The sequence below is a fragment of the Cupriavidus sp. FW305-27 genome (assembly GCF_058787995.1).
In genome coordinates this window covers 1-56,244 of the sequence record NZ_JBYTAG010000019.1, presented here as the reverse complement: position 1 = coordinate 56,244, position 56,244 = coordinate 1, and the positions used below count along the sequence as shown (strand labels likewise).

49 protein-coding genes and 1 pseudogene (1 of these 50 only partly in view) are annotated in these 56,244 nt (G+C 67.1%); 16 read left to right on the top strand and 34 right to left on the bottom strand.

The annotated features are described in order from the left end of the window. The 24 genes from AC3WRI_RS11790 to AC3WRI_RS11675 form a co-directional block, all read right to left on the bottom strand. Nucleotides 1–311: the 5' portion of a 3-isopropylmalate dehydratase large subunit gene (locus AC3WRI_RS11790; RefSeq protein WP_062804583.1), read on the bottom strand. The gene continues 1,111 nt to the left of window position 1, outside the view; only the first 311 of its 1,422 coding nucleotides appear in the window; the start codon lies at nt 309–311; its stop codon lies beyond the left edge, outside the window. Further along, on the bottom strand, nt 308–1,498 hold the full coding sequence (locus AC3WRI_RS11785) for a CaiB/BaiF CoA transferase family protein (protein WP_011615145.1): 1,191 nt from the start codon (nt 1,496–1,498) through the stop codon (nt 308–310). The genes AC3WRI_RS11790 and AC3WRI_RS11785 overlap by 4 nt, the downstream gene beginning before the upstream one ends. Nucleotides 1,499–1,514: 16 nt before the next feature. Next, the gene (locus AC3WRI_RS11780; RefSeq protein WP_011615144.1) at nt 1,515–2,474 is read right to left on the bottom strand and encodes a hydroxymethylglutaryl-CoA lyase; all 960 of its coding nucleotides are present in this window, start codon (nt 2,472–2,474) and stop codon (nt 1,515–1,517) included. After that, a complete protein-coding gene (locus tag AC3WRI_RS11775) occupies nt 2,471–3,415 on the bottom strand; it encodes a polysaccharide deacetylase family protein (RefSeq protein WP_010810026.1) in 945 nt (314 codons plus the stop codon). Before AC3WRI_RS11775 ends, AC3WRI_RS11780 begins: the two co-directional genes overlap by 4 nt. Next, nucleotides 3,415–4,341, bottom strand: coding sequence for a polysaccharide deacetylase family protein (locus tag AC3WRI_RS11770; protein WP_011615143.1), 927 nt, complete (start codon nt 4,339–4,341; stop codon nt 3,415–3,417). Before AC3WRI_RS11770 ends, AC3WRI_RS11775 begins: the two co-directional genes overlap by 1 nt. A gap of 1 nt (nt 4,342) precedes the next feature. Beyond that, nucleotides 4,343–5,035 carry an isochorismatase family protein gene (locus tag AC3WRI_RS11765; RefSeq protein ID WP_010810028.1) on the bottom strand — a complete coding sequence of 231 codons (693 nt, stop codon included), beginning with the start codon at nt 5,033–5,035 and terminating at the stop codon, nt 4,343–4,345. 46 nt (nt 5,036–5,081) lie between these two features. Further along, on the bottom strand, nt 5,082–5,795 hold the full coding sequence (locus AC3WRI_RS11760) for an ABC transporter ATP-binding protein (RefSeq protein WP_011615142.1): 714 nt from the start codon (nt 5,793–5,795) through the stop codon (nt 5,082–5,084). Continuing rightward, nucleotides 5,788–6,555, bottom strand: coding sequence for an ABC transporter ATP-binding protein (locus tag AC3WRI_RS11755; protein ID WP_011615141.1), 768 nt, complete (start codon nt 6,553–6,555; stop codon nt 5,788–5,790). The genes AC3WRI_RS11760 and AC3WRI_RS11755 overlap by 8 nt, the downstream gene beginning before the upstream one ends. A gap of 10 nt (nt 6,556–6,565) precedes the next feature. Further along, nucleotides 6,566–7,531: a branched-chain amino acid ABC transporter permease gene (locus AC3WRI_RS11750; RefSeq protein ID WP_010810031.1), complete on the bottom strand. Its 966-nt coding sequence runs from the start codon at nt 7,529–7,531 to the stop codon at nt 6,566–6,568. 15 nt (nt 7,532–7,546) lie between these two features. Beyond that, complete coding sequence (locus AC3WRI_RS11745) at nt 7,547–8,419, bottom strand: branched-chain amino acid ABC transporter permease (protein WP_011615140.1); 873 nt, start codon at nt 8,417–8,419, stop codon at nt 7,547–7,549. Nucleotides 8,420–8,523: 104 nt separating this feature from the next. After that, complete coding sequence (locus AC3WRI_RS11740) at nt 8,524–9,741, bottom strand: ABC transporter substrate-binding protein (protein ID WP_011615139.1); 1,218 nt, start codon at nt 9,739–9,741, stop codon at nt 8,524–8,526. Between the two features lie 25 nt (nt 9,742–9,766). After that, nucleotides 9,767–10,549, bottom strand: a complete 783-nt coding sequence (locus AC3WRI_RS11735; protein ID WP_011615138.1) for a GntR family transcriptional regulator — start codon at nt 10,547–10,549, stop codon at nt 9,767–9,769. Nucleotides 10,550–10,929: 380 nt separating this feature from the next. Then, on the bottom strand, nt 10,930–11,877 hold the full coding sequence (locus AC3WRI_RS11730; protein ID WP_010810035.1) for an alpha/beta fold hydrolase: 948 nt from the start codon (nt 11,875–11,877) through the stop codon (nt 10,930–10,932). Nucleotides 11,878–11,911: 34 nt separating this feature from the next. Next, nucleotides 11,912–12,814 carry an SDR family oxidoreductase gene (locus AC3WRI_RS11725; protein ID WP_010810036.1) on the bottom strand — a complete coding sequence of 301 codons (903 nt, stop codon included), beginning with the start codon at nt 12,812–12,814 and terminating at the stop codon, nt 11,912–11,914. Nucleotides 12,815–12,873: 59 nt separating this feature from the next. Beyond that, on the bottom strand, nt 12,874–13,809 hold the full coding sequence (locus tag AC3WRI_RS11720; protein ID WP_010810037.1) for a glutathione S-transferase family protein: 936 nt from the start codon (nt 13,807–13,809) through the stop codon (nt 12,874–12,876). 39 nt (nt 13,810–13,848) lie between these two features. Then, complete coding sequence (locus AC3WRI_RS11715; RefSeq protein WP_010810038.1) at nt 13,849–14,697, bottom strand: class II aldolase/adducin family protein; 849 nt, start codon at nt 14,695–14,697, stop codon at nt 13,849–13,851. A 77-nt stretch (nt 14,698–14,774) separates the two neighbouring features. After that, the gene (locus tag AC3WRI_RS11710) at nt 14,775–15,785 is read right to left on the bottom strand and encodes an NADP-dependent oxidoreductase (RefSeq protein ID WP_011615136.1); all 1,011 of its coding nucleotides are present in this window, start codon (nt 15,783–15,785) and stop codon (nt 14,775–14,777) included. 94 nt (nt 15,786–15,879) lie between these two features. Further along, nucleotides 15,880–16,317: a PaaI family thioesterase gene (locus AC3WRI_RS11705; RefSeq protein WP_010810040.1), complete on the bottom strand. Its 438-nt coding sequence runs from the start codon at nt 16,315–16,317 to the stop codon at nt 15,880–15,882. Between the two features lie 127 nt (nt 16,318–16,444). Further along, complete coding sequence (locus AC3WRI_RS11700; protein WP_010810041.1) at nt 16,445–17,227, bottom strand: SDR family oxidoreductase; 783 nt, start codon at nt 17,225–17,227, stop codon at nt 16,445–16,447. 46 nt (nt 17,228–17,273) lie between these two features. Further along, nucleotides 17,274–19,136, bottom strand: a complete 1,863-nt coding sequence (locus AC3WRI_RS11695; protein WP_011615135.1) for an acyl-CoA dehydrogenase — start codon at nt 19,134–19,136, stop codon at nt 17,274–17,276. Nucleotides 19,137–19,247: 111 nt separating this feature from the next. Next, nucleotides 19,248–19,694: a PaaI family thioesterase gene (locus tag AC3WRI_RS11690; protein ID WP_010810043.1), complete on the bottom strand. Its 447-nt coding sequence runs from the start codon at nt 19,692–19,694 to the stop codon at nt 19,248–19,250. After that, nucleotides 19,694–20,872, bottom strand: coding sequence for an acetyl-CoA C-acyltransferase (locus AC3WRI_RS11685; protein WP_010810044.1), 1,179 nt, complete (start codon nt 20,870–20,872; stop codon nt 19,694–19,696). The genes AC3WRI_RS11690 and AC3WRI_RS11685 overlap by 1 nt, the downstream gene beginning before the upstream one ends. A 47-nt stretch (nt 20,873–20,919) precedes the next feature. After that, complete coding sequence (gene pncA / locus AC3WRI_RS11680) at nt 20,920–21,564, bottom strand: bifunctional nicotinamidase/pyrazinamidase (protein ID WP_011615134.1); 645 nt, start codon at nt 21,562–21,564, stop codon at nt 20,920–20,922. 30 nt (nt 21,565–21,594) lie between these two features. Then, a complete protein-coding gene (locus tag AC3WRI_RS11675) occupies nt 21,595–23,676 on the bottom strand; it encodes a 3-hydroxyacyl-CoA dehydrogenase NAD-binding domain-containing protein (RefSeq protein WP_010810046.1) in 2,082 nt (693 codons plus the stop codon). 489 nt (nt 23,677–24,165) lie between these two features. Here AC3WRI_RS11675 and AC3WRI_RS11670 point away from each other — a divergent pair, with 489 nt between their 5' ends. Further along, a complete protein-coding gene (locus tag AC3WRI_RS11670; protein WP_492293353.1) occupies nt 24,166–25,755 on the top strand; it encodes an amino acid permease in 1,590 nt (529 codons plus the stop codon). Here AC3WRI_RS11670 and AC3WRI_RS11665 read toward each other — a convergent pair. The 6 genes from AC3WRI_RS11665 to AC3WRI_RS11640 all read right to left on the bottom strand — a co-directional run bounded on the left by AC3WRI_RS11665 (nt 25,730) and on the right by AC3WRI_RS11640 (nt 32,684). Continuing rightward, nucleotides 25,730–26,443 (bottom strand): ABC transporter ATP-binding protein, encoded by a 714-nt coding sequence (locus tag AC3WRI_RS11665; RefSeq protein ID WP_011615132.1) that lies wholly within the window; start codon nt 26,441–26,443, stop codon nt 25,730–25,732. The genes AC3WRI_RS11670 and AC3WRI_RS11665 overlap by 26 nt on opposite strands. Next, nucleotides 26,443–27,216: an ABC transporter ATP-binding protein gene (locus AC3WRI_RS11660; RefSeq protein ID WP_010810049.1), complete on the bottom strand. Its 774-nt coding sequence runs from the start codon at nt 27,214–27,216 to the stop codon at nt 26,443–26,445. The genes AC3WRI_RS11665 and AC3WRI_RS11660 overlap by 1 nt, the downstream gene beginning before the upstream one ends. Further along, nucleotides 27,213–28,526 (bottom strand): branched-chain amino acid ABC transporter permease, encoded by a 1,314-nt coding sequence (locus AC3WRI_RS11655; protein WP_492293352.1) that lies wholly within the window; start codon nt 28,524–28,526, stop codon nt 27,213–27,215. Before AC3WRI_RS11655 ends, AC3WRI_RS11660 begins: the two co-directional genes overlap by 4 nt. A gap of 4 nt (nt 28,527–28,530) precedes the next feature. Beyond that, complete coding sequence (locus AC3WRI_RS11650) at nt 28,531–29,478, bottom strand: branched-chain amino acid ABC transporter permease (RefSeq protein WP_010810051.1); 948 nt, start codon at nt 29,476–29,478, stop codon at nt 28,531–28,533. A gap of 190 nt (nt 29,479–29,668) precedes the next feature. Next, a complete protein-coding gene (locus tag AC3WRI_RS11645; protein WP_010810052.1) occupies nt 29,669–30,919 on the bottom strand; it encodes a branched-chain amino acid ABC transporter substrate-binding protein in 1,251 nt (416 codons plus the stop codon). 139 nt (nt 30,920–31,058) lie between these two features. Beyond that, on the bottom strand, nt 31,059–32,684 hold the full coding sequence (locus tag AC3WRI_RS11640; protein WP_492293351.1) for a 3-(methylthio)propionyl-CoA ligase: 1,626 nt from the start codon (nt 32,682–32,684) through the stop codon (nt 31,059–31,061). Nucleotides 32,685–33,142: 458 nt separating this feature from the next. Between AC3WRI_RS11640 and AC3WRI_RS11635 the strand changes: the two genes are divergently transcribed. The 6 genes from AC3WRI_RS11635 to AC3WRI_RS11610 all read left to right on the top strand — a co-directional run bounded on the left by AC3WRI_RS11635 (nt 33,143) and on the right by AC3WRI_RS11610 (nt 37,369). Next, nucleotides 33,143–34,714 (top strand): protein adenylyltransferase SelO, encoded by a 1,572-nt coding sequence (locus AC3WRI_RS11635; protein ID WP_492293350.1) that lies wholly within the window; start codon nt 33,143–33,145, stop codon nt 34,712–34,714. 116 nt (nt 34,715–34,830) lie between these two features. Continuing rightward, the gene (gene msrB / locus AC3WRI_RS11630; RefSeq protein ID WP_010810055.1) at nt 34,831–35,295 is read left to right on the top strand and encodes a peptide-methionine (R)-S-oxide reductase MsrB; all 465 of its coding nucleotides are present in this window, start codon (nt 34,831–34,833) and stop codon (nt 35,293–35,295) included. A 38-nt stretch (nt 35,296–35,333) separates the two neighbouring features. Further along, on the top strand, nt 35,334–35,873 hold the full coding sequence (locus AC3WRI_RS11625; RefSeq protein ID WP_010810056.1) for a septation protein A: 540 nt from the start codon (nt 35,334–35,336) through the stop codon (nt 35,871–35,873). Nucleotides 35,874–35,913: 40 nt separating this feature from the next. After that, complete coding sequence (locus AC3WRI_RS11620; RefSeq protein WP_010810057.1) at nt 35,914–36,228, top strand: BolA family protein; 315 nt, start codon at nt 35,914–35,916, stop codon at nt 36,226–36,228. A 4-nt stretch (nt 36,229–36,232) separates the two neighbouring features. Further along, a complete protein-coding gene (locus tag AC3WRI_RS11615) occupies nt 36,233–37,027 on the top strand; it encodes a peptidylprolyl isomerase (protein WP_010810058.1) in 795 nt (264 codons plus the stop codon). 42 nt (nt 37,028–37,069) lie between these two features. After that, on the top strand, nt 37,070–37,369 hold the full coding sequence (locus AC3WRI_RS11610; RefSeq protein ID WP_492293349.1) for a hypothetical protein: 300 nt from the start codon (nt 37,070–37,072) through the stop codon (nt 37,367–37,369). 95 nt (nt 37,370–37,464) lie between these two features. Here AC3WRI_RS11610 and purL read toward each other — a convergent pair whose 3' ends face one another. Together purL and AC3WRI_RS11600 are read right to left on the bottom strand one after the other, a co-directional pair. Further along, nucleotides 37,465–41,511, bottom strand: a complete 4,047-nt coding sequence (purL, locus tag AC3WRI_RS11605) for a phosphoribosylformylglycinamidine synthase (protein WP_492293348.1) — start codon at nt 41,509–41,511, stop codon at nt 37,465–37,467. A gap of 190 nt (nt 41,512–41,701) precedes the next feature. Continuing rightward, on the bottom strand, nt 41,702–42,307 hold the full coding sequence (locus AC3WRI_RS11600; protein ID WP_010810063.1) for a winged helix DNA-binding protein: 606 nt from the start codon (nt 42,305–42,307) through the stop codon (nt 41,702–41,704). Between the two features lie 250 nt (nt 42,308–42,557). Here AC3WRI_RS11600 and AC3WRI_RS11595 point away from each other — a divergent pair, with 250 nt between their 5' ends. The 8 genes and pseudogenes from AC3WRI_RS11595 to pgi all read left to right on the top strand — a co-directional run bounded on the left by AC3WRI_RS11595 (nt 42,558) and on the right by pgi (nt 52,673). Further along, on the top strand, nt 42,558–43,922 hold the full coding sequence (locus AC3WRI_RS11595) for an amidase (RefSeq protein ID WP_454750083.1): 1,365 nt from the start codon (nt 42,558–42,560) through the stop codon (nt 43,920–43,922). 121 nt (nt 43,923–44,043) lie between these two features. Beyond that, nucleotides 44,044–45,009 (top strand): TRAP transporter substrate-binding protein, encoded by a 966-nt coding sequence (locus AC3WRI_RS11590; protein WP_010810065.1) that lies wholly within the window; start codon nt 44,044–44,046, stop codon nt 45,007–45,009. Nucleotides 45,010–45,113: 104 nt separating this feature from the next. Beyond that, on the top strand, nt 45,114–45,665 hold the full coding sequence (locus AC3WRI_RS11585; RefSeq protein WP_037023387.1) for a TRAP transporter small permease subunit: 552 nt from the start codon (nt 45,114–45,116) through the stop codon (nt 45,663–45,665). Beyond that, nucleotides 45,665–46,975, top strand: a complete 1,311-nt coding sequence (locus tag AC3WRI_RS11580; protein WP_492293347.1) for a TRAP transporter large permease — start codon at nt 45,665–45,667, stop codon at nt 46,973–46,975. The genes AC3WRI_RS11585 and AC3WRI_RS11580 overlap by 1 nt, the downstream gene beginning before the upstream one ends. Before the next feature lie 61 nt (nt 46,976–47,036). Further along, nucleotides 47,037–48,334, top strand: a pseudogene (locus tag AC3WRI_RS11575) (D-amino acid dehydrogenase). Between the two features lie 6 nt (nt 48,335–48,340). After that, a complete protein-coding gene (locus tag AC3WRI_RS11570; RefSeq protein ID WP_010810069.1) occupies nt 48,341–49,927 on the top strand; it encodes a bifunctional ADP-dependent NAD(P)H-hydrate dehydratase/NAD(P)H-hydrate epimerase in 1,587 nt (528 codons plus the stop codon). Beyond that, entirely contained in the window at nt 49,924–50,886 is a 963-nt protein-coding gene (locus AC3WRI_RS11565; protein WP_010810070.1) for a DMT family transporter, read from the top strand. The genes AC3WRI_RS11570 and AC3WRI_RS11565 overlap by 4 nt, the downstream gene beginning before the upstream one ends. A 143-nt stretch (nt 50,887–51,029) precedes the next feature. After that, nucleotides 51,030–52,673, top strand: coding sequence for a glucose-6-phosphate isomerase (gene pgi, locus AC3WRI_RS11560; protein ID WP_492293346.1), 1,644 nt, complete (start codon nt 51,030–51,032; stop codon nt 52,671–52,673). Here pgi and AC3WRI_RS11555 read toward each other — a convergent pair. After that, the gene (locus tag AC3WRI_RS11555) at nt 52,670–53,368 is read right to left on the bottom strand and encodes an ABC transporter ATP-binding protein (RefSeq protein ID WP_010810072.1); all 699 of its coding nucleotides are present in this window, start codon (nt 53,366–53,368) and stop codon (nt 52,670–52,672) included. The genes pgi and AC3WRI_RS11555 overlap by 4 nt on opposite strands. Here AC3WRI_RS11555 and AC3WRI_RS11550 point away from each other — a divergent pair. Continuing rightward, a complete protein-coding gene (locus AC3WRI_RS11550) occupies nt 53,367–54,023 on the top strand; it encodes an arylesterase (protein WP_011615121.1) in 657 nt (218 codons plus the stop codon). The genes AC3WRI_RS11555 and AC3WRI_RS11550 overlap by 2 nt on opposite strands. A gap of 71 nt (nt 54,024–54,094) precedes the next feature. Here AC3WRI_RS11550 and AC3WRI_RS11545 read toward each other — a convergent pair whose 3' ends face one another. Beyond that, a complete protein-coding gene (locus AC3WRI_RS11545; RefSeq protein WP_011615120.1) occupies nt 54,095–56,029 on the bottom strand; it encodes a SurA N-terminal domain-containing protein in 1,935 nt (644 codons plus the stop codon). Nucleotides 56,030–56,244: the final 215 nt, after the last annotated feature.

The following is a 56,244-nucleotide window of genomic DNA, read 5'->3' as shown; positions in this document are numbered from 1 at the left end:
TCGAACAGCCGGATGGCCTCGCGCCTGGCGCTGTCGCGCGTGCTGGTGATAAAGGCCTCGCCGCCCGGCATCAGCGTGCTGTCGTTGCGCCCGGGCCGCGTATCGACGATATGGTCCATGGTGCAGAACGCCAGCGCCGGCGCGCGCACGCGCCGCCCGGCCGCGCGCAGCGAGCTCAGCGCGATGCTGCCGGTGCGCTCGTGCAGGAAGACGCGGTCTATATGCAGCAGGCTGGCGCCGTCCAGTTCGGCAATGGCATGCGCCTGCCAAATCTTGTCGAACAGGGTCCGGCCCTGGGACATGGCGCTCATCGCTGCGCTCCGATCGCGCGCTCACTCTCCAGCGTGTCGATGGCGTCGCCGCTCATGCCCGCGGCCAGCAGTGCCGTGCGCGAATGCTCGCCGGCGCGCGGCAGGTCGCGGTAGACGTCGAAGCGCCGCCCGTCCATCGCAATCGGCAGCGCCGGCAGCCGCACCTGCTGGCCCGAGGGCAGCGTCACCGGCACCAGCCCGCCGCCCGCGTTCAGGTGCGGATCGTCGAACAGGTCTTCGGGCCGGGAAATCGGCGCGAACGGCAGGCCACACGCTTCCAGCTTCGCCATCAGTTCCTGCTTGCCGAAGCTGCGGAACATCGGCGCCAGCGCGCCCAGCACGCGCGGCCGCTGCCGCACGCGTCCGTCGTTGCGGTCCAGGGTGGGGTCGCCGATGAAGTCGGCCAGTGCAAACGCCTCGCAGAACTTGCGCCACTGCGTGTCGCTGACGATGCCGACAAAGACCGGGGCGCCTTCCATGGTCTCGAAGGTGTCATAAACCCCCCACGCCGAACTGCGCACCGTCATCGGCGGAGCGGGCGTGCCCGTCACGGCCTGCTGTGCCATGTGCTGGCCGACCAGGAAGGCCGTGGTCTCGAACAGCGAGCTGCACACATGCTGCCCGCGTCCGGTCCGGTGCCGTTCCTGCAGCGCGCCGAGAATGGCGATCACGCCGAACATCGCGCCGGTGACGTCGATCACCGAGGCGCCGGCGCGCATCGGCTTGCCCGGCAGGCCCGTCATATAGGCCAGCCCGCCCATCATCTGGGTGACTTCGTCCAGTGCCACGCGCCGGTCGTAGGGGCCGGCAAGAAAGCCCTTGGCCGAGCAGTAGATCAGGCCGGGGTTGTGCGCCGCCAGCACGCCGTAGCCGAAGCCGTTCTCGTCCATCGCCCCGGCACGGAAGTTCTCGATCACCACGTCGGCGCTGTCCACCAGCCTGCGCACGGCGTCCCTGCCCGCTGCCGACTTCAGGTCCGCGCACAGGCTCTGCTTGTTGCGGTTGTACATGGCGAAGTAGCCCGCGCCCGAGCCCCCCAGCCGGCGCGTGTTGTCGCCGCCGGGCGGCTCGACCTTGGTCACCTCCGCGCCCATGTCGGCGAGGATCATGCCGATCGCCGGCCCCATCACCATGTGGGTGAATTCGACTACCTTCAGGCCAACCAGCGGCCTTTCCATTGTTGTCATCCGTCGCTCCTGCTGATCATTGCCACGCCGCCAGGACGGCAGGCACGAAGCCCTTGGGCAGGCCGGCCTCCGGCGTGTGCCCGTAAAGCGGTTCGTCCGCCAGGTTGGCCCTGACGATGTCGCGCACGCGGAACAGCGCCTCCAGGTCGATGCCGGTGCGCAGCCCCATCGACTCGAGCAGGAACACCAGGTCCTCCGTCACCACATTGCCGCTCGCGCCGGGCGCGAACGGACAGCCGCCGAGCCCGCCCAGCGAGGCATCGACCGTGGTCAGGCCCACGTCGATCGCCGCCAGCACATTGGCCAGCCCCTGCCCGCGCGTGTTGTGCAGGTGGATGCCGCTCAGGTGCTGCTGCCCGATCGCGCGCCATACCGCCAGCGTCAGGCTGCGCACCTGGCGCGGATTGCCGTAGCCGGTGGTGTCGGACAAGCCGACTTCGTCGCAGCCCGCGTCCATCAGCGCTTCGGCCAGCCCGACCACGCGCGCCTCGGCGACCGGGCCTTCCAGCGTGCAGCCGAATGCGGTCGACAGCCCCGCCTCGAAGCGCGGCCGCGCATGGGCCGGCAAGGCGCGGATGCGTTCGGCAATGCGCCGGACCTCGCGCAGCATCTGCTCATGGGTGCGGTTGACGTTGCGCAGGCTGTGCGTCTCGCTGACCGACACCGGGATGGTGAGCTTGTGCACGCCGGCGCCGATGGCGCGCTCGGCGCCCACGTAGTTGGGCACCAGTGCCGCCACCGTGAGCCCGCCGATGCCGAGCGCGTGCGCCACCACCTCGGCCGTGTCCGCCATCTGCGGCAGCACCGTGGCCGGAACGAACGAGCCGACCTCGATCTCGCGCACGCCGGCGGCGGCTTCCGCGCTGATCCAGGCCTTCTTGGCCGCGGTCGCCATCACGCGCCGGGTCATCTGCAGGCCGTCGCGCGGGCCGACTTCGCTGACCAGTACGTCGATGTTCTGCATGTTTGCTGTCATGGGTTTTCCTGTGGTTGGGAATCCTGTGCCGCGAACGCCGCGAGAATCTCGCCCGCGCCCGCGCTCCAGACTTCAGGTCTTGCCATCACGTATTCGAGCGCGGCTTCCAGGTAGCGGATCCGGTGCGGCTGCCCCAGCACCCACGGGTGCACGGACAGCGCGAGGATGCGCCCGCCCTGTTCGCGCGCTTCGTCGAGCAGCAGGTCGCAGGCGTCTTTCACCTGCCGCGCCCACGATGCTTCCGGGTGCAGGTTCTCCATCAGCACGAAGCGGTCCTCCAGCTCGGTCGACAGCGGCATCGCCCACAACTTGCCGTGGCGCGTGCGGAACGGGTAAGGCATGTCGTCGTTGACCCAGTCGCACAGGTACTCGATGCCGTTGGCGCGCAGCAGCTCCGGCGTATTGGCGCTCTGCAGCTTGCCGGGGCTGAGCCAGCCGCGGACGTCTTGCCCGCTGAGCGTACGCAGCCGGTCCAGCGAACGCCGGACGACTTCCGCCTCGACGGCTTCATCCAGGCCGCCGGCGTGTGCGGTGTCCATGCTCCATGAATGGCCGATGATCTCGTCGCCGCGCTCGCTCACCGTGGCGAGCAGCGACGGATACAGCTCGGCCAGCCGCGCATTGATGGCAAAGGTCGGGCGCACGCCGTAGCGGTCGAAGCCGCGCAGCATCCGGTGGATGCCGATGCGGTTGCCGTAGTCGCGCAGCGTGTAGTGGCGCAGGTCCGGATACGGCATGGTCATGTTGCCCGGCACCGCCACCGGTTTGCCGGTCGGGTTCAGCGGGAAGAACTGCAGGCTGACGTTGACCCACAGGGCCAGCGTCTTGCCGCCTGGCCAGCGCACCGGCGCGCGGCTTGCCAGCATCGACCAGTCATAGCGGTCGTGGTCCATGCCGGCGCGGCGGTGCGGGTATTGCGGGGCTTGATGGTCGCGTGGCATCAGCACGCCCTCCGCACCGGGTTGGCTGCGGCAATCGCAGCCGCGGCCGTGTCGTAGCAATGTTCGAGGTAGTAATCGGCGATCTCGCGGCCGGTGGTGACCCAGACATCCGCGTGGCCAGTGATGTATTCCAGCGCTTCCTCGAAGGCGCGCAGCCGGTGCGGGCAGCTGACCTGGTAGTTATGGGTCGGGATGCACATCACGGTGCCGGACTCGGCCCCTTCCGCATAGAGCCGGTCGAAGCAGTCCTTCAGCATCTGCCCGTAGCGGCGCGGCTCGGCCTTGTTCACCACGTAGGCGATGGTGTCGTTCATCTCCAGCGAGTACGGCAGCGAGATAAAGCGCTGGCCGCCGCGCACGCGCACCGGCGTGGGCTGGTCGTCATGGAACAGGTCGCAGGTATAGCGGCCGCCCAGTTCGGCGAACAAGTCCAGAGTCGATTCGCTGTGCGACAGCGCTGGCGCCAGGTAGCCGGCCGGCTTGCTGCCGGTGCAGTCCTCGATGATCTGCATCGACTCGCGGATCATCTCGCGCTCCTGTTCCTCGGACATGCCGTAGGTGTAGCGCGTGTTGTAGATGCCGTGCGAGAAGAACTCCCACTCGCGCTCCATGCACATCGCCACGATCTCGGGGTGATGCACGCACAGCGCCGCCGACAGCGACACCGAGCCGCGGATGCCGTACTTGTCCAGCAGCCGCATCTGGCGCTGATGGCCGACGCGGTTGCCGTAGTCGCGGATCGAGTAGCCCGGCACCGCGGGGTACGGATGGGGCCATGCGCGCCGGTGCGGATTGCCTGGCGGGTCGAGTTCGTAGAACTCGATGTTGGGCGCGACCCAGAAGGCCAGCCGTGCCCCGCCCGGCCAGCTGATCCTGGGGCGGTCCTGGTAGGGCCAGTAGTCGTAGTAGCCGGGGCTTTCACGCATGTCAGTCCCCCTTCGCGGTGTGCAGCATGGCATGCTGGTCTTCGAGCCAGTTCTGCACCTCGAGCACGTCGAGCACGTCGGCGTATTTCAGCATCAGGTCGGTCAGGTTGGCGAAGTGGTAGCTCTCATGCTTGTCGGCCACGCACTGCTCCGGCACGATGGTGCGATACCCGCGTGACAGCGAATCCACCGCCGTGGCGCGCACGCAGCCCGAGGTGGAGCCGCCGGTGATGACCACGGTATCCACCTGGTGCCACACCAGCAACGACTGCAGCTGGGTCTCGAAGAACGCCGACGGCATCTTCTTGCAATAGACCACGTCGCGCACCGGATCGACGTCGACGCGGCTGTCGAACTGCGCGCGCTCCGACCCATGCTTGATGTTCTGCAGCGAATCCGGCGTATCGGTGCGGGTGCCCCAGATGCCCGCATCCTCGCCGGACGCCATGTACGCCACCCGCGTCCACACCACCGGCCAGCCCAGCGCCCGGAAGCGCCGCGCCAGCCCGTTGATATGCGCCAGCTGCGCGGGATCGGTCTCGTACGCGGTCTTGAAGCGGTCGGTGCAGGTGTAGGCGTTCTGCAGGTCGATATTGACCAGCACCGCCTTGCGCCCGAAGCCGAAGCGCGCCCGGCTGGGGTTGGCCCTGACCTCCTGCCAGATCTGGCGCGCGGTCTTGTCTGACAATTCCATCGGTTTGACTCCGTTCTTTGCTTCTCTGATTGCTGGATGGGTACGCTCACACGCCCAGGTAAGCGGCCCGCAGTTCAGGGGCTGCCAGCAGCGTCCCGGGCGTACCGGAGAACCTGACTTCGCCGTTTTCCAGCACGTAGGCCCGCGAGGCGATTTCCAGCGACAGCGCCACGTTCTGCTCGACCAGCAGGATCGACAGTCCTTCCTTGTGCAGGCGGCGGACCAGGCCGAACATCTCCTCGACCATCAGCGGCGACAGCCCGAGCGAGGGCTCGTCCAGGATCAGCAGGCGCGGATCGCCCATCAGGCCGCGGCCGATGGCCAGCATCTGCTGCTCGCCGCCGGACATGGTGCCGGCGCGCTGGCCCAGCCGTTCGCGCAGGCGCGGGAAGGTATCGAGCACCCATTCCAGGTTGGCCTTGAGCTGGCGCGTGGCGCGGCGGCAGGCGCCCAGCTCCAGGTTCTCCAGCACGGTCAGGTTGGGGAAGATGCGGCGCCCTTCGGGCACCTGGATCAGTCCGGCGCCGACGATGTCCTGCGGCCGGGCCCGGCTGACGTCCCGCCCGTCGAAGCGGACCGTGCCGGAGGTGCCGGACACCAGGCGGCAGGCCGTGTTGATCAGCGTCGATTTGCCGGCGCCGTTGGCGCCCAGCAGGGCCACGATCTCGCCGCGATTCACCTCCACGCTGACGCCGTGCAGCACCTGCACCTCGCCGTAGCCGCTGTGCAGCCCTTGCACCGACAACAGGGTCTCAGGCATGGGCGGCCGCCTCCTGCTGCGCGCCGATGCGCTGCGCCATGCCGTGGCCCAGGTAGGCCTCGATCACCTGCGGGTCGCGCGTCACCTGCGCGGGCGAACCCTGCGCGATCAGCCGGCCGCCGGCCAGCACGAATACGTCCTGCGCCAGGTTCATCACCGCCTGCATCACGTGCTCGATCATCACGACGGTCACGCCGTCGTCGCAGATGCCGCGCACCACCGGGATCATCGCGGCGATTTCGCCGGGGTTGAGCCCGGCCAGCACCTCGTCCAGCAGCAGCACGCGCGGCCGCGTGGCCAGTGCGCGCGCCAGCTCCAGGCGCTTGCGCCCGGCCACGGTCAGGCTCGAAGCGCTCTTGTGCAGCTGGTCTTCCAGCCCGACCCGGCGGGCCACTTCATCGGCGTGTGCCAGCGCCACATTGCGGCCGCGCACATGCAGGTGCGCGCCGACCGCGATGTTCTCGCGCACGGTCTGCCCGGCAAACGGCTGCACGATCTGGAAGGTGCGCGCCAGCCCGAGCCGGCAGATGACATGAGGCGCGAGCCCGTTGAGGGTGCGGCCTTCCAGCTCCACCGTGCCCTGCGTGGGCGCGAGGAAGCCGGACAGCATGCCGAACAGGGTCGACTTGCCGGCGCCGTTGGGGCCGATCAGGCCGGTGATGCGGCCGCGCGCAATGGACAGGTTCACGTCCTGCACCGCCGCCAGGCCGCCGAAGCGGATCGACAGTCCGTGGGTCGAAAGTATGGTCTGCATCGTCATTTCCCTTGCCTTATGCCCTCGCCTTGCGCACCGATCCGGCCGCCCCGGCCAGGCCCTGCGGCAGGAACATCACCATCAGCACCAGCAGCGCGCCGTAGATCACCAGGCTCACGCCCGGCACATCGCCCAGCGCATTGCGCGTCAGCTCGTTGAGCAGCTGCAGCGCCAGCGCGCCGAGCAGCGGGCCGAACACCGTGGCGGTGCCGCCGATCACCGCCCCAACCAGCGCGGCCACCGAAAAGGCCGGACCGTAGGCGATATGCGGATCGAGGTATTGCAGGTACTGCGTATAAAAAACGCCGGCCGCCGCCATCAGCGCCGCGGACATGGCAATGGCTACCAACTTGACGCGCAGCACGTCGATGCCGAGCGCCTTCGCCGCGTCCTCACTGTCCCGCACCGCCATCAGACAGGCACCGAAGCGCGACCTGCGCAGCCACCACGAGAGGAGAAGGCCCGCGGCGACGAACGTCAGGATGAACCAGAGGTAGCCAGCCTTGCCGGCAAACTGGAGATGCAAGGCACCGGGCTGCAACGGCAACTGCATGCCTGCACCGGCACCGGTAAAACCGACCGCATTGGCCACGATGCGCAGCACCTCGGCCACCGCCAGCGTCGCCAGCGAGAAGTACGAACCCTTGAGCCCGTAGCGGAACGACAGCACGCCCACGCCGACGCCGGCGAGCGCGCCGACGCCGGTCGCCAGCACCAGCGCCAGCCACGCATTCATGCCGAACGCGACCTGCAAGATCGCCATGGCATAGGCGCCGGTGCCGAAGAACGCCGCGTGGCCGAACGAGAACTGCCCGCCAAAGCCGCCGAGGATGTTCCACGACTGCGCCATCAGCGTCATCAGCAGCACCATCACCAGCAGGTTCAGCGCGAAGCCGGAGGACAGCCACAGCGGCGCCGCGGCAAAGCCGGCCAGAACGATGGCGATCCAGCCGAGCGTGGGAAGAGAAGAAATTCGATTCATGTCAGGCTCCTCGAGTCACGCCTTCGCGCCGAACAGGCCCTGCGGACGGAACAGCAGCACCAGGATGAAGATCAGGAAAATGCCGACCTGGCCCAGGCTGTCGCCCAGCCACAGGCCGCCCAGTGACTCGACCACGCCGATCAGCAGGCCGCCCCACAGCGCCCCGGCGAAGCTGCCCATGCCACCCAGCACGACCACGGTGAAGGCGATCAGCACGAAGCCGTCGCCGACGCGCGGATTGACGTAGTAGGCCGGCAGCAGGAAGCAGGCGGCCGCGCCCAGGCAGGCCAGGCCGATGCCGAAACTGAGCGCATAGACGCGCTCGACATCGATGCCGACCACGCGCGCGCCCTGCTTTTCCCTGGCCACCGCGCGGATGGCGCGGCCCAGCGTGGTGCGCCGGATCATCAGCATCAGCAGGCCGCAGGCCAACAGTGCGCCGGCGAAGGCGATCACCTTGGGCAGCGCGATCGATGCACCCAGCAGCTCGACGGTGGACAGCGCATAGGGCGTGTCGATGGTGTAGGTGTCGGAGCGGAACAGGTACAGCGCCAGGTTCTCCAGCACGATCGAGATGCCCAGCGTGACCAGCAGCACGTTCTGCTCGTTGCCGCGACTTGCCCGCGCGATCAGGTGGCGCTGCAGCAGGTAGCCCGCGGCGAACATGGCCGGCAGCATCACCAGCAGCGCCGCGTAGGGATCGACATGGAGCCGGGTAAAGAGGAAATAGACGCCATACAGCGCCGCCATCAGCGCGGCGCCGTGGGCGAAGTTGACGATATGGAGCACGCCGTAGATCAGCGTCAGGCCCAGCGCGACCAGGGCATAGATCGCCCCGGTGGTCAGGCCGTTGAGCCAGGAGGCCCAGAGTATCGGGATATCGAACATGTAATGCGTTCCTCGCGGCAACAGGAGTCCAGCGTCGGGAAGCGGGCTTCCCGACCGTAGCGACTAGGGATAAACGGCGTACCGGCGCGACCGGCGTGAAGCGCTTAGCTGGCCGGCAGCGGGAACACCGCGTCGACCTGCCGGTAGGCGTTGGGGAAGACCACCTTGATGTCGCCATCCACCACCTGCGTCAGCAGCGGCTGCGCGCCGGTGTTCTGGCCGTTGACGAAGCGCGTCGGCCCGTACGGCATGAAGTGGCTGCTGAAGCTGCTGCTGGCGAGCGCTTCGATCACGCGCTCGCGCTGCGCCGAGCCGGCGCGCTCAATGCTGTCGGCCAGCAGCATGGTGGACGCATAGGTGCAGAAAACCTCGTAGGTAAAGAACAGGCCGCTGGCCTCAACGCGCTTGCGCAGCGCAATGGCGCGAGGATCCCTGGGGTTGTACCAGTGGTTGCAGTCCAGCACATGCTGCGCCGCCGCCGGGAACTCCTTGATGAACTTGAAGCTCGACGCCGCGCCGCCCAGCACCGAGTAGACCGCCTTGGGCCGGAACTTCTGCTGCTGCATGGTGCGCATCAGCAGGGCGTACTCGTTGTAGTAGTTGGCCGCGATCACGATGTCCGGATCGGCCGCCTTCATGCGTAGCACGATATTGCTGAAGTCGCGCGTCGGGTTGGCGTGCTTGACCACCTCCTTCACCTCGAAACCGAACTCCGGCAGGCGCTGGCTCAGCAGCTTGGCCGTGCCACTGCCGAACAGCGATTCCTCGTGGATGATCATCGCCGTGCGCGCGCGGTTGCCGCTGAGCTGGTTGAGCGTGCGCAGGTTGCTCATCGCGGTTTCGGTGGCGACCTTGTAGCCGGGGCCGAAGCGGAACGTGTTGGTCAGGCCGCGCTCGACGATGGCATCGGCCACGCCCACGTCGACCACATGCGCCAGGCCATGCCGCGCCGCCGCCTGCGTGGTGGCCAGGCAGATCGCGCTGGCATAGGCGCCGACCACGGCGCTGACGCCGGCCTCGTTCATCTTCTCGACTTCGGCCGCGCCGATCTCCGGCTGCGACTGGGCATCGCCCAGCACCGCTTCCAGCCTGGCGCCGCCCAGCGACTTGATACCGCCGGCGGCGTTGATGTCGGCGATCGCCAGCAGCGCGCCGGCACGGCATTGCGTGCCGGAAAACGCCAGCGCTCCGGTGACCGGATGCAGCACGCCGATGCGCACCGGCCTGGGCTGGGCCCGTCCGATCTGCGGCGCCAGCGCACCGGCGCCAAGCAGCGCGGCCTGGCCCAGGAACCGGCGTCTTGCCGGATAAGTCTTGGTCATTTCTGTCTCCTCCCGATTTCTTGGATCACCGCGTCGCGGTGGATAGGTCGCGCGCAAGCCAGATACGCGCCTTGTCTTCGCCAGCGCGCGTCAGCGCCATGCGGTAGTCGTAGCATTGCGGGCGATACAGGCCGCTGAGCCACTGGACCGGGTTGCCGTCGACATCGCGCACCACGCGCACCACCGACAGCAGCGCCGCACCCACCGGCTCGTCCAGCAGCGCCGCGGCCTGCGCGTCGGCCAGGCAGCAGGACAGCGTCTGGTCGGCGTGGCCGATGCGAACCCCGCCGTCTTCCAGCAGCGCCAGCATGGGCTGCTGCTGCAGCGCGCCCGGTGTCAGCAACAGCGCCACGTGCGGCGGCGACCATGTCGTGATCAGCGAGACCGGTTCGTCCCGGTGCAGGCGCACGCGCATCACGTGCAGGGCTTCGTCCCGCTCCGCCAGCCGCAGCGCCTCCCGGACGTGCGTGGGGCAGCTCCGCATGCCGAAATCGACCACCCGCACCGAGGTGCCGGCGACGACTTCGAGCAGGCTGTCGAGCAGGCCGCACATCTGCGCTGGTGGCCTGTTCAGCCGAACCTGCTCGATATTGACGAATGTCCCCTGCCCGGGCCGCCGGTAGATCAGGCCTTCCTGGAGCAGCTCGGCTAACGCCCGCCGCACCGTCACCCGCGCCACGCGATACTGCTCCATCAAGCGGAACTCGGCCGGCAGCCCGCTCTCGTCGTATAACCCGTTCAGGATTTTCTGCCGCAGCACCAGGTAAATGCGGTGATACCGCGGCATCGGCGAATTTTGGTTTCCCATAAATGGCGGCTGCTATCTTTCGACCCGTTGAAATTTATCGGTTCACCGACATCGGATACTTCCCGTTCAGGCCAATTAGTCAAGGGAATATCGGCTCTGAAGCATGGACCGAAAGATATATCAGTATTATTGTCGCTTCAATAGGACAATTAATAGGACATCGTAGATATTTTCCCCAGTGAGACATGGAATGAAAGCCAGCCCTTAATAAAAAGTCAGGGGTCGTCCGGATTACTCAGTAAATGCTTCAGACGTTCCGGAAACACCAGCGCGAGCCGGACAGCGCCAGGCATGGCGCACCAACAAAAAGCCCCGCCATCAAGGCGGGGCTGAAAGCTGCTGACTGGGGTTTCGTTGGCGGCCCGAACGACATCTGGCAGCTACCCCGGCAGCGCACTCCGGATCAGCAGGTTGACGCGTTCCGGCTGCTCATGGATCACCCAGTGCGTGCCCTCGGGGATGCGTTCCAGGCGCAGGTCAGGCACGAAGTCGCCCAGCCCGTCCACCAGCGACTTCGGCAGCGCGCGGTCGCGTTCGCCCCAGATCACCAGCGTGGGGACCTTGACCACAAACGCGGCCGGATCCAGGCGCGAGATATCGGGCGGCGGCTCGCCCTCGCCCGGCGGGTGCATGGGCGAGGCGCGGTAGAAATTGACGCCGCCGGTGAGCGGATGGACGCCGGCGTCCTGGCCTTCGCCCGGCTGGGACCATGCCGCGTGGTACCTGGCGCGCGTCTCCGGCGTGTACCATGCCGCCGGCTTGCCGTCGGCATCGGCAAGCATCCGGTCCAGCAGCGCGAAGTCGTTGGCGGCCAGCGCCTTTTCCGAGCCCGGCTTGCGCAGCCAGTTCATGTAGGCGGAAGCGGCCTGCTGCTCGGGATCGGTGGCCAGCGCGCGCGCAAACAGGTACGGATGCGGCGAGTTGACGATGACGAGCTGGCGCACCAGCTGCGGGAACTGGATCGCCAGGTTCCAGCAGATCGCCCCGCCCCAGTCGTGCGCCACCACCACGGCCTGGTCATAGCCCAGCGCGCTGACCAGCTGCACCAGGTCTTCGACGATATGGCGCGGCCGGTAGGCCTCGACCTCGGCGGGCTTGCTCGACAGGTTGTAGCCGCGCAGGTCCGGCGCCACGGCAAAATGCGTGCGTCCGAACTCGGCCAGCTGGGCCTCCCATTCGAACCAGAATTCAGGAAAGCCGTGCACGAACAGCATCAGCGGCTTGCCGCGCTCGCCCGCGCTGGCGTAGTGCAGGCGGGTGCCGTTGGGCAGCGTGGCGTACTGCAGGTGGCGGATCACGGCGGCGGGGGCAGCCATGTTGTTCTCCATATGCGGTCCTCCTCGTTGTGGCGTTGTGCTGGCGTCAGCCGCGCAGCGCGGCAACGAGGCCCGCGCGGACCTCGGGCTTGTCGGCAAACGGATCGCCGGGATTGCGCTGCCCGACGATGTCCTCGAAGCGCTGGCGCACGGGGGCGAGCGCCTGGGGGTGGGAATAAATATAGAAGCTTTCGTCGCGGATGGCATCGAAGGTCAGCTGCGCGACCTCGGCGGCGGTCACCTTGCCGGAGCCGACGGCCTTGTCCGACAAGGCCTGCGACACCAGCTGCGAACGCGTCGGCGGCGCCTGGTTGGCCAGGTCGGCGGGCCGGTTGCGCTGGGACTGGTTGATGCCGGTGGGCACAAAGTACGGGCACAGCACCGAGCAGCGCACCTGCTCCGTCACCAGGCCCAGGTCCTGGTACAGGGTTTCGGTCAACGCCACCACCGCGTGCTTGGACACGTTGTACACGCCCATTGCCGGCGGGTTCAGCAAGCCCGCCATCGACGCCGTGTTGACGATATGGCCCTGGTAGGCCGGATCCTTCTCCGCCGCGGCCAGCATCAGCGGCGTGAAGATGCGCACGCCGTGCACGACGCCGTACAGGTTGACGCCCAGCACCCACTCCCAGTCCTTCTCGGAGTTCTCCCAGATCAGGCCGCCCGCGCCCACGCCGGCGTTATTGAACAGCAGGTTGACCTGGCCGAAGGCCTCGATGGCGGCATCGGCCAGCGCCTGCACCTGGTCGGCACGCGAGACGTCCGTGCGCAACCCGATCACCGGCACATTGCGTGCCTTGAATTCCGCCACGGTCGCGTCCAGCGCGTCTTCCTGCACATCCGCCAGCACCAGCTTCATGCCGAGGTCGGCGGCAATGTGGGCAAACTCCTTGCCGAAACCCGAGGCGCCGCCGGTAATGACAGCCACCTTGTTGGAGAAGTCCTTCATATCGTCTGTCCTGTCGCGTGATTCGTTTTGGGAAACGGCGGGCCGTGTGCCATGCGCGCTCAGGCGGCGCGCTGCACCTGGTAGCCCTGCCGCGGGAAATGCACATTGAGCGCGCCGGCGCGCGGGTCCTGGCGGCGCAGCGTGACGCGGCGCGCGCTCAGCGCCAGCAGCACGCCGGCCACCGGGTCGCGCGCATAGTCGGTCGGCGTGACGGTGACGGCGTCGCCGGCCTGCAGGCCGGCATCCACGACCACGCCCTCATCCAGCGCCAGCGGATCGGCACTGCGCGCGGCGCCGATCGCGTCCTCGCTGTCGATCACGCGCGGCCGGCCATGGCCGAAGGTGTTCATGCGCGCATACCAGGCCTGCAAGCGCGGATAAGCCTCCAGCAGCTGCGCCAGCGCGCCGGCGCGGCGGATAAACCAGAGGTTGTGGTACAGCGAGAAATCGGCAACCGACAGCGCCGGCCCGGCCACATGCCCGATCCCGGCAGCGAACTGCGTTTCCAGTTGGCCGAACGTTTCATGCAGCAGCGCGGTGGCTTCGGGCAACGGCATGCGCAGCGCATTGGTGTCGCCACGCATGGCCTTGCGGTCCGCGCTGAAGGCCTGGACCTGCGCCGGCGACAGGTGGCCCAGCATGCTGGCAACGCCGGCCGGCTGGAACACATAGGTCACCGATGCCGTGAACAGCGCCGCATCGAACCAGGCTGCCGCGACCCGCGCCGCCGCGGCCTGGGCCGGCGGATACAGCGCCGGCGCGGGCGCCAGCGCGTCCAGCACCTCGCAGATCAGCGCGGTATCGCAGTAGATATCGGCACCGACCTGCAGCACCGGCGTGCGGCGGTAGCCGCCGGTCAGCGCCAGCAGGTCAGGCTTGGGCAGGATGGCGGGGATTTCCACCGCGTGCCAGGCCAGTCCCTTGGCGCCCAGCAGCAGGCGGACCTTCTCGGAGAATGGCGAAGTTGCGTACTGGTGAAGAATGATGTCGGCCATGCGATCCAACTCCATGTTTGCCAGCGGGTGCCGTGCGGTTCAGTCCAGCAGGTCCGGCTGCTCCTTGACGATGCGGGCATAGAGCGGCTGGAACTGGAACCAGCCCGCCTGCGCCGTGCCGACGATCGAATAGGCCTGGCGCGCGGCCGCATCGGAGATCAGCTTGAGCGGCGCCTGGGTGCGCGCCGCGGCGGCTTCGGCCAGCAGCTGGACCTGGCAGGAGCGCTCCATGGTGATGAACCACCAGGCGGCTTCGTCCACGGTCTTGCCGACCGTCAGCAGGCCATGGTTCTGCAGGATCGCGGCCTTGTTCTGGCCCAGCGCATTGGCGATGCGCTGGCCTTCGTCGAGCTCCACCACCACGCCGCCGAAATCGTCATAGACCGCATGATCCTGGTAGAACGCGCACACGTCCTGCGTGAGCGGATCGAGCGGGCGGCCCAGCGTGGACCACGCGCGGCCATGGGTGCTGTGCGAATGCGCTGCCGCGACCGCGTCGGAGCGGGTCTGGTGCACGCGCGAATGGATGGCGAAGGCCGCGGCATTGACCGGGTAGTCGCCCTCGACCACGTCGCCGTGGTGGTCGCAGCGGATCAGGTTGGAGACCTTGACCTGGCTGAAATGGACGCCGAAGGGATTGACCCAGAAGGTATCGGGAAACTCCGGGTCGCGCGCGGTGATATGGCCGGCCACGCCTTCGTCGAAACCGAACCTGGAAAACAGCCGGAAGGCCGCGGCCAGGCGCTGCTTGCGGTGCAGGCGCTCTGCGGCGGCGGTGGCGAACTGCGGCGGGCGCGGCAGGTTGCGGTAGCGGGCCTTGACCTCTTCGGGCAGGCCGGCGCCGATCTCGTCGCCGCTCTGGATTTGCGGGGCTTGCGGGGCATTCATCGGTGTCTCCATCTTTTTGGTGAAATCCGTTGCCCGCGGCGCGCCCGGCAGGCGCGCCGCGGCCCTGCATGCGCCGGTCAGACCAGCTTGACCAGCTGCTTGCCGAAGTTCTTGCCCTTGAGCAGGCCGATAAAGGCTTCAGGCGCGCTGGCCAGGCCTTCGGCAATGCTCTCGCGGAACTTGAGCTTGCCCTGGGCGACGGCGGTGCCCAGTTCCTTCAGCGCCTGCGGCCAGACCTCCATATGCTCGGAGACGATAAAGCCTTCGATGGTCAGGCGCGACACCAGGATCAGCTGCGGGTTCTTCAGCGGCAGCGGCTGGCCGTCATAGCCCGCGATCATGCCGCACATGGCGATGCGGCCGAAGGCGTTCATGCGCGTCAGCACGGCGTCCAGGATATCGCCGCCGACATTCTCGAAATAGCCGTCGATGCCGTCCGGGGTGGCTTCCTTGAGCATCTTGTAGAGCTCCTTGGGATCCTTGGCCGCCTTGTAGTCGATGCAGGCATCGAAGCCCAGCTCATTGACCACGTAGTCGCACTTGTCCTTGCCGCCGGCAAAGCCGACCGCGCGGCAGCCGGCCAGCTTGGCCAGCTGCCCGACCACGCTGCCCACTGCGCCGGAGGCAGCGCTGACCGCGATGGTCTTGCCCGGCTTGGGCAGGATGATCTTGTTCAGGCCATACCAGGCGGTCACGCCCGGCATGCCGACCGAACCGAGGTAGGCCGACAGCGGGATATGCGTGGTGTCGACCGGCTGCAGGCCGGTGCCGTCGCTGACGCCCATCTCCTGCCAGCCGAACATGCCGACCACCTTGTCGCCTGGCTTGAACTTGCTGTTCCTGCTTTCCACCACTTCGCCCACGGTGCCGCCGATCATGACCTCATCGAGCGGCTGCGGCGCGGCGTAGGACTTGCTGTCGTTCATGCGGCCGCGCATGTACGGGTCCAGCGACAGGTAGTGGTTGCGCACCAGCACCTGGCCGTCGGCGATCTGCGGCACGGGCACTTCTTCCAGGCGGAAATTGGCCGGCGTCACCGCGCCTTCGGGACGCGAGGCCAGGACGATGCGCTTGAACGTTTTGGACATGGTCGATTCCTTTCAGTAGGAATATGGAACGGCTTGAATACTGCGTCGGGAAGGGACAGCCGCGCTGCCCCGTCTGCTGCATCGGTGCCGGCGCTCAGCCGTCGGCACCGGTATCGGTCTCACCCGGGCGCTGCGGCGGCATGCGCCGGATGTACTTGAAGGTGCCCGAGCCGCGCGCCACGGTCTTGCCGTCGGCGTCGACGATCTCGGCTTCGCAGAACACCATGGTGGTGGTGCGGTGCACGGTGGTGCCGCGCGCGGTCAGCGCGCCGCGCCCCGGCGCCATGAAGCTGGTCTTCATCTCGATGGTGACCACGCCCCGGCCATCCGCGTCGCTGCTGCGGCCGGCCACCGCCATGGCCACGTCGAGCAGCGTCATGATTACGCCGCCGTGGGCCATGTCCCAGCTGTTCTGGTGGCGCTTCTCGATCGGCAGTGCGATCTCGCTGCGGCCGCCTTCGGCGAGGTTGCAGGTCACGCCGAGGTCGGCGAGGAAGGGAATGTGGGTCAGGGGGCCTTTGAACTGGTTCATGGCAATTGCGAGTCCGAGAATTAGGTGCCGGCGAGGCCGAGGCCTTGCGCCGGCCCCAAGTTTGAGGGCAATCCGGGATTCCGCCAAGCCGCACGGTGCGGCTTGCCCGGAATGCGCCCTGCCCGGCTCAGACCGCGCTGACGCCGCCGTCCACCGCCAGGATCTGGCCGGTGATGTGTTTGCCGGCGTCGCTGGCAAACAGCAGCGCGGCGCCCTTCAGGTCCTCGTCGTCGCCCAGGCGGTGCAGCGGCACGCCGGCGCACATGGCCTCAACGCCCATGCGCTCGAGCGAGCCCTTGGTCATCTTCGACGGGAAGAAGCCCGGCGCGAGCGCGTTGACGGTGATGTTGTGCTCGCCCCACTCGGCCGCCAGCGTGCGCGTGAAGTTGACCACCGCACCCTTGGAGGTGTTGTAGGCAATGGTCTCCATGCTGCCCGGCGGGTTGCCGGCCAGCCCCGCGATCGACGCCACGTTGATGATGCGGCCGTAGCGGCGCGGGATCATCGACAGCTTGCCGATGCGCTGGCTCAGCAGGAACAGGCCGCGGATGTTCAGGTTCATCACCTTGTCCCAGGCTTCGACCGGATGGTCTTCGGCCGGGGCGCCCCAGGTGGCGCCGGCGTTGTTGACCAGGATGTCGACGTGGCCCAGCTTCGCGATGGCCTCGTCGGCCAGGCGCGCGATTTCCGACTCCTGCGAGCCGTCGGCGGCGATCCAGTCGGCCTCGATGCCGAGCGACTTCAGGTGCGCCTGCGCCGCCTGCAGCTCGTCGGCCTTGCGCGCCGACAGCACCAGGCGCGCGCCCTGCTCGCCCAGCGCCTCGGCAATCTGCAGGCCAAGCCCGCGCGAGCCGCCGGTGATCAGCGCGGTCTTGCCCTTCAGGTCAAACAGTTGCTGGATGGTACGCATATTGTCTTCCTTCGTTCTGTAGGGTTCGGGGATGGGCAAGCGCCGCTCAGAACCACGCGTCCTGCATGTCGAGCGTGGTGCGGTCGAGCGACTCGAGCAGCGCCAGCTGCGGGCCGACCTTGGGCAGCTCCCAGCGGAAGAAGTAGGCCGCCGCGGCCAGCTTGCCGCGGTAGAAGTCCTCGTCTTCCTTGCCGTTCGCGCGCGGCAGCGCGGCTTGCGCCAGCAGTGCCTGTTCCAGCCAGATCCACGCCACCACCACGTGCCCGAAGGCCTCCAGGTAGACCGAGGCATTGGCCAGCGTCACGTTGGGGTCGCCCGCGCTCCACAGCGCCTGCGTGACCTCGGCCAGGCGCTTGGTGGCGGTGCCGAGGGCGCCTGCCTGCTGCGACAACTCGGCATTGCCGGCGGCGAGCGCGCGGGTGATGGTGTCCTGCACGCGCTCGCCCAGCAGCTTGAAGGCGGCGCCGTCCTTCATCACCACCTTGCGGCCCAGCAGGTCCAGGCCCTGGATGCCGTGCGTGCCTTCGTGGATCGGGTTGAGGCGGTTGTCGCGGTAGAACTGCTCGACGTTGTACTCGCGCGTATAGCCGTAGCCGCCATGCACCTGGATCGCCAGGTTGTTGGCCTCCAGGCACCATTGCGACGGCCAGCTCTTGGCGATCGGGGTCAGGATATCGAGCAATAGCGCCAGGCGCGCATGCGCGGCTTGGTCGCCGGCGGCCGCAGCGGCCTCTTCCTCGTCGACCAGGCGCGCGCAATAGAGGTTCAGCGCCAGGCCGCCTTCGACATAGCTCTTCTGCGCCAGCAGCATGCGGCGGATATCGGCGTGCTCGACCAGCTTCACCTGCGGGCTGGCCGCATCCTTGCCGCCGGGGCCGACCGCGCGGCCTTGCGGGCGGTTGCGCGCGTAGTCCAGCGCGTGCAGGTAGCCGGTATAGCCCAGCATCACCGCGCCCAGGCCCACGCCGATGCGCGCCTCGTTCATCATGTGGAACATGCAGGCCAGGCCCTTGTGCGGCTCGCCCACCAGGTAGCCGATCGCGCCGGCCTTGCCGCCCGGCCGGTACTTCATGCCTTCGCCGAAGTTGAGCAGGCAGTTGGTGGTGCCGCGGTAGCCCATCTTGTGGTTCAGGCCGGCCAGCACCACGTCGTTGTGCTCGCCCAGCGAGCCGTCTTCATTGACCAGGTACTTGGGCACGATGAAGAGCGAGATGCCCTTCACGCCCGGGATCAGCTTGCCGTCCGGGCCGGGGATCTTGGCCAGCACCAGGTGGACGATATTTTCCGACAGCTCGTGCTCGCCGGCAGAGATCCACATCTTGTTGCCGCGCAGCCGGTACTGCGCGCCCAGCGGCGATTCGCCCTCGTACTCGGCGCGCGTGGTGATGTCCGACAGCGACGAGCCCGCCTGCGGCTCGGACAGGCACATGGTGCCGAAGAAGCGACCGTCCATCTCCGGCTTGACGAAGGTCTCGACCTGCGCCGGCGTGCCGTGCGTCAGCAGCAGGTTGGCGTTGCCGATGGTCAGGAACGGGTACGAGCTGGTGCCGACGTTGGCACCCTTGAAGTAGGCAAAGCCAGCCTTCTCGACCACCACCGGCAGTTGCATGCCGCCCAGTTCATAGTCCTGGCCGGCGGCCATCAAGCCGGCCTCGCAGAAGGCCTTCAGCGCGGTGCTGACCTCGGGGATGATGCTGACGGTCTCGCCGTCGAAATGCGGCTCTTGCTGGTCGTTCTTCTTGTTGTGCGGCGCGAACAGGTCGGTGGCGATTTTCTCGCAGGTGTCCAGCGCGGCGTCGAAAGTCTCGCGCGAGTGGTCGGCATAGCGCGGGATGCGCGTGAGCTCGTCGACCTTGAGCCATTCGTACAGCACGAAATTCAGGTCGCGGCGGGATAGGATCATCGACATGGTGTCTCCATGCGGCGCACTGCGTGGCGTGCCGCGAGTTCTTTTTGCTAGCGTGGGAGGCGCCGGGCGCGGTCAAAAAAGGGCGCTGCCGCGCCCTTCCCTGCGTGCCGCTCAGGCGCCTTCGCCAAGGCGCGCGATCGTTCCCTGCGCCACCGCGCAGAGCCTCTCCTCGCCATCCCTGACGACGTACACGTCGCAGCGCACCACCGCCTGCTGGCGGCCGGCGCTGACGCATTCGGCGCGGGCGACCAGCAGCTCGCCGATCGCCGGGCGCACGTAGTTGATCTTGTACTCGGATGTCACGACCGGCACCGCCATGGCCGCGCCGCCCGCGTAGGTCAGCGCATTGTCGGCCAGGTAGCTGACCACGCCGCCGTGCAGGAAGCCGTGCTGCTGCCGCAGGTCCTGACGGATCGGCAGGCGCAACTCAGCCTTGCCCGGCGACAACGCCGCCAGTTCGGTGCCGACCAGGACCGAGAAGGGCTGGCTGGCCAGCACCTCCCGGCCCCAGGCGAGCATGTCGGCGGGCGTGGCCCGCGCGGTGCCCGCAGCCGACATCAGAGCACTTCGAACAGGCCGGCCGCGCCCTGGCCGCCGCCGATGCACATGGTCACCACCACGTACTTGACGCCGCGGCGCTTGCCTTCGATCAGCGCATGGCCGACCAGGCGCGCGCCCGACACACCGTAGGGGTGGCCCACGGCGATGGCGCCGCCGTTGACGTTCAGCCGGTCCATCGGGATGCCGAGCGTGTCGGCGCAGTACAGCACCTGCACGGCGAAGGCTTCGTTCAGCTCCCACAGGCCGATGTCGTCGACCTTCAGGCCGGCCTTCTTCAGCAGCTTGGGCACAGCAAAGACCGGGCCGATACCCATCTCGTCCGGCTCGCAGCCAGCCACGGCAAAGCCGCGGAACACGCCCAGCGGCTGCAGGCCGCGGGCCTCGGCGACGCGCGCATTCATCACCACCGCTGCCGAAGCGCCGTCCGAGAACTGCGAGGCATTGCCGGCGGTGATCACGCCACCCGGCACCGCGCTGCGGATCTTGGAGACGCCTTCCAGCGTGGTATCGGCGCGGATGCCCTCGTCGGCGGAGACGGTGACTTCCTTGGTCACCAGCTGGCCGGTCGACTTGTCGGCCACGCCCGCCAGCACCGTCATCGGCACGATCTCGTCCTTGAACTTGCCGGCTTCCTGCCCGGCGGCGGCGCGTTGCTGGCTGCGCACGCCGTACTCGTCCTGGCGCTCCTTCGAGATGTTGTAGCGCTTGGCCACGTTCTCGGCGGTCTGCAGCATGTTCCAGTAGATTTCCGGCTTGTTCTTCAGCAGCCAGCTTTCCTGGACCATATGGCGGTTCATCTCCTGCTGCACGCACGAGATGCTTTCCACGCCGCCGGCGACGAAGATGTCGCCCTCATCAGCGATCACGCGCTGCGCGGCCATGGCGATGGTCTGCAGGCCGGACGAGCAGAAGCGGTTGACGGTGGCGCCGGGCACGGTCACCGGGCAGCCGGCGCGCAGTGCGATCTGGCGTGCGATGTTGGCGCCGGTGGCACCTTCCGGGTTGGCGCAGCCCATCAGCACGTCTTCCACTTCGGCGGCCTCGATCTTGGCGCGGGCAATGGCGTGCTGGACGGCATGACCGCCGAGCGTGGCGCCGTGGGTCATGTTGAAGGCGCCCTTCCAGCTCTTGGCCAGCGGGGTCCGCGCGGTGGATACGATGACTGCTTCGTTCATGTCTTGCTCCTCGGATTCTCTTGTGTCGTTCAGTTCGGTGGTTCGGTTCAGCCCTGGCCCTTGAGCAGTTCAGCGGACGTGACGCGCGCAACGCCGGCGGCGCCGAGGTCCTGCCATGCTTTGGCCAGCGACCCTTCCAGGTCGATGGCGCGGCAGGCATCCTCGATCACCGCGGCCGCGAAGCCCGCGGCGCGTGCATCGAGCGCGCTCCAGGCCACGCAGTAGTCCGTCGCCAGACCCGCGCAGAACACGCGCCTGACGCCATGCTCGCGCAGGTAGCCGGCCAGCCCGGTGCGCGTGGTGCGGTCCGCCTCCAGGAAGGCGGAGTAGCTGTCCACGTCGGCATGGTGGCCCTTGCGGATCACCAGCCGCGCATGCGGCACGTGCAAGCCCGCATGCAGCGCAGCGCCGGGCGTGCCCTGCACGCAGTGCACCGGCCACAGCACCTGCTCGCCATACGGCAGCGCCAGCGTCTGGAACGGCTGCGTGCCCGCATGGTTGGCCGCGAACGAGACGTGGCTGACGGGATGCCAGTCCTGCGTCAGCACCACATGACCGAACGCACGCGCCAGCCGGTTGATGACGGGCACCACTTCATCGCCGTGGGGCACGGCAAGCGCGCCGCCCGGCATGAAGTCGTTCTGCACGTCGATCACCAGCAGGCAATCGTCCGGTCCGATGGTGGTGTTCATCTCAGCTCCAGGCTGAACCATGTGGCGGTATTAACCGTTGAAGCCCTTGCCTTCGTCCGCCAGCTTCTGCAGCAGCGGCGCGACCTGCCACGCTTCACCGTGGTAGCCCTTGGCGTAGCGCTTCATCGACAGCGCCACGTTGTACAGGCCGACCTGGTCCGCGTACAGCATCGGGCCGCCGCGGAACAGCGGGAAGCCGTAGCCGGTCAGGTACACCATGTCGATATCCGAGGCCTTGGAAGCAATGCCTTCCTCCAGGATCCTGGCGCCTTCGTTGACCAGCGCGAACACCAGGCGCTCGACGATCTCTTCGTCAGAGATCTTGCGGCGCGTGATGCCCAGGTCCTTCGAGTGCTGCACGATCATGTCGTTGACCTGCTGGTTCGGGTACGGCTTGCGGTCGCCCGCCTTGTAGTCGTACCAGCCCGCGCCGGTCTTCTGGCCGAAGCGGCCCATCTCGCACAGCAGGTCCGCGGTCTTGGAATACTGGATCTCCGGCTTGTCCACCGCGCGGCGCTTGCGGATGGCCCAGCCGATGTCGTTGCCGGCCAGGTCGCCCATGCGGAACGGGCCCATGGCAAAGCCGAACTTCTCGATGGCCTTGTCGACCTGCTCCGGCAGCGCGCCTTCGTCCAGCAGGTAGCCAGCCTGGCGGCTGTACTGCTCGATCATGCGGTTGCCGATAAAGCCGTCGCAAACGCCCGACACCACCGCGGTCTTCTTGATCTTCTTGCCGACCTGCATGACCGTGGCCAGCACGTCCTTGCCGGTCTTCTCGCCGCGCACCACTTCCAGCAGCTTCATCACATTGGCCGGGCTGAAGAAATGCATGCCGACCACGTCCTGCGGACGCTTGGTGAACGAGGCGATCTTGTTGACGTCCAGCGTGGAGGTGTTCGAGGCCAGGATCGCGCCTTGCTTGGCGACTTCATCCAGCTTCTTGAACACGGTCTCCTTGACGCCCATCTCTTCGAACACGGCCTCGATGATCAGGTCGGCGTCCTTGAGGTCGTCATAGGACAGCGTGGTGCTGAGCAGGCCCATGCGCTGCTCGACCTTCTCTTGCGTGAGCTTGCCCTTCTTGGCGCTGTTCTCGTAGTTCTTGCGGATGATGCCGACGCCGCGGTCGAGCGCTTCCTGCTTGGTTTCCAGGATGGTGACCGGGATGCCCGCGTTGAGGAAGTTCATGCTGATGCCGCCGCCCATGGTGCCGGCGCCGATCACGGCGACCTTCTCGATCTTGCGGGTCGGCGTGCCTTCGGGCACATCGGGGATCTTGCTGGCGGCACGCTCGCCAAAGAAGGCGTGGCGCAGCGCGCGCGATTCCGGCGTGGTAACCAGGTAGAGGAAGCCCTCGCGCTCTTGCTTCAGGCCCTGTTCGAACGGCTTGAGCGAGCCGGCCACCGCTTCCAGGCACTTCAGCGGCGCCGGGAAGTTCTTGGCCATCGCGGCCACGGTATTGCGGGCAAAGCCCAGGTAGCCTTCGGGGTTCTCGTGGCGCACCTTCAGGTCGCGCACCTTCGGATGCGGGCCGGTGGCGGCGCCAACGTTCTGCGCGAACTTGACCGCGGCGGGCAGCACGTCGCCGTCGACGATTTCATCGAACAGCTTGGTGCCGGCAAACTTCTCGGACAGCACCGGGGTGCCCGACACGATCATGTTGGCCGCGGCCTCCAGGCCGATCACGCGCGGCAGGCGCTGCGTGCCGCCGGCGCCCGGCAGCAGGCCCAGCTTCACTTCCGGCAGCGCGATCTGGGCGCCCTTGGACGCCACGCGGTAGTTGCAGCCCAGCGCCAGCTCCAGGCCGCCACCCATGGCGACCGAGTGCACGGCGGCCACGACCGGCTTGGACGAGCCTTCCAGCACGCGGATCACCGAGTGCAGCGTCGGCTCCTGCATGGCCTTGGGCGTATTGAATTCACGGATGTCGGCGCCGCCCGAGAAAGCCTTGCCAGCGCCGGTGATGACGATGGCCTTGACGGCGGCATCGTCCAGCGCACGGGTCATGCCTTCGACGATGCCAAGCCGGGTGCTGTGACCCAGGCCGTTGACAGGGGGATTGTCGAGCGTGATGACGGCTACGCCGTCCTGAACCTGATACTGCGCTGTCATGCTGGTTCCTTTGGTGTCAAAAGTTGTCTCGGGATTCGAATTCTCGAATTCAATTTTTACTGCACGGCGCGGCCGGCAGCGGCCGGCGACTGCTGCGGGAGGCTGCCGTCATGAGCGGGTAAACCCTCCGCCCGACCTGCCGCTTTCCCGCGTCCCGCAACGCCTTCCGGCGCCTGGGCGAAACAAGCATACACAAAATAGCACGGTCGTTCAATTTTAATTTTCGGACTTTTCCGGCGACATGCGCGGCGCTAATGCCGCCCCTGACCGCGATGCATGGCGGGGCGCCTGACGCGGTGCCAAATCGTCCCGCCATGGCGGATAAAGCACTTGCCGAGTGCGACTGAGTGCCGCCTCTAAACCAGTATCGGACTTTATTTGGCCGACACGGACAAATCGCGCGGGCCGACCCTGTAAACTCGCGGCTTTTCGTTTTTTGCCGTCCGGGTTCCACAAGATGCCGGATCGGCGGAAGGTCCAGCGACCCTGATGTCTTCCCCCTCACATTCCCACGCCCACGAGCACCAGCACCCGGTGGTCGAGCACGACCACCTCAAGCGCAGGCTCAAGGCCCGCCACCTGAGCATGATTGCCATCGGCGGCGCGGTCGGCACCGGGCTGTTCGTGGCCTCGGGCGCCTCGATCGCGCAGGCCGGCCCCGGCGGCGCACTGCTGATGTATATGCTGCTCGGGCTGATGGTCTATTGCCTGATGACCAGCCTGGGCGAGCTGGCGGTGCATATGCCGGTGGCCGGCTCCTTCGTCACCTACAGCGCGCTCTATGTCGACGAAGGCTTCGGCTTCGCGCTGGGCTGGAACTACTGGTTCAGCCTGGCGGTGACCATCGCCGTGGAACTGACCGCGGCGCAGCTGGTGATGCAGTACTGGTTCCCCGAAATGCCCGGCGTGGTCTGGAGCGCCGCGTTCCTGCTGCTGATGTTCGGGCTCAATGCGTTCTCGGTGCGCGGCTTCGGCGAGGCCGAGTACTGGTTCGCGCTGATCAAGGTGGTGACCGTGATCGTGTTCCTGGGCGTGGGCCTGCTGATGATCTTCGGCATCATGAAAGGCGGCCCGCAGTCTGGCTGGCACAACTTCACCATGGGTGACGCGCCCTTTGTCGGCGGCATCCCGGCCATGATCGGCGTGGCGATGATCGCGGGCTTCTCCTTCCAGGGCACGGAAACGGTGGGCGTGGCCGCCGGCGAAGCGGAGAACCCGGCCAGGACCATCCCGCGCGCGATCCGGCAGACCTTCTGGCGCATCCTGCTGTTCTATGTGGTCGCGATCCTGATCATCGGGGTGCTGATTCCCTATACCGATCCCAGCCTGCTGCGCAACGACGTCACCGACGTGGGCGTGAGTCCGTTTGCACTGGTGTTCCGCCACGCCGGCCTGGCCTTTGCTGCGGGGCTGATGAACGCGGTGGTGCTGACCGCGCTGCTCTCGGCCGGCACCTCCAGCATGTATGTGTCGACCCGGATCCTCTACGGCCTCGCCGTCAGCGGCCGCGCGCCGCGCGCGTTCGGCAAGCTGACCGTGAGCGGCGTGCCGTTCAATGCGCTGCTGGCCACCACCGCCGTGGGCGCGCTGTGTTTCTTCAGTTCGCTGTTCGGGGACAAGGCGGTCTACCTGTGGCTGCTCAACACCTCGGCCATGACCGGCTTCTTTGCCTGGCTGGGCATTGCCATCAGCCATTACCGCTTCCGTCGCGGGCTGGTGCACCAGGGCTATGACGTTGGCATGCTGGCCTACCGCTCGCCGCTCTATCCCTTCGGCCCCATTTTTACCGTGGTGCTGTGCGTGGTGATCGTGGCCGGGCAGAACTACCAGGCGTTTGCGGATATTCCGAACCGGTGGCCGGAGATCGTGGCGACCTATATCGGCGTGCCGGCGTTCCTGGCGCTGTGGTGGGGGTACCGGGCGGTGAAGAAGTCGCGGCTGATCGACTATGAGGATATGCCGTTTGACTTGCCAAAGCCGGCAGTTTTCGGCCCTCTCCCGCAAGCGGGAGAGGGAGCACACAGTTGGCAAGGGGAGCGCACAGTGGCCGAAGTCATACCTCCAGCCACTCCTTCCTGATCTGCGAGTTGGCCTTCAGTTCCGCGGGCGTCCCCTCGAACACAATATGCCCGTGCCCCATCACGTAGACGCGCTGGGAAATATCCAGCGCGATCGCCAGCTTCTGCTCGATCAGCAGCACGGAAATACCCCGCTCCTTCAGCGTCTTCAGGTAGTCCCCGACCAGGGCCACGATCATCGGCGCCAGGCCTTCGGTCGGTTCGTCGATCAGCACCAGGTCGGGGTCGCCCATCAGCGTGCGGCACAACGTCAGCATCTGCTGCTCGCCGCCGGAGAGCACGCCGGCCGAGGTGTTCTCGCGCTCCTTCAGCCGCGGGAACATGTTGAACATGTCCTCGACGGTCCAGCGCGGCCTGGCCTGCCGTGGGTTGCGCTTCTCGCCCAGCAGCAAGTTCTGCCGCACGGTCAGCGTCGGAAAGATATCCCGGTTCTCCGGCACATAGCCGATCCCGAGGTGCGCGATCTCGAAGGTGCGCCGCCCCAGGATCTCTTCGTCGCGAAACCGCACCGAGCCCTCGGCCTTGACCATGCCGAGGATGGCCTTGGCCATGGTCGAGCGCCCCACCCCGTTGCGGCCCAGCAGCGCGACGATCTCGCCTTCGTCGATATGCGCGTCCACGCCGTGGAGGATATGGCTCTTGCCGTAGTAGGCGTGCAGGCCCTGGACGTTCAGCATGCGCTTGCCCATCAGTGCGCTCCTTCGGTGGCTTCCTCGTCGAGGGTTGTGCCCAGGTAGGCTTCCTTGACCTTGCGGTTGTTGCGGATGGCCTGCGGGGTGTCCGTGGCGATCACTTCGCCGTAGACCAGCACAGAGATGCGGTCGGCCAGGCCGAATACCACGCTCATGTCGTGCTCCACCATCACCAGCGTCTTGCCGACGGTGACCTTGCGGATCAGCTCCACCGCGTGATCGGACTCGGAGCGGCTCATGCCCGCGGTGGGCTCGTCCAGCAGGATCACCTCGGCGCCGCCGGCGATGGTGATGCCGATCTCCAGCGCACGCTGCTCGGCATAGGTCAGCAGGCCCGCCTGGCTGTCGCGGCGGTGCTGCATGCCGATCAGCTCCAGCACCTCCTCCGCGCGCTCGCGCGTGTCGCGCAGGCCCTTGAGCCGGTGCCAGAACGAATACTTGTAGCCGAGCGACCACAGCACCGCGCAGCGCAGGTTCTCGAACACCGACAGCCGATGGAAGATGTTGGTGATCTGGAAGCTGCGCGACAGCCCCATGCGGTTGATCACGAACGGCTGCAGCCCGCCGATCTCCGCGCCATTGAGCCGCACGGTCCCGCTGCTCGGCGCAAACCGGCCGGAAATCAGGTTGAAGGTCGTCGACTTCCCTGCGCCATTGGGCCCGATCAGCGCATGGCGCTCGCCCTTCGGGATGCTCAGGTTCACGCCGCGGATGATTTCCGTCTGGCCGAACTTCTTGCGTACATCGGTCAGTTCCAGTGCCGCTGTCATGGCCTGCCTCCTGCGATTTCCATCTGTACCTTGTCCCACGCGCTGCGCACCCGCGCCGCCGCCAGCCGCCACGCGAACAGGCCAGCCGCCCACAGCGCGGCCGCCGCCAGCCATGGCGTCCAGGTTGCGGCATCGAAGCCGACGCCGAACAGCGACATCGTGGTGCCGTTGGCGCTGTCGACCTGCACCTTGTAGACCAGCTCGACCGTCAGGATCATGGCCAGCAGCAGCACCACGGCGGCGCCGCCGGCACGCGCGTAGGACGGCAGCATGCGGCCCAGCTTGCCCTTGCCCAGCAGCGGCACCTGCATCAGCAGCAGGCTGGCCAGCCCGCCCGGCACGAACATCACCATCAGCACGAAGAACAGGCCCAGGTACAGCAGCCAGGCCTTGGTCAGGTCCGACAGCGCCACCGCGAACAGCACGAACACCACCGCGCCGATGATGGGCCCGAAGAACACGCCCGCGCCACCGATGAACACCGCCAGCAGCACGCCGCCGGAGCGCACCGCGCTGACGTTCTCGGCCGAGACGATCTCGAAGTTGATGGCGCCCAGCGCCCCGGCGATACCGGCGAAGAATGCCGACAGGATCAGCACCAGGTAGCGCACGCGCTGGGTGTTGTAGCCGATGAACTCGACCCGCTCGGGGTTGTCGCGCACGGCGTTGGCGATGCGGCCCAGCGGCGTCTGCGTCCAGGCGTACATCGCCACCATCGACAGCAGGCACCACGCCGCGATCAGGTAGTAGACCTGGCGCCCGGGCCCGAAGGTGATGCCCAGGAACGGATCGCCGACCACGCGGTTGGTGGAGATGCCACCCTCGCCGCCGAAGAACTCCGGAAACATCAGCGAGCTGGCGAACACCATCTCGCCGATGCCCATGGTGATCATGGCAAAGGTGGTGCCGGACTTCTTGGTGGTGACGTAGCCGAAGATCACGCCGAAGAAGGCGCCGGCCAGGCCGCCCACCAGCGGCAGCATCGACACCGGCAGCCAGACCTTGCCCGCCCCGACCATGTTCAGCACATGCACGGCGATAAACGCGCCCAGGCCGGAGTAGACCGCGTGGCCGAACGACAGCATGCCGGTCTGCCCGAGCAGCATGTTGTACGACAGCGCAAAAATGATCATGATGCCCATCTGCGACATCAGCGTGATGGCGAAGCCCCCGGTGAAGATCAGCGGCAGCACCAGCATGACCAGCACGGTCAGGCTCCAGATGATCCAGCGCGCCTGGTTCAGCGGGCGGTAGCGCAGGGTGCGGCCGGTCACCACCGGCTCGCGGGGTTGTTGCATCGCTTGCTCCATGGTGTCAGCTCTCCCGGGTTCCCATCAGTCCACGCGGGCGGAAGATCAGCATCACCACCAGCAGCAGGTACGGCAGCACCGGCGCCACCTGGGCCACCGTGAGCTTCCACAAGGAATAGAACGGCGTGGCTTCGCTGACCGCCAGCCCCAGGCTGGTCATCAGGCCCGCCAGCGAGGCGTCGATGGTGACCGCGAAGGTCTGCAGCACGCCGATCAGGATCGACGCAATGAAGGCGCCCACCAGCGATCCCATGCCGCCCACCACCGCCACCACGAACACGATCGACCCGACCGCCGCGGCCATCGATGGCTCGGTGACAAAGGCATTGCCGCCGATCACTCCCGCCAGCCCGGCCAGCGCGGCGCCGCCGCCAAACACCATCATGAACACGCGCGGCACGTTGTGGCCCAGCGCCTCGACCATTTCCGGGTGCGTCAGCGCGGCCTGGATCACCAGCCCGATGCGGGTACGCGTCAGCACCAGGTAGATCGCCACCAGCATGCCCAGCGACACCAGCATCATGAAGGCGCGGTACTTGGGGAAGGACGAGGTGAACACCGTGAACAGCGGCCCGTCCAGCTCCGCGGGGATCCGGTACGGCACCGCCGCCAGGCCCCACACCAGCTTGACGCCCTCTTCCATCAGGTAGGCCAGGCCGAAGGTGAACAGCAGCTCGGCCACGTGGCCGTACTTGTGCACCGTGCGCAGGCCGAAGCGCTCCACCAGCGCGCCCGCGCCGGCCACCAGCAGCGGCGCGAAGATCAGCGCCGGCCAGAACCCGACCTTGCTGGCGATGGTGTAGGCGAAGTAGGCGCCCAGCATGTAGAAGCTGGCATGGGCAAAGTTGAGCACGCCCATCATGCTGAAGATCAGCGTAAGGCCCGATGACAGCATGAACAGCAGCAGCCCGTAGCTGATGCCGTTCAGCAGTGAGATGACGAAGAATTCCACAGCGTGTCCTTCAAGCTGGCGCCGCCATGCGTGGGCATGCCGGCGTCCGTCCGGTTGGATTGAGGGTGAGCGTCCCCCTCCGGGGGCGGTTGCCCGCCCCGGACGCTCCCCGGTATCGACCGAAAAAGACTGAAAGTATGCAGGATCGGGCGGCCACTTTGTCAGCGTGGCCGGCCCGTCACGGACAGGATCAGCCCGGCCGCTTCATCTGGCAGGAGGTCGGCTGGGCCGACACGTACTGGTCCATCAGCGCGTTGGTCTTCCAGCCGTAGCCGGTGTTCTCCTGGTCGTACTTGATTTCCTTGCCATCCACCTTGGTCCAGGTGGCGACCACCAGCGGCTGCTGCGCCTGGTGGTCCGAGTTGCGCATCTCGACCGTGCCGTTCATGCTGTCGACCTTGATGCCCTCGAGCGCCTTGGCGACCTTGATCGGATCGGTCGAGCCGGTGTCCTTGAAGGCCTTGGACAGCATGGCAATGCCGGTGTAGGAGGCCATCACGTAGAAGTCGTCGTTGTACTTCTTCTTGAAGCCCTCGATGACATCAGCCCCCTTGAACCCCTTGTTGTTGGGGTTGTAGTAGCCGACATACTTGACGTGCTCGGCGCCGGTGGCGCCCATCGCCGTGGGCACGCCGGTGGTGCCGGCGTAGTAGGTGTAGTAGTTGGTGGTCAGGCCGGCATCCTTGCCCGCCTTGATCAGCAGCGCCAGGTCGCTGCCCCAGTTGCCGGTGATCACGGTATCGGCGCCGGAGGCCTTGATCTTGGCCGCGTACGGGGCAAAGTCCTTGACCTGGGCCAGCGGGTGCAGGTCTTCACCGACGATCTGGATGTCCGGGCGCTTGCGCTTCAGGTAGTCCTTGGCGGCACGCGCCACCTGGTGGCCGAACGAGTAGTTCTGGTTGATCAGGTAGACCTTCTTGACGTTCGGGTCCTTGGCCAGGAAGGTGGTCAGCGCCTCCATCTTCATGTCCGAGTTGGCGTCGAGCCGGAAATGCCAGAAGTTGCATTTGGAATTGGTCATGTCCGGGTCCACCGCGGCGTAGTTCAGGTAGACGATTTCCTTGCCCGGATTGCGCTCGTTGTGCTTGGCCACCGCGTCCTGCAGCGCCAGCCCGACCGACGAGCCGTTGCCCTGCACGATATAGCGGATGCCCTGGTCGACCGCCTGCTTGAGGATGGTCAGGCTTTCCTGCGGCGACAGCTTGTTGTCGAAACCCACCACCTCGAACTTGTGCGCGCCGGCCCAGTTCTTCTGGTTGGCGATGTCGGCGACATACTGCCAGCTCTTGAGCTGGTTCTGCCCAACGGGAGCCATCAGCCCCGATAGCGGGTCAATGAAGGCAATCTTCACCGTATCCGCGAGTGCGGTACCTGAAACCAGCGCAGAACCCAGTGCGGCAAACACGGCCACACCGGCCACCAGCGGACGCATTTTGGTCATACCTGTCTCCTTCACTCTTGTCGTTGGCTTGTCGTCGAATTTGGCTGGCTGCGCTGCGTCCTCCATGCCACGCCTTGCAGCCGCCCCGAACACGCCATGCCGCAAGCAGGCATGGCGCACCGGAAAGCGCGTGCCGGCGTCAGGCGGTCGGCAGCTTGTAGTCCTTGAACTGCTCGCGCAGCTTGAGCTTCTGCATCTTGCCGGTGGCGGTCAGCGGGATCTCGGTGACAAAGGCCACGTCGTCCGGGATCCACCACTTGGCGACCTTGCCATCGAAGAACTGCAGCAGTTCTTCGCGGGTGACTTCGGCGCCGGGCTTCTTCACCACCACCAGCAGCGGGCGTTCATCCCACTTGGGGTGGTAGGCCGAGATGCAGGCCGCCATATGCACCGCGGGGTGCGCGGCGGCGACGTTCTCGATATCGATCGACGAGATCCATTCGCCGCCGGACTTGATCACATCCTTGCTGCGGTCGGTGATCTGCATGAAGCCATCGGCGTCGATGGTGGCCACGTCGCCGGTCGGGAACCAGCCGTCGGCCAGGGGGCTGATGCCATTGCGGTAATACTGCTCGATGACCCATGGGCCGCGCACCATCAGGTCGCCGAAGGCCTTGCCGTCCCACGGCAGCTCCTTGCCTTCGCCGTCGACAATCTTCATGTCCACACCGAAGATCACGCGGCCCTGCTTTTCCTGGATTTTGTGGCGATCCGCGTCAGAGAGAGCTTCGTGCCTGGCTAGCAGCTTGCACGCCGTGCCAAGTGGTGACATCTCGGTCATGCCCCAGGCATGGATCACTTCGACGTTCAGCGCCTCGAACGCACGGGTCATCGCGGGCGGCACAGCCGAGCCGCCGATCACGGTGCGACAGAAGCTGGAGAACTTCAGCTTGTTCGACTGCACGTGCTGGAGCAGGCCGAGCCACACCGTCGGCACGCCGGCGGAGAAGGTCACCTTCTCCTGCTCGAACAGTTCATAGATCGACGCCCCGTCCAGCTTGGCACCGGGCAGCACCAGCTTGGCGCCGACCAGCGGCACCGAGTACGGCAGGCCCCAGGCATTGACGTGGAACATCGGCACCACGGGCAGGATCACGTCGCTGGCGGAGCAGCCCAGCGCGTCGGGCAGTGCCGACGCGTACGAGTGCAGCACCGTCGAGCGGTGCGAGTACAGCGCGCCCTTGGGGTTGCCGGTGGTGCCCGAGGTGTAGCACAGGCTCGACGCCAGATTCTCGTCGAACTGCGGCCATTCGTAGTCGCCGTCCTGCGCGTCGACCAGCTCCTCGTAGCACAGCAGCGGCACCTTGGATTCGGCCGGCATATGCGCGCGGTCGGTCATCGCCACCCAGCCCCTGACGTTGGGGCAATGCGGCGCCACGCCTTCCACCAGCGGCAGGAAGGTCAGGTCGAAGAAGACATAGCCGTCTTCCGCATGGTTGACGATATAGGCAATCTGCTCGGGAAACAGGCGCGGGTTGATGGTATGGCAGACGGCGCCCATGCCGGACACGCCGTAGTAGATCTCGAGGTGGCGGTAGCCGTTCCAGGCCAGCGTGCCGACGCGCTCGCCCTGCTTCACGCCCAGTGCGCCGAGCGCCTGCGCCAGCTTGCGGGCGCGCAGTTCGCAATCGCGGTACGTGTAGCGATGCAGGTCGCCCTCCGTACGCCGCGAGACGATCTCGGTGCTGCCGTAATAACGCGCGGCGTGTTTGATGATGGAGGAAATGAGCAGCGGCGCGCTCATCATTTGACCCATCAATGCCATGAACCTGCCTCCTGAAAGTCTTGTGTGATTCGCCTGAAAACGAACAACCGTACTATTTTTTGTCGGTCGTTTCCATGCACCAAATCGGCGTCCGGCCGATCTCGTTGTGCACTGCCGTACTGTTGTTGTGTATTGCCGTCGGGGTTGCCGCCGGCATTGCCATCGAATTCGGGGCCGCAATTCTGCGAAAAGCCCATGCACCGGATTCATGTGCGCACTGAAGGAGGAAAATAACCGTGCGGTGCATGGCGGCATTAACTCGGTCGAGCGGTCGAGTGCCGTTGAGGACGTACAATACTGCGTGGCATGTTGCACCTCAACATGTCGTTTTCCCTAGCCACCACCGCATTTTCGTGCCCCCGGCATGCCGCGCCGCACCGCCTTTTACGCGGTTCGCCGCACATGGACGAGCGCACGGAATTCGCACCGCCCCTTGCGCCCCGAGGCGCCCCTACGCGATGCCAGACACGCCCCAGTCACAAGCTCCGCAGCCCTCCGACGCAGCCACGCCGGCAACGCTGTCCGCGCCCTGGCGCACCGCGCCCGGCTTTGCCGAACTCGGCGCGCAGTTCTTCACGCGGCTGCGCCCGACGCCGCTGCCAGCGCCCTACCTGGTGGGGGTGGCGCCGGCCGCTGCGGCCCTGCTCGGCTGGGATGCCGGCATCGGCAGCCAGCAGGACTTCATCGAGACCTTTATCGGCAACCAGGTGCCGGACTGGGCCGACCCGCTCGCCACGGTCTATTCCGGGCACCAGTTCGGGGTCTGGGCTGGCCAGCTCGGCGACGGCCGCGCCATCCGCCTGGCGCAGGCCGAGACCGCCACCGGCCCGTGGGAAATCCAGCTCAAGGGCGCGGGCCTGACGCCCTACTCGCGCATGGCCGATGGCCGCGCGGTGCTGCGCTCGTCGATCCGCGAGTACCTCTGCTCCGAAGCCATGGCCGCACTGGGCGTGCCGACCACGCGCGCGCTGTCTATCATGGGCTCGGACGCGCCGGTGCAGCGCGAGACCATCGAAACCTCCGCGGTGGTGACCAGGCTGTCGCCGACCTTTATCCGCTTCGGGCACTTCGAGCATTTCGCCGCGCACGACGACGTCGCCGCGCTGCGCAAGCTGGCGGATTTCGTCATCGACAACTTCATGCCCGCGTGCCGCGACGACGCCCAGCCCTACCAGGCGCTGCTGCGCGAGGTCTCGCTGCGCACCGCCGACCTGATCGCGCACTGGCAGGCGGTGGGCTTCTGCCACGGCGTGATGAACACCGACAATATGTCGATCCTGGGCCTGACCATCGACTACGGCCCATTTGGCTTCCTCGACGCGTTCGACGCCAACCATATCTGCAACCACTCCGACGCGCAGGGCCGCTACGCCTACAGCCAGCAGCCGCAGGTGGCATTCTGGAACCTGCACTGCCTGGCGCAGGCGCTGCTGCCGCTGTGGCTGCCGCCAGAGGATGCCGAGCAGGAAGGCGCGCGCGACGCTGCCGTGGCAGCCGCGCGCGCGGCGCTGGACCCGTTCCGCGACCGCTATGCCGCGGCATTCTTCCGCCACTACCGCGCCAAGCTGGGCCTGCGCCCGCCCGCCGGCGGCGATGACAAGAGCGATGAGCCGCTGCTGACCAGCCTGTTCCAGCTGCTGCACGGCCAGCGCGTGGACTACACGCTGTTCTGGCGCAAGCTGTGCGGCATTTCGTCCACCGATGCCTCGCGCGACGCGCCGGTGCGCGACCTGTTCCTGGACCGCGCCGCCTTCGACGCATGGGTGGCCGACTATCGCGTGCGCCTGCGCGCCGAGCAGTCGCACGATGCCGCGCGCGAACTGGAAATGCTGGCAGTCAACCCCAAGTACGTGCTGCGCAACCACCTGGCCGAAACCGCGATCCGGCACGCACGCGAGAAGGACTTCACCGAAGTGGACCGCCTGCTGGCAGTGCTGTCGCGCCCCTTCGACGAGCAGCCGGAAGCAGAGCACTACGCGGCGCTGCCGCCGGACTGGGCCTCCGGCCTGGAAGTCAGTTGCTCGTCGTGACGTCATGTGATCCGTGCCCTGCACGCCGGCGCCTGCCGGTGTAAGGTTCGCGCAGTTCGCACGACCAATGCCTTAACTGAGGAACCAATCCGAGGAAGCCCTGCGAGGACAAGACCATGACCACCACCAAGACCGACGCCGAGTGGCGTGAACAACTCTCCGACATCGAATACCGCGTGACCCGCGAGGCCGCCACCGAGCGCCCGTTCACCGGCCGCTACTGGGACCACTGGGACAACGGCATCTACCACTGCGTGGGCTGCGGCACGCCGCTGTTCGAATCCGCCACCAAGTTCGATGCCGGCTGCGGCTGGCCCAGCTATTTCCGCGCCATCAACGGCGAGGTGATTGCCGAGCACGTCGACCACAGCCACGGCATGACGCGGGTGGAGGTACGCTGCAAGGAATGCGGCAGCCATCTCGGCCATGTCTTCGAGGATGGCCCCGCCCCGACCGGCCTGCGCTATTGCATCAACTCGGCTGCGCTAAAATTCGATGATCGCGACCCGGCACAGCGTGCGGCGGATGATGCCCACGCCGCCGGCAGCGACGACAACCCCCGGCGCGACCCGCAGCGCTGAATGCTCCGGCAAGCACGCCGGACACAACCTGGTACCGCATGAAATTCCTGTTCGACCTGTTCCCGGTCATCCTGTTTTTTGCCGCCTTCAAGCTGGCTGACATCTACACCGCCACCGCCGTGGCCATTGGCGCCACCGTGCTGCAGATCGGCTGGGTCTGGTTCCGCCACCGCAAGGTCGAGCCGATGCAGTGGGTCAGCCTGCTGATCATCGCGGTGTTCGGCGGTGCCACGCTGGTGCTGCACAACGAGACCTTCATCAAGTGGAAGCCGACCGTGCTCTACTGGATGTTCGCGGTGGGGCTGCTGGGCTCGGTGATCGGCTGGCGCAAGAACCTGATCCGCGCCATGATGGAAAAACAGGTGACCCTGCCCGACCCGGTGTGGGCGCGACTGAACGCCGCCTGGGCCGGCTTCTTTGCCGCCATGGGCGTGCTGAACCTGTACGTGGCCTACCAGTTCTCGACCGAGGCCTGGGTCAACTTCAAGCTGTTCGGCAGCATGGGGCTGATGCTGGTGTTCATCGTCGCCCAGAGTGTCTGGCTGTCGCGCCACATGCCCGAGAACAGCCAGGACTGACGGCCCCGCCCCCGCACCCCCGAATCGAAGGAAACCATTGATGGCAGCCGATCCCGCCACTATCGAGGCGATGCTGCGCGAAGCGCTCGCCCCCAGCCACCTGGCCGTGCGCGACGACAGCGCGCTGCACGCCGGACATGCCGGCGCCGCATCCGGCGGCGGACATTACGACGTGACAATCGTCAGCGAGCGCTTTACGGGTCACAGCCGGGTTGCGCGACACCGCATGGTGTATGATGCGCTGCGCGGTCTGTTCCCCGCGCAGATCCACGCACTTGCCGTGACTGCGTTCACCGACCAAGAGTACCAATCCCGCGCATCATCACGCGATTCTTCCAGCAACTCTCAGACCTGATTCCATGAAGACCACCGTCCTCTCGTTCAGCCTGGCGGCTGTGCTTGCTGCCGGCAGCCTGCCGGCCATCGCCCAGAATGCCGCCGTCGTGAATGGCAAGGCCATTTCATCGGCAAAGCTGGACAAGTTGATCGCCGGCACCGGCCAGCCCGACAACCCGGAGCTGCGCTCGCGCGCGCGCAACATGCTGATCGACCGCGAACTGCTCGTGCAGGAAGCCAACAAGCGCGGCCTGACCCAGCGCGACGACGTGCAGGAACAACTGGAACAGGCCCGCCTGAACGTGCTGGCCGGCGCAGTGTTCGAAGACTACGTTAAGACCCACGGCGCCAGCGACGCCGAGCTGCGCAAGCAGTACGACAAGATCAAGTCGCAGTTCGGCAACGGCAAGGAATACCACGCCCGCCATATCCTGGTGGAAAAGGAAGCCGACGCCAAGGCGATCATCGCCAAGATCAAGGGCGGCGCCAAGTTCGAGGACATGGCCAAGGCCTCGTCCAAGGACCCGGGCTCGGCCGCCAACGGCGGCGACCTGGACTGGGCCAACAGCAGCAGCTACGTCCCTGAGTTCTCGGCTGCCATGACCGGCCTGAAAAAGGGCCAGCTGACCGATACCCCGGTCAAGACCCAGTTCGGCTGGCATATCATCGAACTGGTCGACGTGCGCGACGCCAAGATCCCGTCGTTCGAAGAGGTCAAACCGCAGCTCACGCAGATGCTGATGGGGGACCAGAACTGGCAGCGCGAGCAGTTCCAGGCCATGATGAAGTCACTCAAGGACAAGGCCAAGATCCAGTAAGGCACGGTCCGGTCGCCCCCGCCGGTCCTGCAAGATTCAAGGATGCAGCGCGTGGAGTCGACTGGCCGCTACTGGCAACTCTGGCATCTCTCGTCCCGGGGCATGTGCTATTGCGCACTGGCCTGGGCGACCCTGGACGGCGCCGCCCCCGGCTGGCGCCAGCTCCACCCCTATCTCCCGTTGCGTGACCGTTACGCGCCCGAGAAGATCCTGCACGCCGTGGTGGCTTACAAGGAGGCTCGCGGCGAGATCAGGGCGCCCCCTGGTTTTGAAGCCGGGCGGATGCTGACTTATGCCTATGCGTCGTGGAGCTCGCGCTTGCACCCTCCGCTTGCCGGCTGAACCCTGCCTTTACCGGCGCAGCGAAAAACTAAAAAGCCACCGGCGCTGCCGGTGGCTCTTGGTTGGGACGAAGGGCGCAGGCCCTGGGCTGATACTTACCCCACCCACTTCCGCGCATTGCGGAACATCCGCATCCACGGGCTGCCGCCGTCGGCAACCTGCTTCCACGCATCCGGCGCCCAGCTCATGGTCGCGGCACGGAACACGCGCTCCGGGTGCGGCATCAGCACCGTGAAGCGGCCATCGACGGTGGTCACCGAGGTAATCCCGTCGGGCGAGCCGTTGGGGTTGAGCGGATAGGTCTGCGTGACCGCGCCGTAGTTGTCGACAAAGCGCAGCGCCACGTGGGCCTGGTCGATATTGCCCTGCTGCGAGAAGTCAGCAAACCCTTCGCCGTGGGCAACCACGATCGGAATGCGGCTGCCTTCCATGCCGGCGAAGAAGATCGACGGCGACGACTGCACCTCGACCGTGACAAAGCGCGCCTCGTACTGCTCCGACTGGTTGCGCGTGAACTTCGGCCAGGCGCCTGCGCCCGGGATGATCGGGGCCAGGTTGCTCATCATCTGGCAGCCGTTGCAAACGCCCAGCGCAAAAGTGTCCTGGCGGTTGAAGAAGGCAGCGAACTGCTCGGCCATCTGCGCGTTGAACAGGATGGTCTTGGCCCAGCCCTCGCCCGCGCCCAGCACGTCGCCGTAGCTGAAGCCGCCGCACGCGACAAAGCCGCTGAAGTCGGCCAGATTGGCGCGGCCTGCGATCAGGTCGCTCATGTGCACGTCGTGCGTATCGAAGCCGGCGCGATCCATGCTGTACGCCATCTCGATCTGCGAGTTGACGCCCTGCTCGCGCAGGATCGCCACGCGCGGGCGGGCGCCGGTGGCGATGAACGGCGCGGCGATGTCTTCGGCCGCATCGAAGGTCAGCACCGGGCTGATTCCGGGGTCGGCGGCGTCGAGCAGGCGGTCGTATTCGCTGTCGGCGCAGGCCGGGTTGTCGCGCAGGCGCGCGATGCGCCAGCTGACTTCGCTCCAGTTGCGCTGCAGGTCGGTGCGCGAGGCGCCGAAGACCTTCTTGGCATCGCGATAGACCTCGATCTGGTCGGTCGCGTTGGGCTTGCCCACCACATGGCTGCAGGCCGACAGGCCGGCTTCGCGCAGCACGGCAAAGACCGTGTCGCGGTCTTCCATGCGCACCTGCACCACCGCGCCGAGCTCTTCCGAGAACAGCGCGCGCAAGGTCTGGTCGTTGCGGCGCTCGGCGATCTGCTGCGCCCAGTTCTTGGCGTCGCCGTAGTCCTGCTCCTGCTGCGGGTCCAGCGCCAGCATGTCGACGTTGAGCGAGATGCCGCAGTGGCCGGCAAAGGCCATTTCCGCCAGCGCGGCCATGAAGCCGCCATCCGAGCGGTCGTGATAGGCCAGCAGCTTGCCTTCGCGGTTCAGGCGCTGGATCACGTTGAAGAAGTTCTTCAGGTCTTCGGCGTTATCGACGTCGGGGGCGCTGTCGCCGACCTGCTGCGTCACCTGCGCCAGGATGCTGCCGGCCATGCGGTTCTTGCCACGGCCGAGGTCGACGGCGATCAGCACGGTGTCGCCGGCGTCGGTGCGCAGTTGCGGGGTCAGCGTGCGATTGACGTCGTCCACCGCGGCAAAGGCCGAGATGATCAGCGACACCGGCGCGACCACTTCCTTGTTGACGCCGTCGTCCTGCCACTTGGTGCGCATCGACAGCGAATCCTTGCCCACCGGGATGCTGATGCCAAGCGCCGGGCACAGTTCCATGCCGACGGCGTGCACGGTGTCATACAGCTTCGCGTCTTCGCCTTCCACGCCGCAGGCCGCCATCCAGTTGGCCGACAGCTTGACCTTGCCCAGGTCCTTGACCGGCGCGGCGGCCAGGTTGGTCAGCGCCTCGCCGATCGCCATGCGGCCGGAGGCCGGCGCATTGATCACGGCCAGCGGGGTGCGCTCACCCATGGTCATCGCTTCGCCGGCCTTGCCCTGGTAGTCGAGCGTGGTCACGGCCACGTCGGCAACCGGCACCTGCCACGGGCCGACCATCTGGTCGCGCGCGTTCATGCCGCCGACGGTACGGTCGCCGATCGAAATCAGGAACGACTTGCTGGCCACGGTCGGATGGCGCAGCACGTCGCGCACCGCCTGCTCCAGACTGATGCCGGTCACGTCCACCGCCGGCAGTTCCTGCTCGACGCGCTTGACGTCGCGATGCATGCGCGGCGGCTTGCCCAGCAGCACGTCCATCGGCATGTCGACGGCGTAGTGCTCCTTGAGCGCGGCGTCGACGCTGGCGTCGACCAGTTGCAGCTGCTTTTCTTCCGTGGCAATGCCAACCACCGCGAACGGCGAGCGCTCGCGCTGGCACATGGCCTGGAATTGCGGGAAGCTGTCCGGCGCGATCGCCAGCACATAGCGTTCCTGCGACTCGTTGCACCAGATCTCGGCCGGCGACAGGCCGGACTCTTCCAGGTGCACCTGGCGCAGGTCGAAGCGTGCCCCGCGGTCGGCGCCGTCCACCAGTTCGGGGAAGGCGTTGGAGATGCCGCCCGCGCCGACGTCATGGATCGACAGGATCGGGTTGGCGTCGCCGAGCTGCCAGCAGGCGTTGATCACTTCCTGCGCGCGGCGCTCCATCTCGGGGTTGCCGCGCTGGACCGAATCGAAGTCCAGATCGGCGGTGTTGGTGCCGGTCGCCATCGAGCTGGCGGCGCCGCCGCCCATGCCGATGCGCATGCCCGGGCCGCCCAGCTGGATCAGCAGCGTGCCGGCCGGCAGCGGGTTCTTGTGCGTGTGCGCGGCGTCGATATTGCCGATCCCGCCCGCGATCATGATCGGCTTGTGGTAGCCGCGCACGGTGCCGCCGACGTTCTGCTCGTAGACGCGGAAATAGCCGCCCAGGTTGGCACGGCCGAATTCGTTGTTGAAGGCGGCGCCGCCGAGCGGGCCGTCGATCATGATCTGCAGCGGCGAGGCGATGCGGTCCGGCTTGCCGGTCACGCCGGGCTTGTCTTCCGGGTTGCGGTGCGCCACCGGCTGGGCGGCGTCGCGGTCGTTTTCCCAGGACTCGACGGCCTCGGGCAGCATCAGGTTGGACACCGTGAAGCCGGTCAGGCCGGCCTTGGGCTTGGCGCCGCGGCCGGTCGCGCCCTCGTCGCGGATTTCACCGCCGGCGCCGGTGGAGGCACCCGGGAACGGCGAGATCGCGGTCGGGTGGTTGTGCGTCTCCACCTTCATCAGCGTGTGGGTCAGCGCCTCGTGGCGGCCGTACTTGTGGTCATCGCCGCGCGGGAACCAGCGCTCGGCCACGTCCCCCTCCATCACCGCCGAGTTGTCCGAGTAGGCCACGATCGAGCCTTGCGGATTGAGCTGGTGCGTATTGCGGATCATCGCGAACAGCGACTTGTCCTGCTGCACGCCGTCGATGGTCCAGGTGGCGTTGAAGATCTTGTGGCGGCAGTGCTCGCTGTTGGCCTGCGCGAACATCATCAGCTCGACGTCGGTCGGGTTGCGCTCCAGCTTGCCGTAGGCATCGACCAGGTAGTCGATCTCGTCCTCGGACAGCGCCAGGCCCATCTCGACGTTGGCCGCGGCCAGCGCGCTGCGTCCGGCCGAGATGTCGATAAAGCGCAGCGGCTTGGCCGGCAGTTCCTGGAACAGGCCGGCGGCATCGTCACGCGAGGCGACCACGGTCTCGGTCATGCGGTCGAACAGGTGCGCGGCGACGGCGGCGCGGGTATCCGCGTCCAGCGTCTTGCGGCCGCGCAGCAGGCCCTTCTTGCAGATGACCGTGATTTCGATACCGCGCTCGATGCGGTGGATATGCGTGAGGCCGCAGTTATGGGCGATGTCGGTGGCCTTGCTGGCCCACGGCGAGATCGTGCCGAAGCGCGGGATCACCACGAAGCGGTCGCCGTCGGGCTGATCGGCGAACGGTGCGCCGTAGGTCAGCAGCGCCGCCACGCGGGACTGCTCTTCGGCCGACAGCGGCGTCTGTGCGTCGACAAAGTGCAGGAACTGGCCATGCACCGATTCAATATCGGCGTCGATCTGCCGCAGGGCGGTGAGCAGGCGTTGCTGACGGAAGGCGGAAAGCGCCAAAGCGCCGGGGAAGCACGAGAAATGCGCCATGATCGTAGCGGTCGGGAGGCGGTGAGGTAGGGGCTGCTGCTTAGCCGGCACCGCTGCATGGGGTGCCGACTGGCGGGAAACCGCTATTGTACCTTGCCGGCACCCGGATTTTGCACTGCGACATCACGACGGGGCCGTGTTACCGCCCATCCTGATAATGCTTATGCGTCACTTTTACCGAATGGACGGCTCAGAGTGACGTCGCCGAGCGCGCGGCCTGCTCGTACAGGCCGGTCAGCACCCGCATCAGCCGGGCGAGCTCCCCGATCTCGGCATTCTCTTCGCTGCCTTCGGTGAAGTTGCTGGTCAGGCATTGTTCGCGGATCTCGCGATAGCGTGCGCAGGCCTCGGCACCGGCCGGGGTGGTCGAATAAGTGGCCTCCTTGCCGACCCGCTCCCCGCTCACCAGCCCCAGCCCCTGCAGCTTCTTCAATGCGTAGGTCACCAGGTGGGTGTCTTCCACGTTCAGCACGAAGCAGATATCGGCCAGCCGCTTGGGCCGGCCGCGATGGTTCACGTGATGCAGCACCAGCACGTCCAGGAAGGTCAGGTCGCGCACCCCCGCCGCCCCCATGCAGCGCACCACCCAGCGGCTGTAGGCATTGTAGGCGGTGTTCAGCCCGAACTCGAACTCGGACAGCTCGGGGCTGCGCACCGACACCAGGTGCGAGGACGACACGATATTGGCCCCGGCCGCGCGCGACAGCGCGGTGGCCGGCCTTGCCTTATCGGCAACGGCAGAGGCATCGGCCACGGCGGCGGCGGTATGCCCGCTCTCGGCTGGCTTGCGTGGCATGCGGGAGACTCCTTTCGATGGGACGGCGCTGGCGTGCTAGGTATAAGCCCGGAGCGCGCCCCGGCAATTTTAGCTTGACAGTTTATTGGCGAATTATGAGCATGAACACCTAATAAATACAGGTAAAGCATGAGGGAGGACGCCGGCCACGACTGGCCCTGCGCATGTGCACCGCGCCCTTCCCCGTGCCGGCAGGCGGCCGCCACCATGGCGGTGCCCGCCCCGCCCTCGCACCCCGTTTGCAGACCCCATGCCATCCATGCTTCCCGACCTCGACACCCTGAACACCCGCCTGCGCGACGGCGCCACCAGCCGTGCGCAGATCATCGAGCAGGCGGCCGCGCTTGCCGCCGCGCCGGCTGCCGAGGCCGTGTTCCTGCACAGCACCTTCGAGGCCGCGGCCCAGGTCGCGCGCGCTGCCGATGCCGCCGGCCGCGCCGGCAAGGCGCTGCATCCGCTGGCGGGGCTGCCGGTTTCAGTCAAGGACCTTTACGACGTGGCCGGCGAAGTCACCAGCGCAGCCTCGCTGGTGCGCAAGGATGCCGCGCCGGCCACCGCGGACGCCACCGTGGTCGCCCGCCTGCGCGCTGCAGGGGCAGCCCTGGTCGGGCGCACCAACATGACGGAGTTCGCGTTCTCGGGCGTGGGCATCAATCCCCACTACGGCACGCCGGCCAACCCAGCCGGCACCGATGGCGTGGCACGCATCCCGGGCGGCTCGTCGTCGGGTGCGGCCGTTTCGGTGGCGCTGGGGCTGGCGGTCGCGGCGCTTGGCAGCGACACCGGCGGCTCCATCCGCATCCCCGCCGCGCTATGCGGCATCACCGGCTTCAAGCCCACCGCGCGGCGCGTGCCGCTGACGGGGGCCTTTCCGCTGTCCTACACGCTCGACACCGCCTGCGCGATGGCGCGCACGGTCAGCGACTGCATTGCCGTGGACAGTGTGATCGCGGACAGCGCAGTGATCCCGCGCGTCACCAACCCCGCCGCGACGCGGCTGGCGATCCCGCGCCAGGTCCTGCTGGACGACCTCGACCCGGTGGTGGCGCGCGCCTTTGACCGCGCGCTGGGCCGGCTGTCGGCCGCCGGCGTGCAACTGGAGCATGTCGACCTGCCCGAGCTCGGCGAACTGGCGGGCCTGAACGCCCAGGGCGGCTTCAGCTCGGCCGAAGCCTTTGCCATCCACCGCCACCTGCTGGCCGCCCGGCGCGACCTGTACGACCCGCGCGTGGCCTCGCGCATCGACCGCGGCGCCAATGTCAGCGCCGCCGACTATATCGACCTGGGCCGCGCCCGGCTGGACTGGATCGCCCGCATGGAAGCGCGCCTGGCCCGCTTCGACGCCGTGGTCTGCCCGACCGTGCCGATGGTCGCGCCCGAGATTGCGCCGCTGCGCACCGATGATGCGCAGTTCTTCCGCGTCAATGCCCTGCTGCTGCGCAATACCTCGGCCTTCAATTTCCTTGACGGCTGCTCGATCTCGCTGCCCTGCCACGCGCCGGACGAGCTGCCCGTGGGCCTGATGCTGTCGCACGGCCCGATGCGCGATGCCGGCCTGCTGGGCACGGCCCTTGCGTTGGAACGCATCGTGCAACCTTCACAGCGCGACGACTGAGCCCTGCCGCCGCGCCGTTGATCTTGCGCCGGCGTGCCCGCCAATGCGGCACGACCGGCACCAGGTAGTACGCAACCAGCAGTACCACCGCGCCCCCGCGCACACACCAGGAGAGATCGAGATGCGAGTCAAGGCAATCGTTGCGGCCGGCCTGATGCTGGCCGCCGTGGCGGCACAGGCGGATACCAAGTGGGACCTGCCGACCGGTTATCCGGCCAGCAACCTGCATACCGAGAACCTGCAACAGATGGCCAACGACGTGGACAAGGCCACCGGCGGCAAGCTCAAGATCGTGCTGCACCCCAATGGCTCGCTGCTCAAGGCCAACGAGATCAAGCGCGGCGTGCAGACCGGCCAGGTGCAGATGGGCGAGATCCTGATGTCCTTGCTGGCCAACGAGAATCCGGTGTTCGGCGTCGATGCGGTGCCGTTCCTGGCCACCAGCTATGCCGACGCCTACAAGCTGTGGCAGGCCTCGCGCCCGGTCACCGAGAAGGTGCTCGACAAGCAGGGCATGAAGCTGCTGTACGCGGTGGCCTGGCCGCCGCAGGGCATCTATGCCAACAAGCCGATCAATTCCGCCGCGGACATGAAGGGCCTGAAATGGCGCGCGTACAACCCGGCCACCTCGCGCATCGCCGAGCTGGTCAGCGCCCAGCCGGTGACCATCCAGGCTGCCGACCTGGCACAGGCGCTGGCCACTGGCACGGTCAACTCCTTCATGTCGTCGGGCGCAACCGGCGTCGACACCAAGGTGTGGGAGAGCGTGAAGTACTTCTACACGGTGGACGCCTGGCTGCCCAAGAACATGCTGGTGGTCAGCAAGAAAGCGTTCGCGGCACTGGACAAGCCGACCCAGGAGGCCCTGCTCAAGGCCGTCGCCGACGCCGAGAAGCGCGGCTGGCAGGTCTCGGAGCAAAAGACCAAGGAGTACCTGGCCACCCTGTCGCGCAACGGCATGACGGTGCAGCCGCCTTCGCCGCAGCTCAAGGCCGACATGCAGAAGGTGGGCAAGGTCATGGTGGATGACTGGGCCAAGGGCGCGGGCGAGGACGGCAAGGCTATCCTGGACGCCTACCGCAAGTAGGCTGATGTGCGCTCCCTCTCCCCTCAGCGGGAGAGGGGAGCAAACCTGCCTGATCGATGTTCGTCAGCAAGCCTGCTGCCCGCTTGCCTCAACTGCTGCCCATCATGCCAACTGCCCCCTCCTCCAAGCGCTGGCTCGACCGCCTGCTTGACCTCTTTGCCGTGCTCGGCGCGCTGTGCATCCTCGCCGTCTGCGTGATCATGATCCTGATGTCGCTGTCGCGGGAGACCTCGGTGATCTTCAAGGGTGGCGATGACATCGTCGCCTGGCTGTGCGCGGCGTCCGCCTTCCTGATCCTTGGCCAGACCTTCCAGCATGGCGGCATCGTGCGCGTCGAGATGCTGCTGGGGGCCGTGGGCCCGCGCCGGCGCCGGGTGCTGGAGCTGGTCTCGCTGACCGTCTGCCTGGCGTTTGCCGCCTACGCGGCCTGGGCGCTTGGCACCTTTGCGTGGCAGAGCTGGGAAATCGGCGATGTCTCCCAGGGCCAGATCGTGATCCCGCTGTGGATTCCGCAGAGCTTCGCGGTGCTTGGCTGCGTCGGCTTCCTGCTGGCGGTCGCCGATGAATGGCTGCGCGTGGTGCGCGGACACAAGCCGCGCTACCAGGTGGCCCATGAAGAAAAGCTCGCCGCCGGCGATTTCGGGGAGACGGTCTGATGAGCACAGTCGTGGTTGCACTGATCCTGCTGCTGGTGATGATCGTCTTCCTGGCGATCGGCGCGTGGATCCCCGTGGCCATTGCGGTCACCTCATGGGTCGGTCTGGTGGTGTTCTCGGACCGCGAGGCGCTGGTCAGCCTGGCCAACGCATGGTGGTCGTCGAGCGCCTCATACACGCTGGCATCGCTGCCCCTCTTTGTCTGGATGGGCGAGATCCTGTTCCGCACCAAGCTGTCCGAGCAGATGTTCAGCGGGCTGTCGCCGTGGCTGAGCTGGCTGCCCGGGCGGCTGATGCACGTCAATATCCTGGGCTGCGGCATTTTTGGCTCGGTGTCGGGGTCGTCGGCGGCCACCTGCGCCACCATCGCCAAATCGGCGCTGCCGGAACTCACGCGGCGCGGCTACGACGAGCGCACTACGCTCGGCTCGCTGTCCTGCGCCGGCACGCTCGGCATCCTGATCCCGCCGTCGATCACGATGGTGGTGTACGCGGTGTCGGCGGACGTGTCGATCATCCGCGTGTTCCTGGCGGGCTTCATACCCGGCCTGCTGCTGATGCTGCTGTTCTCCAGCTATATCGTGGTCTGGGCACTGGCCAACCCGGACAAAACCCCGCCGTCGGAGCACTTCAACTGGCGTGCGCGGCTGGCATCGATCCGCCAGCTGCTGCCGTGCATCGTGCTGATCGCCTTTATCACCGTGATCATGGTGACCGGCTACTCCACCGCGACCGAGGCCGCAGCCTATGGCGTGGTGGCTTCGCTGGCGCTGGCGTGGGCGGGCGGCTCGCTCACGCGCGCGGCGTTCTGGGACAGCCTGATGTCGGCCACGCGGCTGACCGCGATGATCATGTTCGTGCTGGGCGCGACCTCGTTCCTGTCGGTTACCATGAGCTTTACCGGCATCCCGCGCGCGCTGGCGGAATGGGTGGCGGCGATGCACCTGTCGCCGTGGGCGCTGATCGCCGTGCTGACAGTGATCTACATCGTGCTGGGCACGGCGCTGGACGGCATCTCGATGATCGCGCTGACCACCGCGACGGTGCTGCCGATGGTGCAGGCGGCCGGCTTCGACCTGGTCTGGTTCGGCATCTTCATCGTGCTGCTGGTGGAGATCGCCGAGGTGACGCCACCCGTGGGCTTCAACCTGTTCGTGTTGCAGAGCATGACAGGCAAGGACAGCAATTACATAGCAAGGGTCTCGCTGCCCTTTTTCATGATGATGGTGGTGGCGATCGCCATCGTCACGATCTGGCCGGGCGTGGTCACCTGGCTGCCGGACATTGTCATGCAGCAGGAAGTCAAATAGCATTGGCCGGCCCCGCCCGGCCATTTGCCGCCGGCCCGGCAATATGGAGGGTCCCAGTCCGATGCATGTGATCGTCATCGGCGCCGGCGCGATCGGCGTCAGTTCCGCCTGGTACCTGCGGCAGGCCGGTTTCGACGTGACCGTGCTCGAACGCCGCGCCGCACCGGCGCAGGAAGCCAGCTTCGGCAATGCCGGCGTGATCGCGCCCGGCTATGTCACGCCATGGGCGGCGCCGGGCATGCCCGGCAAGATCCTGCGCACGCTCTTTGCGCGCGAGGCGCCGGTCCTGTTCCGCCCTTCCGCCGACCCGGCCATGTGGCGCTGGATCGCGCGCTGGCTGCGCGAATGCCAGCTGGAGCGCTACCGCGCCAACAAGCTGCGCATGCAGCGGCTGGCGTTCTACAGCCGCGGGTGCCTGCACCGGCTGCGCAGCGAGCTGCAGATCGACTACGAGCAGTCGCAAGGCTACCTGCAGCTGTTCCGCACCGCGCGCGACCTTGACTGGCCGCGCCCGCCGTGGCCCTGCTGCGCGAGAACAACGTGCCGCACCGGCTGGTCAGCGCGCAGGAATGCCGCCGTATCGAACCGGGCCTGGCGGCCGACACGCCGCTGGCTGGCGGGCTGCACCTGCCGGAAGACGAGTCCGGCAACTGCCCGATGTTCGTGCGCGCGCTGCACCGGCATGCCGAGGCCGCAGGCGTATCGTTCCGCTTCGACACCCGGGTGGCGCGCGTCAGGCCCGACAACGCGGGCAAGCTGCAGGTCGAGCTGCAGCACTCCGACAAGAAGCGCCCTGGCCAGGTGCTGAGCGCCGACCGCGTGCTGGTCGCGGCCGGCGCCGACAGCACCGCGCTGCTGCGCCCGCTGGGCCTGCGCATGCCGCTGTATCCGGTCAAAGGCTACTCGGTGACGGTGATGGTCCGCGACGAACTGCAGGCGCCGCTGGGCGCGCTGATGGATGAGTCCTACAAGGTCGCGATCACGCGCATGGGCAACCGCCTGCGCGTGGCGGGTACGGCCGAGCTGGGCTCACGCAAGCTTGATCTGCGGCCGGCCGCCCTGAACACCCTGGTCAAGGTCGCGCGCGACTGGTTCCCGGTGGCAGGCAACTACCAGGAAGCCACGCAATGGGTGGGCGCGCGGCCGATGCTGCCGGACGGGCCGCCGCTGATCGGCCCAACAGCCGTGCCCGGCCTGTTCCTCAACCTCGGCCATGGCTCGACGGGCTGGGCGATGAGCTGCGGATCGGGCAAGATTGCGGCTGACCAGATCGCCGCCAGCGCCGGCACCCATGGCGGCCCGGACATCGACATGGAGGGCCTGTTGCCCGACCGCTACGGCCTGGGGCCCGCCAGATAACCACACATGACACCCTCTGCCTCTACCGCCACCTCGCACGCAAACGGCGACGGCTGGTTTGCACTCGATGCCGCTGCCTCCGCACCGGTTCCGCTGTACGACGTCGCCGCCATCCGCCGCATCGAGAACGCCGCCTTCACGCAACTGCCCGCCTTTACGCTGATGTCGCGCGCCGGCGCCGCGGCCGCGCGCTGGCTGGCCTGCCATGCACCCGCCGGCCCGCTGCTGTTCCTGGCGGGCCCCGGCAATAACGGCGGCGATGCGCTGGTGGCCGCCACGCAATTGCACAGCGCCGGCCGTGCCGTGCAGGTATGGCTGACGGCGGACCCGCAGCACCTGCCCGCCGACGCCGCGACCGCCTGGCAGCAAGCGCACGCAGCCGGCGTCCCGGTCAGCGTGGTCGCAGGCATCGCTGCCTCGCATGACGCGGACTGGCCCGCGGGCACCGCTGCGCTCGTCGACGGCCTGCTCGGCATCGGCCTGAACCGCCCCGCCGACGGCACCATGGCGTGGTGGATCGGACAAATCAACCGCAGCGCGCTGCCGGTGTTTGCGCTGGACATCCCCAGCGGCCTGTTCGCCGACACCGGCGCGGGCGCGCCGGCCGTGCGCGCGCAGCGCACGCTGACCTTTATCGCCGCCAAGCCCGGGCTGCTGACGCTCGACGGGCGCGACTGCGCCGGCGAGGTCGATATCGCGCCGATCGGCCTTGACTATCCGCCGGACGAAACGCCCCATTGCCTGGTAAACGGCCCGGCGCTGTTCAGCACGGCGCTGCCGCGCCGCCACCATGCCAGCAACAAGGGCACGCATGGCTCGCTGGCGCTCATCGGCGGCAACCTGGGCATGACCGGGGCGCCGCTGCTGGGCGCCAGGGCCGCGCAGTTCCTCGGCGCGGGCAAGGTGCATATCGGCTTCCTGGCGCAGCCCGCACCGCTGTTCGATCCGCTGCATCCGGAGCTGATGCTGCATGCCGTGGACGCACTGGCCCTCGCTGCCATGTCGGCGCTGGTGATCGGTCCTGGCATGGGCACGGACGCCAACGCACACAAGCAGTTTGCGCGGCTGCTGCAAGCCGCGCCGCTGCCGCTTGTGCTGGATGCCGATGCCCTGAACCTGCTGGCTGCCGATCCGGCGCTGGCCGGGGCACTGGCCGCCAGCGGCGCGGCCTGCGTGATAACGCCGCACCCGCTCGAAGCCGCCCGGCTGATGGGCGTTCCCGTCGCCGAGGTGCAGCGCGACCGGCCCGCTGCTGCCGCAGCACTGGCTGCGCAATGGCAGGCCGTGGTCGTGCTGAAGGGATCGGGCACAGTGATCGCGGCGCCTGACGGCAGTCCATGCACGCTCAACCCGAGCGGCAATGCCGCACTTGCCAGCGCCGGCACCGGCGACGTGCTGGCCGGCATGCTGGGGGCGCTGCTGGCGCAAGGCATGGCGCCGCTGGCCGCGGCCCGGGCGGCGGTGTGGATCCATGGACGCGCCGCCGATGCCCTTGTCGCCCAGGGCACCGGGCCGGCCGGCGTCACCGCAAGCGAACTGTACGCGCCCGCGCGCACCATCTTCAACCAGTTGCTGGCCGGGGCCCGCGCATGACGCGCGGCGCGATGCTGCGCGATCCCGCCGACCGCCGCCACCTGCTCACCGGCATCGCCCTGCTGGTCATCGGACAATGGATCCTCAGCCTGCTCGATGCCACCAGCAAGACCCTGACGCAGCAAGGACTGCCGCTGGTGGCCGTGGCATGGGTGCGCTATGTCGGGCATGTGGTCGCGATCTTCCTGCTGCTCGGCCCCGCCGGCTGGCGGCGCCAGTGGCGGCCGGCAAGGCCAGGGCTGCAGTGGCTGCGGGGCGCGCTGATGCTGGTCTCGACGCTGGTGTTCTTCAGCGTGCTGATGCTGATGCCGCTGGCGCAGGCCACGGCGCTGAATTTCTGCGCGCCGCTGTTCGTGGTGGCACTATCGCCGTGGCTGCTGGGCGAGCGCCCCGGGCGCCATGCCCGCTGGATGCGCTGGACCGGTGTGGTGGTCGGCTTTGCCGGCATGCTGGTGGTGGTGCGCCCGGGGGGCCAGCTCAGTCCGCTCGGTGTCGGCCTGGGCCTGGTGTCGGCGCTGGTGTTCGCGCTGATGCAGATGCTGACACGCCGCATTGCCGCGCACGACACACCGATGACCACGCTGATCCAGAGCGGCGTAACCGGCGCCTGCCTGACCACGCTGATCGTGCCCTTCTTCTGGTTCAGCGCCTGGCCTACGCCGATGCAATGTGCGCTGCTGTTGTCCGCGGGGATCACCGGATCACTTGGCCATTATTTCGTCATCCGGGCCTTCCAGTACGCGGATGCGTCTTTCCTGAGCCCCTTCCTCTACCTGCAGATCCTGTCCGCGACGGTAATCGGCTACCTGGCCTTCGGCCAGTTGCCCGACTGGACCACCGCAATCGGCATCGGCATCATCTGTCTGGGAGGCTTGTGCGTCGCTGGGGGAGAACCCGTGCTACGCGCCATCGCGGCCCGGCTCGGCGGCGCGCGCCGTCAGACAATGTCCGATACTTAGCCTGCGCCCACGCTGGTATGTTGCAAGTGGTAACGATATGACGCCGCTGCCAGGCCGGATCCCGGCAGCGCTGACGATATACTTGCATCTCTGTCTTGTGAGCCGGCAACGCCACGCGGCTCGCGCAACCTCGATTGTCCTGCATGCCCACTGACCTTCACGCCTGGAACGCCCTGCTGCGGCACCACGACACCCTTCGCGACGCCCAGATGCGCGACGGGTTCGATCGCGAAGGCGCGCAGCGCGTCGCACAATTCTCGCTGGAAGCCGCCGGGCTCTATCTCGACTATTCGAAGAACCGGATCACGCCCGAAACCATGCGCCTGCTGGTACAGCTGGCAGCCGAGGCCGGCGTGACCAGACGCCGCGACGCGATGTTCACGGGCGAGCATATCAATACGACTGAAGACCGCGCGGCACTGCACGTAGCGCTGCGCGCGACTGCCGGCGCCGGCTACAAGGTCGACGGCGAGCAGGTCATGCCGGCAATCCAGAAGGTGCTGGTACGCATGCGCGATTTCTCGGAACGGGTGCGCAGCGGCGCCTGGAAGGGTGTCACCGGCGAGCGCATCACCGATGTCATCAATATCGGCATCGGCGGCTCCGACCTGGGGCCGCGCATGGTGTGCCGCGCGCTGTCGCACCTGGCCGATGCCGATGGCAATGCCGCGCCGCGCATGCACTTTGTTTCCAATGTCGACGGCACCGACCTGGCCGAGACGCTGGTGCGGCTCGACCCGCAACGGACGCTGGTGATCGTCTGCTCCAAGACCTTCACCACGCTGGAAACCATGGCCAACGCGCGCAGCGCGCGCGCCTGGTTTGTCGCCAACGGCGTGGCCGAGCATGACCTTGCCAAGCATTTCGTCGCAGTCTCGACCAATACCGAAGCGGTGCGCGAGTTCGGCATCGACCCGGCCAATATGTTCGAGTTCTGGGACTGGATCGGCGGACGCTTTTCGCTGTGGTCGTCGGTCGGCCTGTCGATCACGCTGGCCGTGGGCTTCAACGCCTTCGCCGACTTGCTGGCCGGCGCGCGCGCCATGGACGAGCATTTCCGCACCGCGCCGCTGGAACGCAACATGCCGGTGGTCCTGGGCATGCTGGGCATCTGGTACCGCAATTTCTGGCATTTGCCCACCAGCTGCATGGCGCCCTACTCCACCTCGCTGGAGCTGTTTCCCGCCTTCCTGCAGCAGCTGGAGATGGAGAGCAACGGCAAGTCGGTGCAGCTTGACGGGCAGCCCGTGCGCACGCATACCTCGCCGGTGGTGTGGGGCACGGCCGGCACCAACGGGCAGCATGCCTATTTCCAGCAGATCCACCAGGGCTCGCAGGTGGTGCCGGTGGATTTTGTCGCGCCGCTGGTGCCGCCGCGCCGGCTGGCAGGCCATCACGCCAAGCTGCTGGCCAACTGCTTTGCGCAGGCCGAGGCGCTGATGCGCGGGCGCAGCGCCGATGAGCTGCGTGCCGCCGGCCTGAAGAACGAAGTCCGTATCGCCCATATGGTGTTCGAGGGCAATCGCCCCAGCAACACCTTGCTGATGGAAAACCTGACGCCGCATGTGCTGGGTGCGCTGATTGCGCTGTATGAGCACCGCACCTTCGTGCAGGGCGTGGTCTGGAAGATCAATTCCTTCGACCAGTGGGGCGTCGAGCTGGGCAAGATCCTGGCCCGTCCGATCGAGGCCGAGCTGACCGGGAATGCCATCGGCCAGCACGATGCCTCCACCACGTCGCTGATCGAGCGCGCCCGCGCGGTGCTGAAGGCGGGCGCCGCCAGCTAGACCTCCGCGCCCATCCATTCATCGCTGGCCACGCGGCCGGCGTCGATGGTCAGGATACGGCCACAGCGCGCCGCCACCGAGCGGTCATGCGTGACCAGCACCAGCGTTGAGCCGGCATCGCGGTTAAGCTCGAACATCAGCGCGATCACGGCTTCGCCAGTGGCGGTATCGAGGCTGCCGGTGGGCTCGTCGGCAAACAGGATGTCCGGGCGCGCCACGAACGCGCGCGCCAGCGCCACGCGCTGCTGCTCGCCGCCCGACAGCGTGCGCGGATAGTGCCCCAGCCGCGCGCCCAGGCCCACGCGCAGCAGCATGTCCAGGGCGCGCTCGCGCACCTGCGACGTTTCGCCGCGCAGCTCCAGCGGCAGCATCACGTTTTCCAGCGCGGTCAGGTGGCCGACCAGCTGGAACGACTGGAACACAAAGCCGACATGGCGGCCCCGCACGGCGGCGCGCTGGTCCTCGTCCAGCGCGAACAGGTCCTGGCCCTGCAGCCGTACCGTGCCCGTGCTGGGCAGGTCCAGCCCCGCCAGCAGCCCGAGCAGCGTCGACTTGCCCGATCCGGACGCCCCCACGATGGCGAGCGTTTCGCCCGGCGTGACGGAAAAGGTCACGTCGTGCAAAATCGTCAGCGAACCGGTCGTGTCGGCAACGGTCTTTCCGAGGGACTCGACAGCGAGAATGGAAGAAGACATGGATATTGGGATCCGAGGCAAATGGCGCCGGCTGCTGCTGGCAACCGGCATGGCACTGACGATATCGGCCGGGGCCTCAGCCCAGGCTGCGGCCCCGGCACTGCTGGTGCTTGGCGACAGCCTCTCCGCCGAGTACGGCATCGCGCGCGGCGCGGGCTGGGTCACGCTGCTGCAGGACCGCCTGCGGCAGGAGCGCTTCGATTATAGCGTTGTCAATGCCAGCATCAGCGGCGAGACCACCATCGGCGGCAAGACGCGGCTGCCGGAGCTGCTGTCGCGGCACCGCCCGGCCATCGTGGTGGTGGAGCTTGGCGCCAACGACGCGCTGCGCGGATTGCCGCTGCAGACCACTGAGGCCAACCTGCGCAACATCGTCAGCATGGCACAGAAGGCCGGCGCGGGCGTGCTGCTGATCGGCATGCGCATCCCGCCCAACTACGGGCAGGACTACACCGAGAAGTTCGTCTCGCTGTATCCGAAGCTGGCCGGCGAGTACAAGGTGCGGCTGGTGCCGTTCTTCCTCGACAATGTCATCGCGCGGCAGGACTGGTTCCAGCCCGACCGCATCCACCCGACCGCCGCGGCACAGCCAGTGCTGCTCGATACGGTGTGGCCGCAGCTCAAGCCGATGCTCAGGCGCAGCGGCGCGAAGTAAGAATAAAAAAAACCCCTGCCGCCTGGCAGGGGTCCTTGCTGGCAGCGGGGCTGCCGGGGCTGATCTGGCGCTTACTCGGCGCCTTGCGGCTGCGTGGCACCCACCGGCGTCAGCATCTTGACCTTCGAGCGTGCCTTCAGGCTTTCATAGAATGCCTGCAGGTCGGTCTGGCCGGCGAGCTGCGACAGCTGCTGCGCTTCGGCCTGGCGTTGCGCCGGGTTGGCCTGCGTCGGCTGGCTGACCTTGGTGATACGGTAGACCGCGTAGCCTTCGGCCCCCAGGTCGACACCCACCACCGCGGGCAGCTTGTTCGCATCGGCGCGCAGCACCGCTTCGACCGCCTTCGGCGGCATACCCTCGGCCTTGGCGCGCGACACGGTCTGCACCGCGCCAAAGCCGTCGGCGCTGTCTGCCTTCTTCAGTGCGGCAAGCCGGGCCTCGCCGTCCTTGCGCGCCAGTTCGGCCGCCTGCTGGGCGATATAGCCCTCGCGCACCTTGGCTTCGACTTCCTCGAACTTGCGCACGGCCGCCGGGCGGTACTCGACGATGCGCGCGGCCACCAGCGTGTTCGGGGCCACCTGGACGGCCTCGGTGTTGCGCTTATTCTTGATCGCGTCGTCGCTGAACAGCGCCTTGAGCAGCTTGTCGTTGTTGAGCGGGCTCTGCGCGCCCAGCGCCGGGTTCGGCTGGCGCGTGACGTTGTCGGCGGTCTGGATGGTCAGCTTGAACTTGTCGGCGGCGGGCTTGAGGCTGTCAGCCTGCTCATAGACGGTGTTGCCGAAGGCATCGGCCTGCTCGGCAAACTTCTTGTCGGCGAACTGCTTGCGCAGCTCAGCTTCGAGTTCCGTGCGCACGGCTTCCAGCGGCTTGGTCTCGGCGGGCTTGATGCCAGTCAGCTTGATGATGTGATAGCCGTAGTCGGTTTCCACCACGTCGCTGACCTGGCCATCCTTGAGCGCGTACATGGCGTCCTCGAACGGCTTGACCAGCGCGCCGCGGCCCATGAAGCCCAGGTCGCCGCCCTTCTCGGCCGAGCCCGGGTCCTGCGAGTTCTTGCGCGCCACGTCGGCGAAGGTGTCAGGGTGCTTGCGCAGGTCCTCCAGCAGCTTGGTGGCCTTGTCCTTCGCGGCCTGGCGCTGGGCGGCCGGCGCATCCTTCGGCGCGCTGATCAGGATATGGCTGGCGCGGCGCTGCTCGTCGATGCGGAAGCGCGCGATATTGCTGTCGTAGTAGGACTTCAGCTCTTCGGGCGTGACCGCCTGCGTCGCGGCCAGGGCCTCGCCCGACAGCAGCAGGTACTCGACCTTGGCTTGTTCCGGCACCGAGAAGGCCTGCTGGTGGCTGTCGTAGTAGGCCTTCAGCGCGGCTGCATCGGGCTGCACCTTGGCGGTGTAGCCGGCCGGCTTGAACAGCAGCGCCTGCACATCGCGCTGCTGATCGCGCACGGCGATCAGGCGATCGAGCAGCGACTTGGGCACGAATGCCGTCGCGGCGACCGATGCGCCCAGCTGCTGCGTGGCCAGCTCGAAGCGCATGCGGGCATCGAACTGCTCGGGCGTCATGCCCTGCGACTGCAGCAGCTGCAGGTAGGCCTTGTCGTCGACCTTGCCGTCCTTGGTGCGCGGCAACTGCGCGATCGCCGGCAGGTTGCTGATTTCCTCGAGCAGCTTGGCGTCGGACACGGTCAGGTGCTCACGCGCCACGGCACTGGCCATCACGCGCTGCAGGATCAGCTGGTCCAGCACGGCCTTGCGGGCGTCCGGGCCTTCGAACTGGCGCGGGTCATAGCTGGCGCCCAGGACCTGGCGCGCGCGTTCGCTCTGGTCGCGCACGACGTTATCGATCTCCTGCACGCTGATGGCGCGGCCGTCGACCTTGGCGGCATCGTGCGAGCTGTCCATGAAGCGCGAATAGCTTTCCACGCCGAAGAACACGAACGACGGGAAAACAAGCACCAGCAGCAGCAAGAGCATCAGGCGCCGGTTGTTGCGTACGAAATCAAGCATGCGGATTCGGGTAGTGGATTGGCACGAAAGACAAACTCCACAATTCTATCAGGAGCCGCTGGGCGCGCACCCTTATGCAGGGTGGGAAACATGAGGGAACAAATGAAAACGCCCGCTGATGCGGGCGTTTTCAATAAAACTGGCGGAGTGGACGGGACTCGCCCACGTCCCGCGGGCCGCTGCTGCGCTTGCAAGCGCAGCCCTTCGATTCCCGC

What these genes read in the sequence shown, in the direction of transcription:
- AC3WRI_RS11675 (WP_010810046.1), bottom strand. Translation starts at nt 23,676, where the DNA reads ATGACAGCGCAGTATCAGGTTCAGGACGGCGTAGCCGTCATCACGCTC.
- AC3WRI_RS11660 (WP_010810049.1), bottom strand. Translation starts at nt 27,216, where the DNA reads ATGACAGCGGCACTGGAACTGACCGATGTACGCAAGAAGTTCGGCCAG.
- AC3WRI_RS11620 (WP_010810057.1), top strand. Translation starts at nt 35,914, where the DNA reads ATGGCAGCCGATCCCGCCACTATCGAGGCGATGCTGCGCGAAGCGCTC.
- AC3WRI_RS11710 (WP_011615136.1), bottom strand. Translation starts at nt 15,785, where the DNA reads ATGTCCAAAACGTTCAAGCGCATCGTCCTGGCCTCGCGTCCCGAAGGC.
- AC3WRI_RS11750 (WP_010810031.1), bottom strand. Translation starts at nt 7,531, where the DNA reads ATGAATCGAATTTCTTCTCTTCCCACGCTCGGCTGGATCGCCATCGTT.
- AC3WRI_RS11565 (WP_010810070.1), top strand. Translation starts at nt 49,924, where the DNA reads ATGACGCGCGGCGCGATGCTGCGCGATCCCGCCGACCGCCGCCACCTG.
- AC3WRI_RS11600 (WP_010810063.1), bottom strand. Translation starts at nt 42,307, where the DNA reads ATGCCACGCAAGCCAGCCGAGAGCGGGCATACCGCCGCCGCCGTGGCC.
- AC3WRI_RS11640 (WP_492293351.1), bottom strand. Translation starts at nt 32,684, where the DNA reads ATGGCATTGATGGGTCAAATGATGAGCGCGCCGCTGCTCATTTCCTCC.
- AC3WRI_RS11615 (WP_010810058.1), top strand. Translation starts at nt 36,233, where the DNA reads ATGAAGACCACCGTCCTCTCGTTCAGCCTGGCGGCTGTGCTTGCTGCC.
- AC3WRI_RS11785 (WP_011615145.1), bottom strand. Translation starts at nt 1,498, where the DNA reads ATGACAACAATGGAAAGGCCGCTGGTTGGCCTGAAGGTAGTCGAATTC.
- AC3WRI_RS11550 (WP_011615121.1), top strand. Translation starts at nt 53,367, where the DNA reads ATGGATATTGGGATCCGAGGCAAATGGCGCCGGCTGCTGCTGGCAACC.
- AC3WRI_RS11685 (WP_010810044.1), bottom strand. Translation starts at nt 20,872, where the DNA reads ATGAACGAAGCAGTCATCGTATCCACCGCGCGGACCCCGCTGGCCAAG.
- pgi (WP_492293346.1), top strand. Translation starts at nt 51,030, where the DNA reads ATGCCCACTGACCTTCACGCCTGGAACGCCCTGCTGCGGCACCACGAC.
- AC3WRI_RS11570 (WP_010810069.1), top strand. Translation starts at nt 48,341, where the DNA reads ATGACACCCTCTGCCTCTACCGCCACCTCGCACGCAAACGGCGACGGC.
- AC3WRI_RS11775 (WP_010810026.1), bottom strand. Translation starts at nt 3,415, where the DNA reads ATGCCACGCGACCATCAAGCCCCGCAATACCCGCACCGCCGCGCCGGC.
- AC3WRI_RS11665 (WP_011615132.1), bottom strand. Translation starts at nt 26,443, where the DNA reads ATGGGCAAGCGCATGCTGAACGTCCAGGGCCTGCACGCCTACTACGGC.
- AC3WRI_RS11765 (WP_010810028.1), bottom strand. Translation starts at nt 5,035, where the DNA reads ATGGAATTGTCAGACAAGACCGCGCGCCAGATCTGGCAGGAGGTCAGG.
- AC3WRI_RS11635 (WP_492293350.1), top strand. Translation starts at nt 33,143, where the DNA reads ATGCCAGACACGCCCCAGTCACAAGCTCCGCAGCCCTCCGACGCAGCC.
- AC3WRI_RS11725 (WP_010810036.1), bottom strand. Translation starts at nt 12,814, where the DNA reads ATGAAGGACTTCTCCAACAAGGTGGCTGTCATTACCGGCGGCGCCTCG.
- AC3WRI_RS11780 (WP_011615144.1), bottom strand. Translation starts at nt 2,474, where the DNA reads ATGACAGCAAACATGCAGAACATCGACGTACTGGTCAGCGAAGTCGGC.
- AC3WRI_RS11705 (WP_010810040.1), bottom strand. Translation starts at nt 16,317, where the DNA reads ATGAACCAGTTCAAAGGCCCCCTGACCCACATTCCCTTCCTCGCCGAC.
- AC3WRI_RS11745 (WP_011615140.1), bottom strand. Translation starts at nt 8,419, where the DNA reads ATGTTCGATATCCCGATACTCTGGGCCTCCTGGCTCAACGGCCTGACC.
- AC3WRI_RS11595 (WP_454750083.1), top strand. Translation starts at nt 42,558, where the DNA reads ATGCCATCCATGCTTCCCGACCTCGACACCCTGAACACCCGCCTGCGC.
- AC3WRI_RS11755 (WP_011615141.1), bottom strand. Translation starts at nt 6,555, where the DNA reads ATGACGATGCAGACCATACTTTCGACCCACGGACTGTCGATCCGCTTC.
- AC3WRI_RS11590 (WP_010810065.1), top strand. Translation starts at nt 44,044, where the DNA reads ATGCGAGTCAAGGCAATCGTTGCGGCCGGCCTGATGCTGGCCGCCGTG.
- pncA (WP_011615134.1), bottom strand. Translation starts at nt 21,564, where the DNA reads ATGAACACCACCATCGGACCGGACGATTGCCTGCTGGTGATCGACGTG.
- AC3WRI_RS11610 (WP_492293349.1), top strand. Translation starts at nt 37,070, where the DNA reads ATGCAGCGCGTGGAGTCGACTGGCCGCTACTGGCAACTCTGGCATCTC.
- purL (WP_492293348.1), bottom strand. Translation starts at nt 41,511, where the DNA reads ATGGCGCATTTCTCGTGCTTCCCCGGCGCTTTGGCGCTTTCCGCCTTC.
- AC3WRI_RS11700 (WP_010810041.1), bottom strand. Translation starts at nt 17,227, where the DNA reads ATGCGTACCATCCAGCAACTGTTTGACCTGAAGGGCAAGACCGCGCTG.
- AC3WRI_RS11585 (WP_037023387.1), top strand. Translation starts at nt 45,114, where the DNA reads ATGCCAACTGCCCCCTCCTCCAAGCGCTGGCTCGACCGCCTGCTTGAC.
- AC3WRI_RS11555 (WP_010810072.1), bottom strand. Translation starts at nt 53,368, where the DNA reads ATGTCTTCTTCCATTCTCGCTGTCGAGTCCCTCGGAAAGACCGTTGCC.
- AC3WRI_RS11715 (WP_010810038.1), bottom strand. Translation starts at nt 14,697, where the DNA reads ATGAATGCCCCGCAAGCCCCGCAAATCCAGAGCGGCGACGAGATCGGC.
- AC3WRI_RS11625 (WP_010810056.1), top strand. Translation starts at nt 35,334, where the DNA reads ATGAAATTCCTGTTCGACCTGTTCCCGGTCATCCTGTTTTTTGCCGCC.
- AC3WRI_RS11655 (WP_492293352.1), bottom strand. Translation starts at nt 28,526, where the DNA reads ATGGAGCAAGCGATGCAACAACCCCGCGAGCCGGTGGTGACCGGCCGC.
- msrB (WP_010810055.1), top strand. Translation starts at nt 34,831, where the DNA reads ATGACCACCACCAAGACCGACGCCGAGTGGCGTGAACAACTCTCCGAC.
- AC3WRI_RS11770 (WP_011615143.1), bottom strand. Translation starts at nt 4,341, where the DNA reads ATGCGTGAAAGCCCCGGCTACTACGACTACTGGCCCTACCAGGACCGC.
- AC3WRI_RS11690 (WP_010810043.1), bottom strand. Translation starts at nt 19,694, where the DNA reads ATGTCGGCTGCGGGCACCGCGCGGGCCACGCCCGCCGACATGCTCGCC.
- AC3WRI_RS11720 (WP_010810037.1), bottom strand. Translation starts at nt 13,809, where the DNA reads ATGGCCGACATCATTCTTCACCAGTACGCAACTTCGCCATTCTCCGAG.
- AC3WRI_RS11730 (WP_010810035.1), bottom strand. Translation starts at nt 11,877, where the DNA reads ATGGAGAACAACATGGCTGCCCCCGCCGCCGTGATCCGCCACCTGCAG.
- AC3WRI_RS11760 (WP_011615142.1), bottom strand. Translation starts at nt 5,795, where the DNA reads ATGCCTGAGACCCTGTTGTCGGTGCAAGGGCTGCACAGCGGCTACGGC.
- AC3WRI_RS11740 (WP_011615139.1), bottom strand. Translation starts at nt 9,741, where the DNA reads ATGACCAAGACTTATCCGGCAAGACGCCGGTTCCTGGGCCAGGCCGCG.
- AC3WRI_RS11735 (WP_011615138.1), bottom strand. Translation starts at nt 10,549, where the DNA reads ATGGGAAACCAAAATTCGCCGATGCCGCGGTATCACCGCATTTACCTG.
- AC3WRI_RS11545 (WP_011615120.1), bottom strand. Translation starts at nt 56,029, where the DNA reads ATGCTTGATTTCGTACGCAACAACCGGCGCCTGATGCTCTTGCTGCTG.
- AC3WRI_RS11580 (WP_492293347.1), top strand. Translation starts at nt 45,665, where the DNA reads ATGAGCACAGTCGTGGTTGCACTGATCCTGCTGCTGGTGATGATCGTC.
- AC3WRI_RS11670 (WP_492293353.1), top strand. Translation starts at nt 24,166, where the DNA reads ATGTCTTCCCCCTCACATTCCCACGCCCACGAGCACCAGCACCCGGTG.
- AC3WRI_RS11695 (WP_011615135.1), bottom strand. Translation starts at nt 19,136, where the DNA reads ATGTCGATGATCCTATCCCGCCGCGACCTGAATTTCGTGCTGTACGAA.
- AC3WRI_RS11645 (WP_010810052.1), bottom strand. Translation starts at nt 30,919, where the DNA reads ATGACCAAAATGCGTCCGCTGGTGGCCGGTGTGGCCGTGTTTGCCGCA.